This is a genomic window from Actinoplanes sp. G11-F43, assembly GCF_050589265.1.
In the GTDB taxonomy this organism is placed as follows: Bacteria; Actinomycetota; Actinomycetes; order Mycobacteriales; family Micromonosporaceae; genus Actinoplanes.
The window spans coordinates 1-57,548 of the sequence record NZ_JBNZCE010000025.1 but is presented as its reverse complement, the minus strand read 5'-3'; the positions used below and the strand labels follow the sequence as shown (position 1 = coordinate 57,548).

General features: G+C 69.7%; 49 protein-coding genes and 1 pseudogene (1 of these 50 running past the window's edge). 26 read left to right on the top strand and 24 right to left on the bottom strand.

Features of this window, described 5'->3' with window-relative positions; all coding sequences use genetic code 11:
- Window positions 1-826, top strand: partial view of a histidine kinase gene (locus tag ACQ0O7_RS29010; protein ID WP_430786398.1) — the 3' portion only. The gene continues 812 nt to the left of window position 1, outside the view; the window shows 826 of its 1,638 coding nt (coding positions 813-1,638); its start codon lies beyond the left edge, outside the window; its stop codon occupies window positions 824-826.
- Window positions 823-1,509, top strand: coding sequence for a response regulator (locus ACQ0O7_RS29005; protein ID WP_430786396.1), 687 nt, complete (start codon window positions 823-825; stop codon window positions 1,507-1,509). The genes ACQ0O7_RS29010 and ACQ0O7_RS29005 overlap by 4 nt, the downstream gene beginning before the upstream one ends.
- 20 nt (window positions 1,510-1,529) lie before the next feature.
- Here ACQ0O7_RS29005 and ACQ0O7_RS29000 read toward each other — a convergent pair whose 3' ends face one another.
- Window positions 1,530-1,946, bottom strand: a complete 417-nt coding sequence (locus ACQ0O7_RS29000) for an STAS domain-containing protein (RefSeq protein WP_430786394.1) — start codon at window positions 1,944-1,946, stop codon at window positions 1,530-1,532.
- A 304-nt stretch (window positions 1,947-2,250) separates the two neighbouring features.
- On the opposite strand from ACQ0O7_RS29000, the gene ACQ0O7_RS28995 reads away from it, so the two are divergent.
- Window positions 2,251-2,796, top strand: a complete 546-nt coding sequence (locus ACQ0O7_RS28995; RefSeq protein WP_430786392.1) for a hypothetical protein — start codon at window positions 2,251-2,253, stop codon at window positions 2,794-2,796.
- Window positions 2,797-3,025: 229 nt separating this feature from the next.
- Entirely contained in the window at window positions 3,026-3,673 is a 648-nt protein-coding gene (locus ACQ0O7_RS28990) for a hypothetical protein (RefSeq protein WP_430786390.1), read from the top strand.
- Between the two features lie 462 nt (window positions 3,674-4,135).
- Here ACQ0O7_RS28990 and rpsN read toward each other — a convergent pair whose 3' ends face one another.
- From rpsN to rpmB, 3 genes are all read right to left on the bottom strand, one after another.
- Window positions 4,136-4,441, bottom strand: coding sequence for a 30S ribosomal protein S14 (rpsN, locus tag ACQ0O7_RS28985; RefSeq protein ID WP_430786388.1), 306 nt, complete (start codon window positions 4,439-4,441; stop codon window positions 4,136-4,138).
- 231 nt (window positions 4,442-4,672) lie between these two features.
- Entirely contained in the window at window positions 4,673-4,840 is a 168-nt protein-coding gene (rpmG, locus tag ACQ0O7_RS28980; RefSeq protein ID WP_430786386.1) for a 50S ribosomal protein L33, read from the bottom strand.
- A complete protein-coding gene (rpmB, locus tag ACQ0O7_RS28975; protein WP_430786384.1) occupies window positions 4,840-5,073 on the bottom strand; it encodes a 50S ribosomal protein L28 in 234 nt (77 codons plus the stop codon). Before rpmB ends, rpmG begins: the two co-directional genes overlap by 1 nt.
- A 44-nt stretch (window positions 5,074-5,117) precedes the next feature.
- On the opposite strand from rpmB, the gene ACQ0O7_RS28970 reads away from it, so the two are divergent.
- Window positions 5,118-6,368 (top strand): CobW family GTP-binding protein, encoded by a 1,251-nt coding sequence (locus tag ACQ0O7_RS28970; protein ID WP_430786382.1) that lies wholly within the window; start codon window positions 5,118-5,120, stop codon window positions 6,366-6,368.
- A 1-nt stretch (window position 6,369) separates the two neighbouring features.
- On the top strand, window positions 6,370-6,624 hold the full coding sequence (locus ACQ0O7_RS28965) for a type B 50S ribosomal protein L31 (protein ID WP_430786380.1): 255 nt from the start codon (window positions 6,370-6,372) through the stop codon (window positions 6,622-6,624).
- On the opposite strand, the gene ACQ0O7_RS28960 is transcribed toward ACQ0O7_RS28965, so the two are convergent.
- The 3 genes from ACQ0O7_RS28960 to ACQ0O7_RS28950 form a co-directional block, all read right to left on the bottom strand.
- Window positions 6,611-7,021, bottom strand: coding sequence for an STAS domain-containing protein (locus tag ACQ0O7_RS28960; protein WP_430786378.1), 411 nt, complete (start codon window positions 7,019-7,021; stop codon window positions 6,611-6,613). The genes ACQ0O7_RS28965 and ACQ0O7_RS28960 overlap by 14 nt on opposite strands.
- Window positions 7,022-7,064: 43 nt before the next feature.
- Window positions 7,065-7,544: a 2'-5' RNA ligase family protein gene (locus ACQ0O7_RS28955; protein WP_430786376.1), complete on the bottom strand. Its 480-nt coding sequence runs from the start codon at window positions 7,542-7,544 to the stop codon at window positions 7,065-7,067.
- A gap of 70 nt (window positions 7,545-7,614) precedes the next feature.
- Complete coding sequence (locus ACQ0O7_RS28950) at window positions 7,615-8,364, bottom strand: SDR family NAD(P)-dependent oxidoreductase (protein WP_430786374.1); 750 nt, start codon at window positions 8,362-8,364, stop codon at window positions 7,615-7,617.
- A gap of 98 nt (window positions 8,365-8,462) precedes the next feature.
- On the opposite strand from ACQ0O7_RS28950, the gene ACQ0O7_RS28945 reads away from it, so the two are divergent.
- Window positions 8,463-9,041: a TetR/AcrR family transcriptional regulator gene (locus ACQ0O7_RS28945; RefSeq protein WP_430786372.1), complete on the top strand. Its 579-nt coding sequence runs from the start codon at window positions 8,463-8,465 to the stop codon at window positions 9,039-9,041.
- Between the two features lie 40 nt (window positions 9,042-9,081).
- Window positions 9,082-10,497, top strand: coding sequence for a diguanylate cyclase domain-containing protein (locus ACQ0O7_RS28940; protein ID WP_430786370.1), 1,416 nt, complete (start codon window positions 9,082-9,084; stop codon window positions 10,495-10,497).
- A gap of 4 nt (window positions 10,498-10,501) precedes the next feature.
- Here ACQ0O7_RS28940 and ACQ0O7_RS28935 read toward each other — a convergent pair whose 3' ends face one another.
- Both ACQ0O7_RS28935 and ACQ0O7_RS28930 read right to left on the bottom strand, forming a co-directional pair.
- Window positions 10,502-11,290 (bottom strand): SAM-dependent methyltransferase, encoded by a 789-nt coding sequence (locus ACQ0O7_RS28935; protein ID WP_430786368.1) that lies wholly within the window; start codon window positions 11,288-11,290, stop codon window positions 10,502-10,504.
- Window positions 11,291-11,516: 226 nt separating this feature from the next.
- Window positions 11,517-12,476, bottom strand: a complete 960-nt coding sequence (locus ACQ0O7_RS28930) for a GNAT family N-acetyltransferase (RefSeq protein ID WP_430786366.1) — start codon at window positions 12,474-12,476, stop codon at window positions 11,517-11,519.
- A gap of 222 nt (window positions 12,477-12,698) precedes the next feature.
- Here ACQ0O7_RS28930 and ACQ0O7_RS28925 point away from each other — a divergent pair, with 222 nt between their 5' ends.
- From ACQ0O7_RS28925 to ACQ0O7_RS28900, 6 genes are all read left to right on the top strand, one after another.
- Window positions 12,699-13,595 (top strand): LysR family transcriptional regulator, encoded by an 897-nt coding sequence (locus ACQ0O7_RS28925; protein WP_430786364.1) that lies wholly within the window; start codon window positions 12,699-12,701, stop codon window positions 13,593-13,595.
- A 98-nt stretch (window positions 13,596-13,693) separates the two neighbouring features.
- Window positions 13,694-14,884: an LLM class flavin-dependent oxidoreductase gene (locus ACQ0O7_RS28920; protein WP_430786362.1), complete on the top strand. Its 1,191-nt coding sequence runs from the start codon at window positions 13,694-13,696 to the stop codon at window positions 14,882-14,884.
- Complete coding sequence (locus tag ACQ0O7_RS28915; protein WP_430786360.1) at window positions 14,881-15,405, top strand: flavin reductase family protein; 525 nt, start codon at window positions 14,881-14,883, stop codon at window positions 15,403-15,405. Before ACQ0O7_RS28920 ends, ACQ0O7_RS28915 begins: the two co-directional genes overlap by 4 nt.
- Window positions 15,406-15,444: 39 nt before the next feature.
- On the top strand, window positions 15,445-16,389 hold the full coding sequence (locus ACQ0O7_RS28910; RefSeq protein WP_430786358.1) for an aliphatic sulfonate ABC transporter substrate-binding protein: 945 nt from the start codon (window positions 15,445-15,447) through the stop codon (window positions 16,387-16,389).
- On the top strand, window positions 16,386-17,207 hold the full coding sequence (locus ACQ0O7_RS28905) for an ABC transporter permease (protein ID WP_430786356.1): 822 nt from the start codon (window positions 16,386-16,388) through the stop codon (window positions 17,205-17,207). The genes ACQ0O7_RS28910 and ACQ0O7_RS28905 overlap by 4 nt, the downstream gene beginning before the upstream one ends.
- Window positions 17,180-17,896 (top strand): ABC transporter ATP-binding protein, encoded by a 717-nt coding sequence (locus ACQ0O7_RS28900; RefSeq protein WP_430786354.1) that lies wholly within the window; start codon window positions 17,180-17,182, stop codon window positions 17,894-17,896. Before ACQ0O7_RS28905 ends, ACQ0O7_RS28900 begins: the two co-directional genes overlap by 28 nt.
- An 84-nt stretch (window positions 17,897-17,980) precedes the next feature.
- Here ACQ0O7_RS28900 and ACQ0O7_RS28895 read toward each other — a convergent pair whose 3' ends face one another.
- On the bottom strand, window positions 17,981-19,024 hold the full coding sequence (locus ACQ0O7_RS28895; protein ID WP_430786352.1) for a threonine aldolase family protein: 1,044 nt from the start codon (window positions 19,022-19,024) through the stop codon (window positions 17,981-17,983).
- A gap of 71 nt (window positions 19,025-19,095) precedes the next feature.
- Between ACQ0O7_RS28895 and ACQ0O7_RS28890 the strand changes: the two genes are divergently transcribed.
- From ACQ0O7_RS28890 to ACQ0O7_RS28875, 4 genes are all read left to right on the top strand, one after another.
- A complete protein-coding gene (locus ACQ0O7_RS28890; RefSeq protein WP_430786350.1) occupies window positions 19,096-20,013 on the top strand; it encodes a LysR substrate-binding domain-containing protein in 918 nt (305 codons plus the stop codon).
- A 123-nt stretch (window positions 20,014-20,136) separates the two neighbouring features.
- Window positions 20,137-21,282 (top strand): lycopene cyclase family protein, encoded by a 1,146-nt coding sequence (locus ACQ0O7_RS28885; protein WP_430786348.1) that lies wholly within the window; start codon window positions 20,137-20,139, stop codon window positions 21,280-21,282.
- 31 nt (window positions 21,283-21,313) lie between these two features.
- On the top strand, window positions 21,314-22,372 hold the full coding sequence (locus tag ACQ0O7_RS28880; protein ID WP_430786346.1) for a DUF2855 family protein: 1,059 nt from the start codon (window positions 21,314-21,316) through the stop codon (window positions 22,370-22,372).
- A 43-nt stretch (window positions 22,373-22,415) separates the two neighbouring features.
- Window positions 22,416-23,462, top strand: a complete 1,047-nt coding sequence (locus ACQ0O7_RS28875) for a hypothetical protein (RefSeq protein ID WP_430786344.1) — start codon at window positions 22,416-22,418, stop codon at window positions 23,460-23,462.
- Here the strand turns inward: ACQ0O7_RS28875 and ACQ0O7_RS28870 are convergent.
- On the bottom strand, window positions 23,441-24,250 hold the full coding sequence (locus tag ACQ0O7_RS28870) for an SDR family NAD(P)-dependent oxidoreductase (protein WP_430786342.1): 810 nt from the start codon (window positions 24,248-24,250) through the stop codon (window positions 23,441-23,443). The genes ACQ0O7_RS28875 and ACQ0O7_RS28870 overlap by 22 nt on opposite strands.
- 45 nt (window positions 24,251-24,295) lie before the next feature.
- Here ACQ0O7_RS28870 and ACQ0O7_RS28865 point away from each other — a divergent pair, with 45 nt between their 5' ends.
- Window positions 24,296-24,862, top strand: a complete 567-nt coding sequence (locus tag ACQ0O7_RS28865) for a winged helix-turn-helix transcriptional regulator (RefSeq protein ID WP_430786340.1) — start codon at window positions 24,296-24,298, stop codon at window positions 24,860-24,862.
- Here the strand turns inward: ACQ0O7_RS28865 and ACQ0O7_RS28860 are convergent.
- The 8 genes from ACQ0O7_RS28860 to ACQ0O7_RS28825 form a co-directional block, all read right to left on the bottom strand.
- Entirely contained in the window at window positions 24,776-25,579 is an 804-nt protein-coding gene (locus ACQ0O7_RS28860) for a carbohydrate ABC transporter permease (protein WP_430786338.1), read from the bottom strand. The two genes, ACQ0O7_RS28865 and ACQ0O7_RS28860, sit on opposite strands and share 87 nt — an antisense overlap.
- A gap of 3 nt (window positions 25,580-25,582) precedes the next feature.
- Window positions 25,583-26,512: a carbohydrate ABC transporter permease gene (locus ACQ0O7_RS28855; protein WP_430786336.1), complete on the bottom strand. Its 930-nt coding sequence runs from the start codon at window positions 26,510-26,512 to the stop codon at window positions 25,583-25,585.
- Window positions 26,493-27,764 (bottom strand): ABC transporter substrate-binding protein, encoded by a 1,272-nt coding sequence (locus ACQ0O7_RS28850; RefSeq protein ID WP_430786334.1) that lies wholly within the window; start codon window positions 27,762-27,764, stop codon window positions 26,493-26,495. The genes ACQ0O7_RS28855 and ACQ0O7_RS28850 overlap by 20 nt, the downstream gene beginning before the upstream one ends.
- A gap of 32 nt (window positions 27,765-27,796) precedes the next feature.
- Entirely contained in the window at window positions 27,797-29,677 is a 1,881-nt protein-coding gene (locus ACQ0O7_RS28845; RefSeq protein WP_430786332.1) for a glycoside hydrolase family 43 protein, read from the bottom strand.
- Between the two features lie 120 nt (window positions 29,678-29,797).
- Window positions 29,798-30,808: a glycoside hydrolase family 11 protein gene (locus ACQ0O7_RS28840; RefSeq protein WP_430786330.1), complete on the bottom strand. Its 1,011-nt coding sequence runs from the start codon at window positions 30,806-30,808 to the stop codon at window positions 29,798-29,800.
- Window positions 30,809-31,179: 371 nt separating this feature from the next.
- Window positions 31,180-31,956 (bottom strand): response regulator, encoded by a 777-nt coding sequence (locus ACQ0O7_RS28835; protein ID WP_430786328.1) that lies wholly within the window; start codon window positions 31,954-31,956, stop codon window positions 31,180-31,182.
- Between the two features lie 289 nt (window positions 31,957-32,245).
- A complete protein-coding gene (locus ACQ0O7_RS28830) occupies window positions 32,246-33,364 on the bottom strand; it encodes a sensor histidine kinase (protein WP_430786326.1) in 1,119 nt (372 codons plus the stop codon).
- Window positions 33,365-33,515: 151 nt separating this feature from the next.
- Entirely contained in the window at window positions 33,516-33,737 is a 222-nt protein-coding gene (locus ACQ0O7_RS28825; protein WP_430786324.1) for a hypothetical protein, read from the bottom strand.
- A 638-nt stretch (window positions 33,738-34,375) separates the two neighbouring features.
- On the opposite strand from ACQ0O7_RS28825, the gene ACQ0O7_RS28820 reads away from it, so the two are divergent.
- Together ACQ0O7_RS28820 and ACQ0O7_RS28815 are read left to right on the top strand one after the other, a co-directional pair.
- A complete protein-coding gene (locus ACQ0O7_RS28820) occupies window positions 34,376-34,606 on the top strand; it encodes a hypothetical protein (protein WP_430786322.1) in 231 nt (76 codons plus the stop codon).
- Complete coding sequence (locus ACQ0O7_RS28815; RefSeq protein WP_430786320.1) at window positions 34,564-35,268, top strand: class I SAM-dependent methyltransferase; 705 nt, start codon at window positions 34,564-34,566, stop codon at window positions 35,266-35,268. Before ACQ0O7_RS28820 ends, ACQ0O7_RS28815 begins: the two co-directional genes overlap by 43 nt.
- Before the next feature lie 20 nt (window positions 35,269-35,288).
- Here the strand turns inward: ACQ0O7_RS28815 and ACQ0O7_RS28810 are convergent, their stop codons facing one another.
- Window positions 35,289-36,338, bottom strand: a complete 1,050-nt coding sequence (locus ACQ0O7_RS28810; protein ID WP_430786318.1) for a S66 peptidase family protein — start codon at window positions 36,336-36,338, stop codon at window positions 35,289-35,291.
- Between the two features lie 100 nt (window positions 36,339-36,438).
- Here ACQ0O7_RS28810 and ACQ0O7_RS28805 point away from each other — a divergent pair, with 100 nt between their 5' ends.
- A complete protein-coding gene (locus ACQ0O7_RS28805) occupies window positions 36,439-38,541 on the top strand; it encodes a diguanylate cyclase domain-containing protein (protein WP_430786316.1) in 2,103 nt (700 codons plus the stop codon).
- Here ACQ0O7_RS28805 and ACQ0O7_RS28800 read toward each other — a convergent pair.
- Window positions 38,469-39,254, bottom strand: a complete 786-nt coding sequence (locus tag ACQ0O7_RS28800; protein WP_430786314.1) for an SDR family NAD(P)-dependent oxidoreductase — start codon at window positions 39,252-39,254, stop codon at window positions 38,469-38,471. The genes ACQ0O7_RS28805 and ACQ0O7_RS28800 overlap by 73 nt on opposite strands.
- Before the next feature lie 103 nt (window positions 39,255-39,357).
- Between ACQ0O7_RS28800 and ACQ0O7_RS28795 the strand changes: the two genes are divergently transcribed.
- Window positions 39,358-40,194, top strand: coding sequence for a helix-turn-helix domain-containing protein (locus tag ACQ0O7_RS28795; protein ID WP_430786312.1), 837 nt, complete (start codon window positions 39,358-39,360; stop codon window positions 40,192-40,194).
- A gap of 264 nt (window positions 40,195-40,458) precedes the next feature.
- Here the strand turns inward: ACQ0O7_RS28795 and ACQ0O7_RS28790 are convergent.
- The 3 genes and pseudogenes from ACQ0O7_RS28790 to ACQ0O7_RS28780 form a co-directional block, all read right to left on the bottom strand.
- A pseudogene (locus ACQ0O7_RS28790) lies at window positions 40,459-40,911 on the bottom strand (sugar phosphate isomerase/epimerase family protein); the annotation flags it as partial.
- 346 nt (window positions 40,912-41,257) lie between these two features.
- Window positions 41,258-41,758 carry a hypothetical protein gene (locus tag ACQ0O7_RS28785; protein ID WP_430786310.1) on the bottom strand — a complete coding sequence of 167 codons (501 nt, stop codon included), beginning with the start codon at window positions 41,756-41,758 and terminating at the stop codon, window positions 41,258-41,260.
- 26 nt (window positions 41,759-41,784) lie between these two features.
- Window positions 41,785-53,376, bottom strand: a complete 11,592-nt coding sequence (locus tag ACQ0O7_RS28780) for a LamG-like jellyroll fold domain-containing protein (protein ID WP_430786308.1) — start codon at window positions 53,374-53,376, stop codon at window positions 41,785-41,787.
- A 136-nt stretch (window positions 53,377-53,512) separates the two neighbouring features.
- Here ACQ0O7_RS28780 and ACQ0O7_RS28775 point away from each other — a divergent pair, with 136 nt between their 5' ends.
- From ACQ0O7_RS28775 to ACQ0O7_RS28765, 3 genes are all read left to right on the top strand, one after another.
- Entirely contained in the window at window positions 53,513-54,055 is a 543-nt protein-coding gene (locus tag ACQ0O7_RS28775; protein ID WP_430786306.1) for a hypothetical protein, read from the top strand.
- A 93-nt stretch (window positions 54,056-54,148) separates the two neighbouring features.
- Window positions 54,149-55,039: a hypothetical protein gene (locus ACQ0O7_RS28770; RefSeq protein WP_430786304.1), complete on the top strand. Its 891-nt coding sequence runs from the start codon at window positions 54,149-54,151 to the stop codon at window positions 55,037-55,039.
- Window positions 55,040-55,072: 33 nt separating this feature from the next.
- Entirely contained in the window at window positions 55,073-56,521 is a 1,449-nt protein-coding gene (locus tag ACQ0O7_RS28765; protein WP_430786302.1) for a tetratricopeptide repeat protein, read from the top strand.
- Window positions 56,522-57,548: the final 1,027 nt, after the last annotated feature.

The following is a 57,548-nucleotide window of genomic DNA, read 5'->3' as shown; positions in this document are numbered from 1 at the left end:
CCCGACGGACACTGCGGCCCTGGAGCAGTTGGTGGAGCGGCATCGAGCGAGCGGGCTGCAGGTCGAGACGACGTTCCACGGCGCGCCGCGGGGACTGCCCAGCAGTGTGGCGTGGGCGGCGTACCGGATTCTGCAGGAGGCACTGACCAACGCGGCTCGGCACGGCTCCGGGCGGGCCGATGTGTGGATGTCCTACGGGCCGTCCGCCGTCGACATCGAAGTGACCAATCCGATCGGAGCGGACCGCCACCCGAGCAGGCCCGCCTCGTCTCGGGCAGATGCTCTGGGGGATGGTGCAGTCCTCGACAGCTCTCGCCGGGACAGCGCTCGCCGGGACAGCACCCATCGGGACACCGCCGAGGGAACCCTGATGATCAAAGCAGAGATCCAGGGCGGCGCCGAGGGCCGCGAACGCGCCGGCGAACGTTCCAGCAGCGCCGCTGGCCGGATGACCGTGGATGAAGTCCTGGACGATGCCGGTGGTGACGAGCGCCCACGCCATACCGACACCGCCGTCCTCGACAGCAACAGCGGCCGGGCCGGCGTCCTGGCAGGCTTGGCCGGCGCTAATGAGATCGACCTGGACCATGGGCTCACCCGGCCGATCCCCGGTGGAAGGCGTCCCACTGTCGGTGGAGCTGCCCCGGCCGATGTCACGGATGTCCGCCTGCGGAGCGGCCTGGGCATCGTCGGCATGCGTGAGCGGGTGGCGCTGTTGGACGGCAGTCTCGTGACCGGCACTGCGGACGCCCCCGATGGCGAGGTCTTCCGGTTGCGGGCCCACCTGCCATATGCGGCACCGTTCGGGCCGGGGGTGCCGTTATGACCGGGCACATGGCGGATGGGCCGCTGCGGGTGCTCATCGTGGACGACGACGACCTGATGCGGGCCGGTCTGCGGGCCGTGTTGTCCAGTGACGACAGCATCGAGGTCGTCGGTGAGGCGGCCGACGGGCGGGAAGCCGTCGAGCTGGCCCGTGGTGCGGCGCCGGAGGTGGTCCTCATGGACGTGCGGATGCCCAAGCTGGACGGGATCGCCGCCACCAGGCAGTTGAGTGAGTCATTGCCCGAGGCCCGGGTTCTGATCTTGACCACTTTCGAGGATGACGACTACATCTTCGGGGCGATCAATGCGGGAGCGTCCGGGTTCCTGTTGAAGCGGACCCGGCCCGAGCAGCTCATCGAGGCCATTCACACCGTTGCCGCGGGAGATTCGCTGTTGTCGCCGTCGGTCACCCGGACCGTGATGGATCGGATGGCTACCGCCGCGCCACCCGACCCGTCCGCTGTGGTCCGGTTGCGGATGCTGACCGTGCGGGAGCGCGATGTCCTGCAGTTGGTCGCCCGGGGACGTTCGAACGCTGAGATCGCGGCGGACCTGTTCGTCGAGGAATCAACCGTCAAGACCCATGTCAAGAGAATCATCGGGAAGCTGGGGGTGCGTGACAGGGCGCAAGCGGTGGTGCTGGCCTACGAGACCGGCCTGGTCCGCCCCGGCGCGGTGCCATGACCATCACACATCGCCGGAAGTCAGGCCGGATCGGTGTCAGTGTCCAGCGGATCCGCGCTGGTAGCGGAAGGAGTGGTCAGTCTGGTTGCTTTGAGGATCTCGACCAAACCAGTGATCTCCAGAACCTGGTAGGCGTTGGGATGCACATGGTCGAGGAAGAGTTGCGCGCCTGCCTGATCCGTCAGGTCACGACACTGGAGCAGGGCTCGGATCCCCCCGGAGTCGACGAAGGTCAGGGCTGTCGCGTCCAGGTGCACCTGGGTGGAGACGTGCCGGTTCAAGGCCGCGGACAGGGTCTCGTGCAAGCGTTCGGCCTCATCGGCATCGAGTTCACCGATGAGGATCACCGTGAGATGGTCGGCCGCGTCCGGGCCGATCACCGTCAGCTCGAGGCGAGTGCTCGGAAGGTCGGTGAAATCAAATCGGCGCAGGCTCATGTAGGACCCCTGTCAGTTGAACGGGTGGTCCCTCACTGCTGAAGGCGTACTTCTGCATCTTACGGCCCCTTCCCCTCGGGGACATGCCGACACGGGCCTGGCGGGTGGTGCATGAACCTGAACGGAGGTAACGGCCGGTCGTTCGATCAGACATGACCACGTGCAGTTCTGCGGTGGACCGGTTCACCGCCGTTCATGTCATACCGACACGAGAGGATCTCGGGCAATGTTGGAGAAAGCGCCGGTTCCCGCCGCGGCCGGCTTGGCGTACACCCGTTGGGGTCTGCCCCGGCCGCCGCAGACCGTGCAGCGGATCGCCGGCGTCTTCGCCGTCGATCACTGGCACACGCCATGGACGGATGGGAACGCGCTGGACGAGGTGGTGGAGAAGAAGGACGACACGTTCGTCGGCGCGCTGTTGGACACCGCGGTGGAACCAGCGGCGCGGGTGCGTGTCATCGGTGCGCTGGGCGGACGGTTCCGGTCCCGCCGGTCAGCGGCTGAGACCCTCGTTCACCTGCTGAAACCATTGCTTGATGATTCGGATGAGACAGTGGTCGTGGCCGCCGTCGACGCGGCGGCCGACGCCGGGCCGGGCGCGGCGGTGGTCGCTGATGCGCTGGTCCGGATCGCCAGAAGTGGACTCGGGGCCGAGCAGACATCCCCCGAAGATCCGTTTACGACCAAGGAGATGCCGATCTACCCAGGACCAGCGGCCACCGCTCTCGCGATCCTGATCCGGCTGCGGGATCCGCGCTGGCGGGATCCACTGCTCGCAGCGGGGATGCCAGCTTCTGGACCTCGGCGGATGGGCTATTCGACACCTATGTGCCGGAATTCGATCAGGTAGCGATGGACGGAATCCGTCGCCGGATCCGCACACTCGTCACCGACGGCGTAACCGGCAATCCGCCGATCGGAGCAGTGTCAGCGGGACGAGAACGCCCAGGCCAGCGCGGCTCGGGCACTGTGGCGGCACGGGCACTGTGGCGGCACGGTGTGGAGCGAGGCGATCTGGTGGATGTGCTGCTGGACGGGCGGGTGATGGGGGCCGGAGGGGTGATAAGGAGCCGGAGGCAGTGGATCTGCTGGTGGAGATGGGTGCGGTGGAGGCCGTTCCGCACCTCGCCGAGCTGGCCGGACGTGATGAGCGGGCGGTGCGGTCCGGGCCCTGGGACGACGTGGTCTGGCAGGACGAGGCCTTCCGCGACCGGTTTGCGCGAGGCGGTGTTCCTACTGACGAACAATTGACGGTACGCCACAAAACTTCACAAAAGCTGCCACCACGCACGTTTCGACCGCGCGAAGTGGCGACGGTGCGAGGCCGAAACGCGGCCACCGGGCCGAAGCGAAACTCGCCGGCCCGGCGGTTGTCCGGCACGGATCACTCCGGCACGGATCACTCCGGCACGGATCACTCCGGCACGGATCACTCGACGAGTTTGTGGGGTGTGGGTGTGGGTGGCGCTTCGCTGCCCGGCCCGGTTCTCGCCGGTTCGGGGGTCTTGCGACCCGGGTCGTCGTTCAGGTCGATCGGCCGTTCCCTGGCCGGTTGCGGTGCGGGTTCGGCGATCCTGATGGCAGCGCCCTCGATCCTCATGGCAGCCCTCCGGAAGCCTGGGAGGTCTCGGATGAACCTCCGTCAGGGATCGGATACCCGCTCCGAAGCCGCATATGCCGTCGCAGCTGGCAAATACGGCGATCCAGCCAGCCGAGTCGAGGGATGAAGGCAGCCGGCCAGGAGACGGAGGACCACGGCGGGCAGAGAAGACACCGAGCGAAGCCGGCAGGCACGGGAGAAGTCCAGGACGGCTGGCGTGGGCGAACACGGGGCGACGACGAGAACCGCAGACCCGGCGAACACGACGAACACGGCGAACACGGCGAACACGGCGAACAGGGCCAAGACGAGAACCGCAGACGCGGAGAAAGGCAAGGGACAGACGCGCGCTGTGGCGGGAGGTCGAAATCGGAGGACACCGCGAAGGCGGAGGGCGGAAGACAGAGGGACGCCGGGCTGAAGGCGGAAGACGCGCGGTGGAGAAGCGGGAGCCGTGACGCGCGCGCCTCACGGTAGGGCTCGGTGGAGAGGCGAGGGCCGTGACGCGCGCGCCTCGCGGTAGGGCTCGATGGAAAAGCGAGGGCCGCGATGCGCGCGCCTCGCGGTAGGGCTCGGCGCGCGCTGCGGGTCACCAGGAAGCCTTGCGGACTCCTGGCAGTTCGCCTCGTAGGGCCAGTTCTCGGAAACGGACCCGGGACAAGCCGAATCTGGACAGGACGCCCCGTGGGCGGCCGTCTATCTGGTCCCGGCTTCGCTGGCGGCTCGGGCTGGAATCCCGGGGTAGCGACGACAGCTCACGGACCGCCTCGAAGCGGGCCGACGGGTCGGTTGCCGGGGCGGAGATCGCGGCCTTCAACTCGGCCCGGCGGGCGGCGTGGCGGGCGGCCAGGGCGACGCGGCGCTTCTCGCGCTCGGTGAGACTGCGGCGGGCCATCAGCGCACCACCCGGAGACCACGCCTAGCGGAACTGCGGCGGGACATCAGAGGTCCTCCCAGAAATGAACGCGTGATCGGGCGGCTACGGGACATCAGCAAATCTCCTGGAAAACACGCCTTGCGGGGCTGCGGCGGGCCATCAGCGGCCCTCCCGCCGAGGAACGCGCGGGGCTGCGGCGGGCCATCAGCGGCCCTCCCGCCGAGGAACGCGCGGGGCTGCGGCGGGCCATCAGCGGTCCTCCCGGAAGTCGACGTGGCGGCGTGCCAGCGGGTCGTATTTGCGCAGCACCAGGCGGTCCGGATGGGTGCGGCGGTTCTTGCGGGTCACGTAGGTGTAGCCGGTTCCGGCGGTGGACCGGAGTTTGATCACCGGACGGATGTCGGTGGATTTGGCCATCAGAGCCGCACCCCCCTGGCGCGGAGGCGGGCCGCGACCGCGTCGATGCCGTCGCGGTCGATGATCTTCAGGCCGGTGGTGCTGACGTTCAGCCTGATGGTGCGGCCGTCGGCCAGGCGGAAGCGGCGGCGCTGGACATTCGGGTTCCAGCGGCGCCGGGTGCGGCGGTGGGAGTGGGACACGGCGTTGCCGAAGCTGGGCTTGGCGCCGGTCACGTCACAGACGTTGGACATGGTGGCGACTTTACAATGAAAATCATTTCCAACAAGATGGGGGTGTGAGCATCACACCGATCACCTCAGCCGTACCCCCGTCCGTGGACCACCGGCCCGCCGTCACCGTGCTGTCGGGCTTCTCCCCCGCCGCCGTCCAGGCCGCCGCCCGGGCCCTGCTGATCGCCGACGACACACTGATCGCGATCAGTCACGACCTGAGTGGCATCCGGGACGGCCGGGTACGCCGCACGGTCGAGTCCGCCGCCCGCGTCCTGGACCGTGCCGATGTCGAGATGGTGCACGGCTGCATCTCCTGCACGCTGCGCGAGGACGTGCTGCCCACCCTGGTCCGGCTGGCCCGGGAACGACCGCGCAGCGATCAGCTACTGGTGCTGCCACCCGCCGTGGAACCCGAGGCGGTCGCGGCCGCCTGCGCGCACTGCCGGATCGACGGGCAGCCGGTGACCGAGGTGGTGCGCTTCGACTCGTACGTCACGGTGGTCGACGCCGACCGGTTCGTCGACGACCTGTGCAGCACCGACGACCTGCGGGACCGGGATCTGCACGCGGCCGGTGACGACCATCGGGCGGTCGCCGAGGTGGTCGCCCATCAGGTGGAGTTCAGCGACACCGTGGTGCTGTGGAGCCGGCCGGACACCGAGGCCGCCGACACGCACCGGGCGAGTGTGGTGGCGCACCGGCTGGCCCCGTGGTCGATTCCGGTCACGGTGGGTGGCGGTGACACCCTGGACTGCACCGCGCTGGCCCAGCAGGTCCTGCGGTCCGGCCGCCATGATCCGGATCGGCCGGGAGTGCTCGGCATGGCACTGGAGGGGCGGCCGATCGGCGTATCGGATCAGGGCACGTCGCTCGTCTTCCGGTCCCGTCGCCCGTTCCATCCGCAGCGGCTGCACGACGCGCTGGAGGAGCTGACCGAGAACGCCCTGCGCGGCCGCGGTCAGCTGTGGATCGCCGCCCAGCCGGACGCGGTGATCGCCTTCGAGTTCGCCGGCGGCGGGGTCAGCCTGGGCAGTCTCGGATACTGGCTGGCCGCGCTGCCGCCGGAACGCTGGACCGAGACGAGTGACCACCGGCGGCTCGCCGCCGACCTGGACTGGGATCCGTACTACGGCGACCGCCGCACCGTGCTGTCCCTGATCGGTCTGCACCTGGATCACACCGCGATCGTCGCGTTGCTGCGCGCCTGCCTGCTGACCGACGCGGAACTGGCCGACGGCTTCGACGCCTGGCGCCGGCTGCCCGACCCGTTCGAGGGATGTTTCCCCCTGGAAGAGACCAACGAGGAGAACTGACATGAAACCCGGCATCCACCCCACGTACGCCCCGGTCGTCTTCCGCGACAAGAGCGCCGGCTTCGCCTTCCTGACCCGCTCCACCGCGACCAGCCGGAACACCATCGACTGGGAGGACGGCAACACCTACCCGGTGATCGACGTGGAGATCTCGTCGGCCAGCCACCCGTTCTGGACCGGCCGCAACCGTCTGCTGGACACCGCCGGGCGGGTGGAGAAGTTCCGGGCGAAGTACGCCCGGGTCACCCCACGCTGAACTCGGCCAGCAGACCGGAGACGTCGAGAACCTGGTGGACGTGGGGATGCACGTCCACCAGGTCGAGTTCACAACCGCACAGCCGGGCGTCGCGACGGCACAGCAGCAGCTCCCGGATGCCGGACGAGTCGAGGAACGTCAGCCGGCTCAGGTCGATGCTGATCCGTTCCAGACCGTCCCGGTAGAGCACCTCGCCGACGGCCACCCGGATGTCACCGCAGTTGTCCCGGTCCATCTCGCCGGCGACGGTGATGACAGCCCGGACGTCGCCGGGCGCGCGGGTCTCGATGAGGAGCGGGGCGATGTCCCAGGACTGGTCGACCGGCATGGCGGAGCCCTTCAGTGCGGAGTTGGCCGCCCGCAGCCAGCGGACGGTGCCGAGGTGGGGACCCCTCACGCTCTGAGATCGGCAGCCCGACGTGGTGCCTTTCCCTGCGACCCTACTCCGTCAGGTCCCGAACGGCACGGGCATCACTGTCGTACGTTCGTGCCGCGACCAGCCGCGCCGGCACCGGCGGAAGATCGGACAACAGGGCCAGGGCGGCCGCCCGGTGCCGCTCCGGCATGGTCAGGGCCAGGCTGACGTGGGGCACCCACCGGGCCGGCGCGTGGTGTGGATTCGCCGAGCCGACCGCGCCCCACACGGCGGCGTGCAGTTCCCGCAGCCCGGGCGGGAGGGCCAGCTCGCGGACCACGGCGCGCCCGAGTAGGCGTACCCCCGCAATCGTGGTGTTGATCGGTAACGGCAACGGCGGGAGCCCGGTCAGGGAGGTGGCCGCGACGAGTGTGACGTGCGGACGGTTCGTCGGGTGCCGATGGTCGGCGAGACCGGGCAGGCCGGCGGCGCGCATCCGTTCCCAGAGGTCGCGCACACCGGCCTCGGCCGCGTCGTCGAACAGCAGCTCAACACTGTGGGTCACAGGACCCGACGGTAGCCGGGCCGGGTGCCGTCTCCCGGTGCGAATCGCGCCGGAAGGCGGCACACGTGGTTCAGATCTGGTTCTCGCCGCCGTCGACGTAGAGGTTGGCCCCGAGCATGAAGCTGCTGTCGCCGGAGGCCAGGAACGCGACGGCGGCGGCGACCTCGTCGGGACGCCCGATCCGGCCGAGCGCGATCCGGGATCCCTCGCCGGCTTTGAAGGCGGCCGCGTTCTCCGCACCGACGAGTTCGGTGATGCCGGAGGTGTCGACCGGGCCGGGCGAGATGGCGTTGACCCGGATGCCGCGCCCTTTCAGCTCGTTGGCCCAGGTGCGGGCGAACGAGCGGACCGCCGCCTTGGACGCCGAGTACGCCCCGAACGCGACTGTCGCGTTGTCGGCCGCGGTGGACGCGTTGAGGATCACCGAGGCGCCCTCGTTGAGCAGCGGGATCGCTTTCTGCACGGTGAGCATGGTGCCCTTGACGTTGACGTTGAAGACCTGCTCGATCTCCTCGACGGTGATGGTCTCGATCGTGCCGAACGACGCGGTCGCCGCGTTGGCGAACAGCACGTCGAGCCCGCGACCGCGTTCGCGCACCGCACCGTAGAGCCGGTCCAGGTCGGCCGGGTCGGTGATGTCGCCGGGGACGGCGGTCACCCCGTCGCCGATGACGTCGGCGGCCTCGTCGAGTTCGGTCCTACGCCGGCCGGTGATGAATACGTGCGCGCCTTCGGCGACCAGCCGGGCGGCGGTGGCCCGCCCGATGCCCCGGGTGCCGCCGCCGGTGATGACCGCCGTCTTGCCTTCCAACCTGCGCATGGCTTTACCTCCACAAACTTCCGCACCGCTCGGTACGGAAGTCGACCGTAGCACTTCCGATCCGGTCGGTACAGAAGGGGTATGATCGGGGTGTGACGATGGGCAGACCCCGAGGGTTCGACACCGCCGAGGCGCTGGAACGCGCCATGGTCGTCTTCTGGGAGCAGGGTTACGAGGGCGCCAGCCTCAGCGACCTCACCGGCGCCATGGGCATCACCAAGACCAGCATGTACGCCGCCTTCGGCAACAAGGAGCAGCTGTTCCGCAAGGCGCTGGACCGCTACACCGAGGGCCCCGCGTCGTATGTGGCCCGCGCCCTCGGCCAGGGCACCGCCCGCGAGGTGGCCGCCGCCTTCCTGACCGGATCGGTGCGGGCGTCCACCCGGCCCGGCTGCCCCGCCGGGTGCCTGGGCGTGCAGGGATCACTGGCCGCCGGCGAGGACGGCCGGGTGGCCCGCGACGTCCTCGCCGCGTGGCGCGACAGCGGCCGGGAGTACCTGCTGCGGCGCTTCCAGCGGGCCGCCTCCGAGGGTGACCTGCCGGCCGGCACGGACCCGGCGGTGCTCGCCCGCTACCTGATGGCGGTCGCCAACGGGATCGCCGTGCAGGCCGCTGGCGGCGCCACCCGCGAACAACTCCAGGAGGTCGCGGACATGGCCCTGGTCAGGCTTTTCTGAAAAACCCACAGATTGCGGTACGCCCTGCCGACCGTCCGTCGTGGCACCACGCAGAATCTGGATCTTCCTCGGTGGGGCGGTCGCGGCGGTCACCGGACTGACGCTCACCTACGGCACCGACATCGGCAACGCGCTGTACCTGATCACCTATCTGACCATCAGCACGATGGCCTGGACGGCCGTCCGGCAGCTCCCGGCCGGGCCGGAACGCACCCCGTGGGTGCTGGCCGCCGCCTCGCAGACGCTCTGGCTGACCGGTGACGTCATCGAGCTGATCTACCTGTACTTCGACAGCGTCCCGCCGGTCGGGCTGGCCGACGCGTTCTGGCTGGCCGGATATCCGCTGCTGGCGCTGGCCCTGATCCGGATGGCCCGGCGCCGGGCGGCCGGCAACCTGCGCGGCGCCGTCCTGGACGGGCTCACCCTGACCGTGGCGGCGGCCCTGGCCAGCTGGCAGTTCCTGATCCTGCCCGCGATCGGCTCCGGGCTGGGGCTGCTGGAGACGATCGTGCCGCCGCTGTACCCGATCGCCGACGTGGTGCTGCTCGCCGCGGTGCTGTTCATCGCGCTGTCGCCCGGCGACCGGGGTGCGCCGACCCGGCTGCTGCTCGGCGCGGTGGTGCTCTACCTGGCGGTGGACGTGGCGTACAACGTGCTGCCGCTGTTCGCCGACTACGACCTGGTGGCCCGGATCGGCCCGCTGATCATGCTGGGCAACGCCCTGGTGATCGCCGCCTGCCTGCACCCGGGGCACACCGAACTGACCCGGCCCGGCCAGCGGGTGAACCTGCTGCACCCGTCCCGGGTGGTCTTCCTGGGGCTGGCGTTCCTGACCGCGCCGACGCTGAGCCTGTTCGAGGACGGCCTGGAACGCGACGCGATAGTGGCCCTGGGCGCCACCGTGATCAGCACGGCGTTCGTGCTGTCCCGGTTCACCATCGCGGTCCGCGAGCAGGAGAAGACCCAGGCGCTGCTGGTCCACCAGGCCCGGCACGACCCGCTGACCGGGCTCGCCAACCGGGCCGTGCTCGCCGATGAACTCGCCCGCACCGGGCCGGTGGCGGTGCTCTACCTGGACCTGGACGGTTTCAAGGAGGTCAACGACGAGCACGGGCACGAGGCCGGTGACCTGGTGCTGTCGACGGTGGCGCAACGCCTGTCGACGGCGGTCCGGGCCACCGATCTCGTGGTGCGTCTCGGCGGCGACGAGTTCGTGCTGTTCTGCCCGAACCTGCCGGAGCCGGAGGCGATGAAGCTCGCCGACCGGGTGATCGGCGACCTGGCCCAGCCGATCATGTTCGGCGACCGGGTCCTGGACATCGGGGCCAGCGTCGGCATCGCCGCCTACGGGCCGGACACGCCGGCCCGTGACGGTGACGTGCTGCGCGACGCCGACCGGGCGATGTACGAGGCCAAACGGCAGGGCCGGGGCCGCTGGGTGATGGCCCGGAACTGAACCGTCAGGGCTTGCGGCCGACGGCGCAGAACTGGTCGATCTCCGGCGCGTCCTCCTCCGGGCGCCACTTGGTCACCGGGACCACACCCGGCTCGACGATCTCCAGACCGTCGAAGAACCGCCGGAGGCGCTCCGGGCTGCGCAGGTAGTACGGCTGGGCGGCGGACTCGTTCCAGATGCGGGCCGCCTCCACGTTGGCCGGGGTGATGTCGGCGCCGTCGTAGATGGCCAGATAGCTGCCGGACGGCACCCGGGACAGCGCGGTGCGCACCATCCTCTGGGCGACCGCGTCGTCCTCGATGTGGCCGAGGACGCCCATGAACAGCACCGCCACCGGCTGGGTGAAGTCGAGGGTCTCGGCCGCCTCGTCGAGCACCGTGTCCATCTGGAACATGTCGGCGTCGATGTAGTTGGTGACCCCCTCGGGGCTGCTGGTCAGCAGGGCCCGCGCGTGCGAGAGCACCAGCGGGTCGTTGTCGACGTAGACCACCTTCGACTCCGGCGCCACCGCCTGCGCCACCTCGTGGGTGTTGTTCGCCGTCGGCAGGCCGGTGCCGATGTCCAGGAACTGCCGCACCTTGGCCTCACCGGCCAGGAACCTCACGGCCCGGATCAGGTACGCCCGGCTCAGGCGCGCGCTGTCGGCCAGCTCCGGCCGGCTGGCCAGGATCTGCTCACCGACCGCCCGGTCGACGGCGAAGTTGTCCTTGCCACCGAGCAGGAAGTTCCAGATCCGAGCGGTCTGGGGAACGGTGGTGTCCAGGGTGGGGGGAAGGTCCCGGTCGTTCGGCACAGGTGCTCCTATGTGGATCTCCAGTTGCGGGTGCCGTAAGCATAGTGCGTCGATCAAACCGTCCCGAAGGCGGAAAGCAGTGCCGGCGGCACGGCACGCGGGGTTTCGGTGACCACCGGAATCGGCCCGGCGGTCGCCGGACGGTCCGGTGTCCCGCGGGCGTCGCGGGGACGTCATCCAGCGACCCGATCTCCGTGGGGCCGATCGGCGTACCGGAAATAGGTTTTCAGAGCTCCAGGGACCAGCTCACGAACCGCAACCGGGGCGTGAAGCCGGACCTCTCGTAGACCTTGATCGCGCCGAAGGGGTTGTCCGAATCGGCCTCGACCAGGGCCCGGTGGTAACCCTCGGCGGCGGCCGTGCGGAGCGCCCGCGCGATCAGGGCGCCCGCCACGCCCCGGCGACGGTAGGCGCGCTGGGTGGCGACGAACAGGAAACGGGCGTCGCGGATGCCGGTGGCCTCGGTGTCGGCGTCCCAGGACATCGCCACCAGCATGCCGGCGGGAGCCCGGGTGAGTTCGTCGCGGAGCAGGAAGCTGACGGACGGGCGGAACGCCTGGTTGGTGATCTTGCTCTTCCAGGATTCGGCTGTCATCGGGGCGCGCAACGGGTCGTCCTGGAAGGCCTCGTTGCGGATCAGCCGGAACTCGTCGTCGTTGGCCTCCGACCACGGTTCGACGCTCAGCCCGGCCGGGACCGGGGCGTCACGGATCGGGCGGTCCAGCGGATGTTCCATGTGCTGGTAGTAGCCGACCTGGGTGAACCCTTCGGCGCGCAGCAACTCGGCCAGGCCGGCCATGCTCTCCGGCTTGTGCACGTCGACGGCCATCCGCCGGCCCGGCTCGTGCAGCTCACGGGCCGCTTCCACACCGGCTTTCAGCAGCCGGGTGCCGATGCCGGTGCGGCGGTGGCTCGGGGCGACGCCGCCGTCCATGACGACCCGCTGGATCTCCTCTTCGGAGGGCTGGTAGCGGATCTTCATGAAGCCGGCCATCACGTCACCGTCGAAGGCGGCGAGGCTGCCGCGGTCCAGATCGGTGTACGGGTCGATGAGCTCCTGCAGGGTGTCCTGTTCGTCGTAGTACTCGCCGATCTGATCGGCTGCCTCCATGGCGTTGAGCAGGTCCGCGGACGCCTTGGCGTCGCCACGGTGCAACGGCCGCCAGGTGATCGGTGCTTCGCGCATTCGGCGGAGGCTACCTACCGGTTCGGTGCTTGTCGCCCCATTTACCGGGTGCCACCGAGGGCGCCGGCAGGCATCGACCGGGCCGCGACGCCGCCGGGCCCGGCCGAGGGGTGGAGCCCGGCCCTCCGGATGGCCGTCACCACCGCACCGCAGACCCGCCTCCCCTGACCGGCGCGCGGGGTTCGATCTTCGTCCGGACCGTTCCCGCGTAGTCTCGCCGGGGTGCGTTTCGAGCAGCTCGAATACCTGATGGCGGTGATTCGCCACGGGTCGCTGCGGCGGGCCGGGGAGCACCTGCACGTGTCGCAGTCCGCGCTCAGCGAGGGCATCAGCGCGCTGGAGCGGGAACTGGGCGTACCGCTGCTGGAACGGCACCGCTCCGGCGCCCGGGTGAGCCGCGAGGGCCGGGATCTGGTGCCGTTGATCGTGGAGATCCTGGGTGGGGTGGCCCGGTTGCGGGCGGCGGCCGGTGATCACGGCACGGCGGTCCGGACGATCCGGGTCGGCACGGTCAACGCCGGGACGTCGCGGCTGCTGGTTCCGGCGGTGCGGGAGTTCGGCGCGGGTCACCCGAACACGACGGTGGACGTGGCGACGATGCTCCAGTCCGGCATCGAGGAGCGCCTGCTGGAGGGCAGTCTGGACGTCGGGTTGATCAACATGTTCCCGGGCGACGACATCCCGGCCGCCCTGCACCGGACGGTGTTGCTGCACGGAGTGCCGGCGGTCTGCGTCCGTGTCGACGATCCACTGGCCGGACGGGATCAGATCAACGTCGACGATCTGCGGGTACGGCCGTTCGTGGCGATGCGCCCGGGCTACCTGATGCACCGGCTGGCCCAGCGGCTGTTCGGGGACAGGCCACCGCCGGAGACGTTCGCCACCGACGGCGCGGAGATGGGCAAGAGCCTGGTGGCCAGCGGTACCGGGCCGACGATCCTGCCGGACTACAGCATCCTGGGTGATCCCCTGGAGAGGGCCGGGGTGATCACCGCGCGACCGCTGGCCGGGGAGGTGCCACCGGTGCTGATGGTGCTGCTCCGGCGCCGGTACGACCGGGTCCCGGCCACGATCCTGGACTTCGAGCGGACGATCGAGCGGCTGGCCCGCACGGTTTAGCCGAAGGGGTGTTCGCGATGCCCGTACACCAGAGGCCTTGCCTTGTCCTATAAATCTAGCGAACCTATAGGCATTACAGGCTTCATGGAGGGCCCGTCATGTCCCTGCGGTTCCACTGGTTCCTGCCCACCAACGGCGGCGACGGCCGGCACGTCGTCGGCGGCGGCCACGGCCTCGCCCCCGGCGGCTCCGGGCGCCCCGCCGACGTCGCCTACCTGACCCAGGTCGCCCGTGCCGCCGAGGACAACGGGTTCGACGCGGCGCTCACCCCCACCGGCGCGTGGTGCGAGGACGCCTGGCTCAGCACCGCGATGCTCAGCCGGACCACCGACCGGCTCAAGTTCCTGGTCGCGTTCCGGCCCGGCGTGGTCGCGCCGTTCCTGGCCGCGCAGATGGCCGGCACCTTCCAGAACCTGTCGCACGGCCGCCTGCTGCTCAACGTGGTCACCGGTGGGGAGAGCCACGAGCAGCGGATGTACGGCGACTACCTGGACAAGGACGCCCGGTACCGTCGCTGCGACGAATTCCTGGAGATCGTGCGCCGGCTCTGGGCCGGGGAGACCGTCGACTTCCACGGCGAGCACCTGTCCGTCGACGCCGCCACGCTCGGCCAGATCCCCGATCCGGTCCCGGACATCTACTTCGGCGGCTCCTCCCCCGCCGCCGGCATCGTCGCCGCGAAGCACGCCGACGTCTACCTGACCTGGGGTGAACCGCCGGACGCGGTGGCCGCCAAGATCGCCTGGATCCGGCGGCTGGCCGCCGAGCGGGGCCGTGGCCCGGACCACCGCCCGATCCGTTTCGGCATCCGGATGCACACCATCACCCGCGACACCGCCGAGGAGGCCTGGGCGGAGGCGGACCGGCTGCTCGCCGGGATCTCGCCGGAGACGGTCGCGACCGTGCAGCGCGGCCTGCGGCTCAGCGAGTCCGAGGGCCAGAGGCGGATGCTGGCCCTGCACAACGGCTCCCGCGACCGGCTGGAGATCCACCCGAACGTCTGGGCCGGTGTCGGCCTGGTCCGCGGCGGCGCCGGAACCGCCCTGGTCGGCAGCCACGAGCAGGTCGCCGACCGGATCGCCGAATACGCCGCGCTGGGTATCGAGGAGTTCGTGCTGTCGGCGTACCCGCACCTGGAGGGCGCCTACTGGTTCGGCGAGGGCGTCCTGCCGCTGCTGGCCGAACGCGGCCTGTGGAAGGACGAACGCCCCCGCCGCCGCGGTGGCCACGCCCGCGTCCCGTTCGCGACGGCCGGCACGCCCTCCCCCAGCGCCGCGGCGGGCCGGTGAACGGGTTCGCCACCAACCAGGATCTGGACGCCGGCCGGCTGCGGCAGGCCTTCGGCGTCTTCCCCAGCGGGGTGGTGGCGCTCGCCGCCGCCGTGGACGGGGTCCCGGTCGGCTTGGCGGCCAGCTCGTTCACCTCGGTCAGCCTGGACCCGCCGCTGGTCTCGGTGTCCCTCGCGAACTCCTCGAAGACCTGGCCCGACCTGCGCCGCGCCGACCATCTCGGGGTCACCGTGCTGGCCGCGCACCACGGCCCGCTCTGCCGCCGGCTGGCCGGCCCGGTGGAACACCGCTTCGACGGCGTCCCCTTCGAGTCGTCGGCGAACGGCGCGATCACCGTGCCCGACGGCCTGGCCCGCTTCGACTGCACGATCCACCGCGAGGTGGAGGCCGGCGACCACACGATCGTCCTGCTCCGGCTGCACGCGGTGGCCCACAGCACCGACACGTCCGCCGGCCCGCTGGTCTTCCACCGCTCCACGTTCGGCCGCCTCTCCCCGGTTCCACCACCCGCCGCCGCATGACCGGCGGCTGCCACCCCGTACCGCTGAAAGGATCTTGAGATGCCCACATCGCGGCGAAGTCTGCTGATCGGCTCGCTCGGCGCCGCCTTCCTCGCCGCCGGTTGTGGCGGGCCGGACGGCGCCGGAACCGGGAGCACCACCCTGCGGATCGGCTACCAGCGGTTCGGCGGGCTGAGCCTGGCCAAGGCCCGCGGCGACGCCCCGGACGCCGAGTGGTCGCTGTTCGAAAGCGGCCCGGCCCTGACCGAGGCCCTCAAGGCGGGCGCGATCGACATCGGACAGACCGGCGAGGCACCGCCGATCTTCGCGGCGGCCGGCAGAATCAACTTCCGGATCGTCGGTACGAGTGAGCCCGTCCCGCAGGGTGAAGCCGTCCTCGTCAAGTCCGCGAAGGGATTCCGGACGTTCGCCGACCTCAAGGGCAAAACTGTCGCACTGAACAAGGGCTCCAACGTCAACTGGCTGCTCGTCAAGCTGCTGGAACAGGCGAACCTCACCATCGACGACATCAACGTCAAGTATCTGAAACCCGCCGAGGGCCGCCCCGCCTTCGACGCCGATCAGGTCGACGCGTGGATCATCTGGGATCCGTATTTCGCGCTGGCCGAGCAGCCCGGGGTCCAGGTCCTCGCCGACGCCACCGGCCTGGCCGACAACCGGGAGTACATCCTGGCCGCGCCGGACGCCGTCACCGGCAAGGCCGAGCTGATCCGCGACTTCCTCACCAGGTACCGGGCCACCACCGACTGGGGCATCGCCAACCCGGAGGAGCGGGCGCGGATCCTGGCGCCGGAGCTGAAGATCGACGAGGCCACCACCACCCGGGCGCTGGCCCGCAGCGCGAAGCCGCTCGCCCCGATCACCCCGGAGATCGGCGACGAGTTGCAGACCATCGCGGACGGCTTCACCGAGCTCGAGCTGATCCCCGGGCCGGTCGACATCAAGGAACGTGTCGACGAGACGTTCAACCAGGCGTTCCTGTGACCACCACGGTCGATCCACCCGTCGTCTCGCGGTCCACCGCGGCCCGTCGGCCACGGGCCGGGCAGCGCCGCTGGTACCGGCTGATCAGCCCGATCGTGCTGCTCGTGTCGTGGGAGGCCGCCGCCCGTACCGGAATCCTCCCGCCGGAGAAGGTGCCCGCGCCCAGCCTGGTCGCCGAGACCGGCTGGCGCCTGGCCGCCGACGGCGAACTGACCACCCATCTGCTCGACTCGCTGACCCGGGCCCTGATCGGTCTCGGCATCGGCGGCAGCCTGGCCGTGGTGCTGGCCGCCGCGGCCGCGCTGCTGCGCACCGGTGACAACGCCATCGACCCGCCGGTGCAGATGGCCCGGATGCTGCCGCACCTGGGGCTGGTACCGCTGCTGATCATCTGGGTCGGCATCGGCGAGGAACTGAAGATCAGTCTGGTGGCGCTGGGGAGCTTCTTCCCGCTGTACTTCAACACGTACGCCGGCATCCGTGACATCGACCAGCGCCTCGTCGAAGCCGCCAAGACATGTGGACTGAATCAATGGGAGCGGCTTCGTCACGTCGTGCTGCCCGGTGCGCTGCCGTCGCTCTTCCTCGGCCTGCGGCTGGCGATCGGCGCGGGCTGGCTCAGCCTCGTCGTCGGCGAACAGGTCAACGCGCAGACCGGGATCGGCTTCCTGATGATGGAGGCCCGCGAGTTCGCCCAGACCGACGTGGTCGTGCTGGGGCTGGTCGTCTACGCACTGCTCGGGCTGCTGTCCGACGTGCTCATCCGCATCCTGGAACGGAGGACCCTCACATGGCGGCGCGGTCTGCAGGCGACGTGATCGTCGCGGTCGACGGCCTGCGGCGGTCGTTCGGCGACACCGTGGTCCTGGACGGTGCTTCGCTGACCGTCGCGAAGGGCGAGGTGGTGGCCCTGCTCGGGGGCAGTGGTTCGGGCAAGAGCACCCTGCTGCGCGCGCTCGCCGGACTGGATCCGGACGCCACCGGGCGGGTGACCGTGCCGTCCGACTACGGTGTGGTGTTCCAGGAGCACCGGCTGCTGCCGTGGAAGCGGGTCGCCGACAACGTCGCCCTGGGGCTGCCCGGGGCGGACGCCCGGGGGCGGGCGGTGGCCGCGCTGACCGAGGTCGGCCTCGGCGACCGGGGCGGCGCCTGGCCCGCCGAGCTGTCCGGCGGGCAGGCGCAGCGGGTGGCGGTGGCGCGGGCGCTGGTCCGGGAGCCGTCGCTGCTGCTGCTGGACGAGCCGTTCGGCGCGCTCGACGCCCTGACCCGGCTGCGGATGCAGCAACTGCTGGAACGGCTGCGCACCCGGCACGGCTTCGCCGCCCTCCTGGTCACCCATGATGTGGACGAGGCGCTTATCCTCGCCGACCGGGCCCTGGTCCTGGAGGGCGGCCGGATCGCCGAGGAACTCCCGATCACCCTGCCCCGCCCCCGTCACCAGGACGATCCCGGTTTCGGTGGCCTGCGCCGCCATCTCCTGGACCGTCTGGGCGTCCCCGCCTCCTGACCGGGTCGGCGCCTCGTCGCGTCCTCGGCGCGTCAGGCTTCGCCGCGTCCTCGGCGCGTCAGGCTTCGCCGCCTCTTCGGCGCGTCAGGCTTCGCCGCAGATCTCGCGGATCGCCGCGGCGAAACGGTCGACGTCGTCCGGGGTGGTGTCGAAGGACGTCATCCAGCGGGCCTCGCCGGCCGCGACGTTCCAGTCGTAGAACTGGAACTCGTCGTGCAGCCGGGCCAGCGCCTTCTCCGGCAGGCGGACGAACAGCGCGTTCGACTCGACCGGGTTGATCACATCGACGTGCCGGCGGACGGCTTGATACAGGCGTGTCGCCATCGCGTTGGCGTGCGCGGCGTTGCGCTGCCACAGGTCACCCTCCAGCAGGGCGATGAACTGGGCCGAGATGAAACGCTGTTTCGAGGCCAGCTGCATGGACGTCTTGCGCAGCCGGTCGATCCCGCCGTCCAGCTCCGGGTTGAGCAGCACCACCACCTCACCCAGCATCAGGCCGTTCTTGGTGCCGCCGAACGACAGGACGTCCACACCGACGTCGGTGGTCAGCGCCCGCAAGGGCAGATCGAGGTGGACCGCCGCGTTGGCCAGCCGTGAACCGTCCATGTGCACATACATGCCGTGCTCGTGAGCCAGGTCCGTGATCGCCCGGATCTCGCCGGGGGTGTAGACGGTGCCCAGCTCGGTGGACTGGGACAGGGACACCACCTGCGGCTGGGCCCGGTGCTGGTTGTCGAAGCCGTGAGCTTCACCCTGGACGGCCCGTACCGTCAATTTGCCGTTCTCGGCCCGGACCGGCAGCAACTTGAGACCGCCGGTCTTCTCCGGGGCGCCGCCCTCGTCGACGTTGATGTGGCCGGAATCCGCACAGACGACCGCGCCCCACCGGGCGCAGACCGCCTGCAGGGCCACCACGTTGGCGCCGGTCCCGGTCAGCATCGGGAAGGCCCGCGCGGTGTCACCGAAGTGCCGGCGGAACACCTCGCCGAGCCGCTCGGTGTAGACGTCGGCGCCGTAACTGCTCTGGTGGCCGTGGTTGGCGCCGGCGATGGCGGTGAGGACCTCCGGGTGGATGCCGGAGTAGTTGTCGCTGGCGAAGCCGCGGGTGTCGATGTCATGCAGGATCACGACAATGATCTTGACGGGACCGGGTGACGCCGCGAAACCGATGCAGACGATGCTGAGCGTAGGATTTTCCGATGCTCGACTCGTACCGGCTGCGTCTGCTCGTCGCCGTCGCCGACACCGGATCCATCGCCGGGGCGGCCGCCCGGATGGGATGCAGCGCGGCGGCGGCCTCCCAGCAGCTGGCGGTGCTGGAGCGGGAGGCCCGGGCCCAGTTGCTGGAACGGTCGGCGCGCAGTGTCCGGCTGAGCACCGCCGGGCGGGTGCTCACCGACCACGCCCGCCGGATCATCACCGACCTGGAGGTGGCCGCCCGGGAGGTGGCGGCGGCCGGTTCGGAGACCGCCGCCCACCTGCGGATCGCGTCGTTCGCCACCGGCACCCGCCGGATCATGGCCCCGGCGATGATCGCGATGCGGCGCCGGCAACCGCTGATCGAGTTGACGTTCACCGAGATCGAGCCGGAGGATTCGGTCCCCGCGGTGGTGGCCGGGCAGGTGGATGTGGCGCTGACCCATCAGTACGCCGGATTCTCCGGCCCCATCAGCAACGGCCTGCACCAGCAGCTCGTCCTGACCGACCCGCTGCTGCTGGCGGTCCCGGCGTTCGCCGCGCCGCCGTCGGCTCCGGGGCTGGAGAGCAGCGAGCTACGCGCGTTCGCCGGCGCGGACTGGATCTCCGGGATCGCCGTCCAGGGGTTTCAGGCGGTCACCGAGATGGCCTGCCACCTGGCCGGTTTCGAACCGCGGGTCAAATCCCGGGCGGACACCTACTCGGTGGTCCTCGATCTGGTGGCGGCCGGTCTCGGCGTGGCCCTGATCCCCCGGTCGGCGGTGGTCCAGCGGCCGGGCGTGACGCTGCTGACCATCACCGCACCGGTGAACCTGGCCCGCAACGTGCACGTCACCACCCGCACCTCGGACCGCTCCCCCGCGGTCGCCGCCTTCCGCGAGGAACTGATCAGACAGGGACGTGCCGGCAGACGCCGCTGACCGATACCGACACGACAAGCCCGGGATGCGGTGAGGGACAGCGGGGCGACGGGGCCGGTGCCGGGCTCTGCTCGGAGCCTTCCCGGCTTCGGCCGGCCGAAGCCCGCCTGCCATGCTGGGCCGGTGACCATCGACGCCGACATCGCCCTGGTCGGGGGTGGCGGGGCGGCCAGCCTGATCCTGGCCTCCCTGACGCCGGGCCCACGGGTGGCGGTCGTCGACCCGGTGCACAAACGCGGCCAGGACCGCACCTGGGCATTCTGGGGCACTCCCGGCACTTTCCTGGATCCGCTCCTCAGCGCCAGCTGGAACGCCGTCGACGTGGTCACCCCGGCGAGCCACCGCACCCTCGACCTCCAGCCGCTGCGCTACGCCATGCTGAGGTCCGCGCCCCTCTACGACCTGGCCGATCAGAATCCGTCTGCGGTACGTGTGACCGCCCCCGCCCACACCCTGGCCGACGACGGGAACCGTGTCCTGGTCAGCGCCCCCGACGGCACCCCGCTGGTGCGCGCGTCCTGGGTCCTGGACTCCCGCCCCCGCCCACCGGCCCGGCCCGGCCGGGTCAACTGGCTGCAGCACTTCCGCGGCTGGTGGCTGGAATCGGACACACCGGTGTTCGAGCCGGGCCGTGCGGTGCTGATGGACTTCCGGACTCCGCAGCCGGCCCGGGGTGTCTCGTTCGGTTACGTGCTGCCGGTCAGTGACCGGTTCGCACTTGTCGAATACACCGAGTTCTCCCCGTCGACATTGACCGGCGAGGCGTACGACACCGCGCTGCGCGGTTACGCGGCGACCCTCGGCCTGGATCTGACCGCACTGCGGGTGCGCGAGGTGGAGGACGGGGTGATCCCGATGACCGACGGTGTCTTCGAGACCCGGCCGTCACCGCGGGTGATCCGGATCGGCACCGCGGGCGGCGCGACCCGCCCGTCCACCGGGTTCACCTTCACCGCGATGGTCCGGCAGGCGTCGCGGATCGCCGCCGAGGTGGCCGCCGGCCGGCCACCGCTGCCCGGCCCGGCGTATCCGGCGCGGCATCTGTGGATGGACGCGGTGCAGTTGCGGGCCCTGGACCGGGGGCTGGTGGACGGGGTGGCGTTCTTCGAGCGGCTGTTCGAGCGCAATCCGCCGGACCGGGTGCTGCGGTTCCTGGACGGGGCCACGTCGCCGGCCGAGGAACTGGCACTGATGTCCTCGACTCCGCTGCTGCCGATGACCCGGGCGGCGTTCGGCGACGCCGCGGCCCGATTCCGTCGAGGGGTATGAATTTGCACTTGCTGTGCATTATCGTCGTCGCATGACCGCAACGTGGACGTTCGCCGTCGGCCGCTCGGATCTGGCGTCGACGAGGATCACGGAGGGTTCCACCCCCGAGCTCACCGAGGGTGAGGTGCTGCTGCGGGTCGACCGGGTCGGGGTGACCGCCAACAACATCACCTACGCTGTCCTCGGCGAGACCATGCGCTACTGGGAGTTCTTCCCCACCGACCTCGGCCCGTCGTGGGGCCTGCCCCCACTCTGGGGTTTCGCCGAGGTCGCCGAGTCCACGCTGCCCGAGATCAACACCGGACTACGGGTGTACGGGTACCTCCCGCCCGCCGGCCATCTGGTGATCCGCCCCGACCGTGTCGACGACACCGGCTTCCGGGACGGGTCACCACATCGGGCCGGGTTGCCGTCGCCGTACAACGCGTACCGCGCCACCATCGGCGATCCGGTGTACCACCCCGACCGGGAGGACCTGCTCGTCCTGTTCCGGCCGCTGTTCTTCACCTCGTTCATGCTCGCCGACCAGGTGACCGACCAGCACTTCTACGGCGCCGAGGCGATCGTGGTGTCATCGGCGTCCAGCAAGACCGCGTACGCGGCCGCTGCCGAACTCCACGGCCGCGGACCACTTCTGATCGGTCTCACCTCACCCGGGAATGTGGCGTTCACCGAGTCGCTCGGCTGTTACGACCGGGTGTTGACGTACGAGCAAGTGGTTGATCTGCCGTCGATTCCCACCGTCTATCTGGACCTGTCCGGCCGCCCGGGCACCCGCGCCGCCCTGCGGTCCCACCTGGGCGTGCAGCTGATCCGCGACATCGCGGTGGGCCTGACCAGCGGTATCCCGAACGCCGAGGCGGCCGGCGAGGTGTTCTTCGCCCCCACCCAGATGCGCAAACGCCGCCACGACTGGGGCCGGGCCGGCCTGGACGCCCGCTTCGCGACCGCCTGGCACCGTTTCGCCGCCGTCGCCGACGACTGGATCGACATCGAATCCAGCGACGGTCCCGCCGGTCTGCGCGACGCCTGGCTGTCCGTTCTGGACGGTCGAACCCCACCCCGGTCCGGCCGGACGGTGCGGCTCTGACCCCGGCTGGTTAGATCGACCCGAGTCGGCATCGGGGAGTTGTATGACGGTTTTCGGTTGTGGTGCCTGCGGGGCCGCCCTGTCGGTTCCGGTGTCCCCGGTGACGCTGCCCGAGCACGCGTCCCACCGGAGTTCGTACGGGCCGGGCTCGCATGATCCGGTGCTGGAGCCCCGTACGTACGCGGTGGATCCGTTGCCCTGCGGCCCGCCGTTCCGGCGGTGGGACCAGCTCGCCGGCGGTGAGGCCGAGGCGCTCGGCTGGTACGCACCGCGGTCCGGGATCTCCGGCGGACCGGCCGGGCGGGTGCTGCTCACGCCGGGAGACGTGCGCGGCATGGTCATCGATCCGGCGCGCGACGGTGACGGTGGATGCTGTGGACTCGCCGGCTATCAACTCAACACGGTCTGCGCCGCGTGCGGCACAGCGGTGGCCGCCTGGGCCGACGACTGCGGCTATCCGCGGGAGGTGTGGCTGGATCCGCGGGCCACCCGGGTGATCGACGACGGTCCCGGCCCCCATCCGCCGCTGAGCTGGACGGACCTGGCCGAGCATCGGCCCGGCATCCCGCCGGCCGAGCCGGAGGGCTACTGGAACCACGTCTGGACGGTGGCCGCCGGGGCCGCGACGGCTCACCTGCTGGCGGTCTCCGGCGGTGCCCGGATCCGGATCCCGGATCCGCTGACCGCCGCGATCTTCCGGCCCGTGCTCGACCGGCTGGCCGGCTCGGGGCCGGAGCGCACCCTCACCCTGGCCGGGCCCGGCCGGGCGGCTGCCGACGGTGACTTCGCCCTGGTCCCGGTGCATCCACAGACCGGCGAGATCTGGCCGGTGGATCCGCCGGTGAAGCCGGTCCCGCTGGCCTGGGACGTCTGGAGTCATCTCGCGTACCACCGTGATCCGAGGCCGGCCGGCCGCTCGGTCCCGCTGCCGCCCGAGGCGAAGGCCGAGTTGCTTCCGGGGCTGTTCTTTCCGGACGACCCGACCTTCTTCCGGGTGCTGGCCCGGCGGCCCGAGGTCCGGCAGCCGTGGCTGCGCGCCGTCTACGACCGCAGCCGTCACGACTACCGCTACTTCGACTTCGACCGCTGAATCCGCTCGGACAGGTCGATCAGCCGTTCGGCGTCGTCGACGTTCAGGGTGGGCAGGTCGAGCGGAAGCCGCCGCCCCCGATCAATCGCGGTCAGCGGTTCGGCCGGGGGTGTCTCCAGAAAATCATGGACCGGGCCGACCGCCTTGGCCACCGGCTGGGCGGCGACCGCCGCGAGCGCGCCGAGAAGCCCGCGCAGTACGGCCGGGAGCGGCCCGCGATCACCACTCCTGGTGAAACCGGGGTGGTAGAGCACATACCGCGCCCGGCTCCCGGACCGCGCGGCGAACCCGGGGCCGAGCAGATCGTTGGCCCGCCCGGCCTGCAACTGTGCGGTGACCGTCGAGTAATCGGCGGCCAGTGTCGGGTCGTCCCAGTGCACTCGGCCTCTACGCACGCCGACGCCGGCCACGTTGACGATCACCGGTGACTCGGCCCGGTCCAGGGCCGGGCGGAGTCCGAAACTGAGCAGGTAGCGGCTCAGGTAGTAGAGCGCGAACGTGCGCTCCAGTCCGTCTTCGGTGAGCACCCGGCGCGGTTCGATCCGGTTGGCGAACAGCGCGAGCGCGTCCACCACCGGGAACCCGGCGAGGATCTCGTCGACGATCCGCCGGTTCTCGGCCAGGCTCGACAGGTCCACCGGGTGGAAGCTGATCCGGCCGCCGGCCAGGGCCGCCCCGCGTTCCCGGTCCCGCCCCAGCACGAGGACCCGGTCGCCGCGCTCGGCCCGGGTCCGCGCGAGTTCCCGGCCCATTCCGTTCGTACCGCCGCTGATCACCACGACACCCATGTCCGTCATCATGGACAGGTGTCGCCGGACGACGTAAGAACGCACATGAGTGTGCCCACCCCGGTTCCGGCCGGGGAGTACGCGGCATGCCCGGTCACCGATGTGCTGCGCCTGCTGAGTGACAAGTGGGCACTGCTGTTGATCACTCTGCTGGGGCAGCGGCCGTACCGGTTCAACGAGTTGCACCGGGCGATCGACGGCATCAGTCAGCGCATGCTCACCCGCACCCTCCGTCATCTCGCATCGGACGGCCTGGTCGAGCGGGAGATCTTCGCGACGGTGCCGCCGTCGGTGGAGTACCGGCTGACCCCGCTCGGGGACAGCCTGCTGGAGCCGGTGCACGCGCTCGCCGGCTGGGCGGTGGCGCATCATCCGGAGATCGCCCGCGCGCGAGCCGCATCATCTTCTGACCGAATCGGGCCACCCGCTGACGGGAGCGGGCCACCCACTGACCGGGGCGGGCCATCCGCTGACCGGTTCGGGCCATTCGGTGACCGGGGCAGGTCACCCGCTGACCGGTTCGGATCACCCCTTGACCGCCCCGGTCAGGCCACCGACGATGCGGCGTTCGAAGAGACTGAAGAAGATCAGCGCGGGCACCATCGACAGTGAGGTGAAGGCGAGCACCTTCGCCGTGTCGACCGAATACTGCGAGGCGAACGCCTGCACCCCGAGCGGCAGGGTGAACGCGTCCTGGTCGTTGAGGATGAACAGCGGTAGCAGGTAGCTGTTCCAGCTGCTGACGAAGGCCAGGATCCCGGTGGTGATCAGGCCCGGCACGGACAGCGGGAGGACCATCCGCCAGAAGAAGCCGAGGCGGCCGCACCGGTCGATGGCCGCCGCCTCCTCGATCTCCTTCGGGATGGCACGCAGGAACGGGACCAGGATGATGATCGTGGTCGGCAGTCCGAAAGCGATCTGCGGCAGGATCACCCCGGGCAGAGTGTTCACCAGTCCCAGGTTCTTGATCAGCAGGTAGAGCGGGGTGATCGCCACCGTGATCGGGAACATCAGCCCGGCGGCGAACAGCGCGTACATCGCCGACCGGCCCCGGAAGTCGTACCGGGCCAGCACGTAACTGGCCATCACCCCGAGCGTGACGACCCCGATGGTGGTGGCGACGGCGGCGATCGTCGAGTTGCCGACCTGCCGCCAGAACACGTCGCCGGACAGCACGTCGGTGTAGTTGCCCGGCACCCACGGGTCGGGCAGCCCGGCCGGATCGACGGTGAGCTGCGAGTTCGTCCGGAACCCGCCGACGATGATGTAGAGCACCGGCCCGAGCATCAGCCCGATCAGGGCCAGGGCGGCGACGTAGACGAGGGGCATCTCCTACCGGCCTTCGGTGAGGGCGCCCTCGGTGTCGCGGCGCAGGACGAAACGCTGGTAGACCAGCGCGATGAACATCGAGACGGTGAACAGGACGACGGCGACGGCGTTGCCGTACCCGTAGTTGCCGGCGTTGCGGCCCTCGGTGACCATGTACGTCGCCATCGTCGAGGTGCCGGCGGTCGACGCGACGTACTGCCCCCAGATGATGTAGACGAGATCGAACAACTGCAGCGCGCCGATGATCGACAGGAACGCCCAGATCCGGATGGTCGGGCCGAGCAGCGGCAGGGTGATCCGCCGCTGCGTCTGCCAGTAGGACGCGCCGTCGACAGCCGCCGCCTCGGCCAGCTCCTGCGGGATGTTCTGCATGCCGGCCAGGAAGAGGATCACCGCGAACCCCACGTATTTCCAGGTCAGGATCATCATCAGGGTCCACAGGGCGAGATCCGGATCGGCCAGCCAGTCCCGGGTCAAGACATCGAGACCGATCGACTGGAGTACGCCGTTGACCGCCCCATTGGTCTGCAGCAGCAGTCCCCAGGCCGTCCCGGCGATGACCTCGGCGATCACGTACGGCACGAAGATCAGCACCCGGATCACCGACTGCCCGCGCATCCGGTGGTTGAGCAGCAGCGCCAGACCGATGGCGATCGGGCCCTGCAGGACCAGCGAGAGCACCACGATCTGGGCGTTGTGCCACAGCGCCTCGTGGAACAGCCGGTCCTGCAGGATGGTGACGTAGTTGTCCAGTCCGACGAAATCGGTCGGCGGCCCGAAGCCCTTCCACCGGTAGAAGCCGTAGTGGGCGGCCATCAGCACCGGCAGGATCACGAACCCGAGGAACATCAGGATCGCCGGCCCGGCCAGGACGGTGATCTCCGCGCGCTGAGCCCACCCGACGCGGCGGCGGTCAGCCCTTCTTCGCGGCATCGTTCACGGCCTGGATGATCCCGGCGACGTCACCCTTGTCGGCGAGCAGGTTCACCACACCGACGTTGAGTGCGTTGCCGACGTTCTGGCCGTAGATCGTGTCGAGCCATTGGGACACGTACGGCGCCTGGTTGTAGGCCTCCAGAACCGCCTTCAGGTAGTCCTCGGTGACCGCGCCCTGCGCTTGTCTACTGACCGGCAGCGAGTTGAACGCCTTGTAGTAGCCCTCCTGCACGTCCTTGGTCAGGATGAAGTTGAGGAAGTCGGCGCACTCCTTCGGCGCCTCGGCCGCACACGAGTAACCGTCCGTCCCGCCCATGATCGCGGCCGGGTCACCCTGCCCGCCGGGCACCGCCGGGAACGGGAAGAATCCCAGGTCAGGCAGCGGCTTGGCATCCTTCGTCAGGGACGCGATCACCCCCGGATCCCAGGCGCCCATCAGCTCCATGCTCGCCTTGTGGTTGGCGAGCAGACCGGCCGAACTGCCCGCGCCCTGCTGCGCGGAGGTGGTCAGGAACCCGTCGTGGAACGGCTTCGTGTCCGCGAACGCCTTCAGATCCTGCCCGGCTTTCGTCCAGCAGGCGTCGCCGAAGTTCTTGTCCTTCGCGGCCGTGTCGAGGGCGGCCGGGCTGCACGCGCGCAGGGCGAAGAAGTAGTACCAGTGGGCGGCCGGCCACGCGTCCTTGCCACCGAGCGCGATCGGCGTGCCCTGGGCCTTCAGCTTCGTGACCGCCGCGTTCAGCTCGTCCAGCGTGGCCGGCGGGGTGGTGACGCCCGCCTTCGCGAACAGATCCTTGCTGTACCAGAGACCCCCGGGCAGGATCGAGACCGGCACCGCGTACGCCTTGCCGTCGATCTGCGCGGTCTTCAGCGCGGCCTCCCCGACCGCCGCCTTCGACTCCGCGCTGATGTCGCCGGTGATGTCCTTGAGCTGGCCGGCCTCCACCATCGCGGCCATCTTCCCGCCGCCGCGCTGAAGGAAGATGTCGGGTGCCGAGCCGGAGTTCAGCGCGGTCTGCAGCTTGCCGTCCAGATCCTCGTTCTGCACCTGCTGGATCTTGATCGTGACGCCCGGGTGGGCATTCTGGAAGTCGGCGACGGTCTTCTCCCAGAACGCCTTGCCCGGCCCGGGCGTGGCGTTGTGCCAGAAGTCCATGGCGACGCTGCCGCCGCTGTCCTCCTCATCACCGCCACTACAGGCAGCCGTGCCCAGCACGCTCAACGCCATGACGGCGGCCAGCAGTCTTCTCATCGGACCTCATCTCTCCATCGGTTCATCGGACCTCATCTCTCCGTCGGGTCCGTGCGGTAGGTGGCGTGGTCGAAGTCGGCGTGGCAGCCCTCGGCGCCCAGGTCCTGCACCCAGAGCCCGACGAACGCGCCGGTGAATCCCCAGGCCTCCGGCTCGCCCGGGACGATCGTCGCGGCGTACTCGTCGGACAGCGTGGTGGCGTCGAAGGTCCCGCCCAGGTCGTTCCAGGACCCGTCGCCTATGCGGTACGCGAAAGTCAGGCTCGGCCCGTCCAGCCGGATCCGCAGCCCCACCCGCCGGTCCGGGCCGCCGTCTCCACCGGCGCCCGCCCCGGCCTGCCCGCCGAGCGGCACACGGGTGCCGGGCACCGCCGTCACCCGCCCGCTGTCGCAGGTCAGCACGCCGAGCACCGGGCTGCCGTCGTCCTCGGCGGTCACGTGCGGGAAGTACCAGTTGCGGGTGTTGTAGTACGCGGTGACACCGGCCAGCTCCCGGAAGCTCCGCGGCTCGAAGTCGACTGCCGCCTCGAAGGTGCAGCGCGCCGCCGTCACCCGCCGGGCCACCAGGCTGGGCCGCTGCCGCGCCATCGGCGACTGTCCACCCCGGATCCGCAGGTGCGAGGGCCGGCTGGACAGATCGATCCACTCGGGCCCGGCCGGCCGGCGCAGCGTCGACCACTCGGGCCCGAGCTCCGGCCCGTCGAAGTCGTCCCTGCCCTCACCCGCCACGGACCGAACCGTGCTCCCGCCCTCGGCCCAGCCGTGGCGACCTCCGGCCTGGTCCCGCCTGTCGCTATCCCCGGCCTCGGCCCAGCCGTCGCCACCCCCGGCCTGGTCCCGGCTGCCGCCGCCCCCGGCCTTCGCGTGCCCGTTCCTGTTCCCGGTCTCCCTACGCGGGTACCCGGCCGCGGCCCGCTCCTCCGGGCCGTCGGCCGATTCGCCGCGCGGCTCCCGGTCCGGCGCCGCCACCTGCTCGGCGGGCACACCCCCGGGGACGCGGGGCCATTCACCGGGTTGCCATTCCAGTCTCTGCAGGGCGGTCTCCCGGCCGAGGACACAACGACCGGACGGCGCGTACGGGCGGGCCACCAGATGTGCCAGGTACCAGTCACCGGCCGGGGTCTGGACCAGACTGCCGTGCCCGGCCTTCTGCAGTGCCAGATCCGGGCGCCCGGCCGAGGTGAGCAGTGGCCCGGACGGATCCACCTCATACCCGCCGAGCAGGTGCCGGGACCGCGCCACGGTGACCCGATGCTCCCAGCTGGTTCCGCCCTCCGCGGTGATCAGGTAGTACCAGCCGTCCTTGCGATAGACGTTCGGCGCCTCGGTGAACCCGGCCCCGGTGCCCTCGAAGATCAGGTGACCGTCCGGCCCGACCAGCCGGCGCTCCCGCGGGTCGTACTGCTGGATCTCGATGCCCGCGAACCGGTTCCGCCCCGGCCGCCAGTCGGCGCGCATCGACAGCATCCAGGACGTGCCGTCCTCGTCGTGGAAGAGCGACGCGTCGAACCCCCGGCCGTGCAGGGCCACCGGCTCCGACCACGGGCCGGTGATGCTGGGCGCGGTGATCAGGTGGTTCCGCGGATCCCAATAGCCGCCACTGAACGTCGCCACATCGGTGTAAAGCAGATGGAACAGCCCGTTCGCCCAGGTCAGGTTGGGCGCCCAGACTCCGCACGAGTCGTCGGTCCCGGTCAGGTCGAGCAGCCTGCGCTCGGTCAGGGCACCACCCAGCGGCCGCCAGCGGACCAGATCGGTCGAGTGGTGGAGACGCACTCCCGGGTACCACTCGAACGTCGACGTCGCTATGAAGTAGTCGGAACCCACCCGCAGGATCGACGGATCCGGGTGGAAGCCGGGCAGCACCGGGTTCCGGATCGTACGGACCCCGGTGGCGCTGGTGGCGATCGTCATGGTGTCCCCTCCGCGGTTGGCGGTGGCGCGGCGGCCCGATCCGCCGCGCCACGNCCCCCCCACGTCTGCGATATCGCCGGGCCTATCGGGGTGGCCGGGTCTATCGGGGTGGCCGCTCGGTCATCCGGCTCGGCAGGTGATCGTCGGCCAGGTCCAGTTGCCGTTGGCCATCACGGTCACGCCGAAGTTGTTGCCGTTGCCGTTCGGCCGGGCGGTGACCGTGCCGGACGTGCCGCTGACCGCTGCGTTCCAGCTGTTCTGCAGGGACTGGCCGCCGTTCAGGTTGAGCGTGACCGTCCAGTTGCTGGTGCCGCTGACCGCCACGTTCAGGTTGAACCGGTCGCCGAACTGCTCACCGGCCGACAGGGTCGCGGAGCAGTTGCTGCCGGTCGGCGGCGGGGTCGTCGGGTTGGTGCCGCCACCACTGCCCTCACGGACGGTGATGTCGGAGCTGCCCTGACTCTGGTAGCCCTCGGTGGCCATCACCTGGTAGCTGTGGTTGGTGCCCAGGTTGAGCCCCGCACGAGCCCACGCGTCGAAGTGGTTCGCCGTGGTGATCGTGCCCGAGCTGCGCTTCTGCTGGCGGACGCTCCAGTACTGGTAGAACGTCTGGATGCCGTCGATCGACGGCTGGTTGACCCGCTGGCTGCGCAGGATGTCGTAGGTGCCGCCGTCGGTGGTGACGGTACCCAGGCGGGTGGCGCCGCTGCTCGGGTTGTAGCTGCCGAAGTTCTCCACCACGTAGTACTCGATGAGTGGATTACGTGTCCATCCGTACAGGGCGAGGTAGGTGTTGTTGTTGCCCGGGTTGTAGGTGCCCGAGTAGGTGACCGTCCGGCGGGTGCCGGTGGCCCAGCCCTTGCCGCCGACCCAGTTGTTGGTGCTGCGGTCCCAACTGCTGGTGTACCGCCCGTCGGCACGCAGCGTCATGCTCGCGTTGCCGCTGTCCTTCCAGAACGAGAAGTAGTAGCCGTTGTGGGTGCCGGTGGTGTTGGAGCTGACGGTCCGGTCGGCCTCGGCGTGCGCGGCGTCCGCCATCGCCACGCCGGCCACGGCGGTGACGATGGCGCAGCCGACGGCGGTGAACAGGCGAGCGAGCCCTCGCCGTTGACGTTTCGGTTGGGTGGACATTGCTTCCTCCTTGGGGAAGGGCTGGCGGGGAACAGCCCCATGGACACGACAGACACACCTCGGGGTGGTGCCGGCGACCTGGACAAAGCCACCGTGAACCGTTGCCGTGCCACATGGCGGGGTGAACGGCCATCGAGAGCCGTCATTGCGGAATCGTGGCCCGCAGCCCCACCAGATGTCAACAACTTCCGGAAACGTTTCGGTAATACCACGACCTAACGCTCCCCCAACATCAACCCGCTTGAGCGTCTTGAGCTGGCAAGACAGCAGCATGCAACGATTCAAGGCGGTCGTGTCGATCGATACCCGTTTGCGATCCGGCCACCACTCTCCAAAAGTTTCGGAGCCGGGAAGCGTAATTTTTCGGTCTGCTAAGGCGACACCAGACCCATCTCGTACGCCATGATCACCAGATGCACGCGGTCCCGAGCGTTCAACTTCGTGAACAGCCGCGAGAGGTGGGCCTTCACCGTCGCCGGGCTGATGTGCAGCGCGACGGCGATCTCCGAGTTGGACCGGCCCAGCCCCACCAGGGTGAGCACTTCCCGCTCCCGCTCGGTGACGCCGTCAACCACCCGCCGAGGCCCCACCCTCAACTCCGGCCCGCGCTCCGATCCCCGGGGCGTGGACTCCGATCCCCGGGCCGTGGACCCCGATCCCCGGGGCGTGGACCCCGATGTCTCTCGCCGCAGCTCCCCGCCTGGTCCTGCGCGCGGTTCTTCCGGCGGGCCGACGAACTGCTCGATCAGACGCCGGGTGACGCTCGGCGCGATCAGCGCGTCCCCGCCCGCGACCACCCGGATCCCCGCGAGGATGTCGTCCAGCGCCATGTCCTTGACGAGGAACCCGCTGGCGCCGGCCCGAAGAGCCGCGAAGACGTATTCGTCGTCGTCGAACGTGGTGAGCATCAGCACCCGAGCCGGAGCCACCCCCGCCACGACATGCCGGGTGGCCTCGATCCCGTCCATGACAGGCATCCGAATGTCCATGACCACCACGTCGGGCCGCTGCTCCCGCACCAGCCGAACCGTCTCGACCCCGTCCCCGGCCTCCCCGACCACCATCAGATCCTCAGTGCTGTCGATGAGCACCCGCAGACCCCTACGAATCAACGGCTGGTCATCAGCCAGTACCACCCGAACACTCACCAGACCACCCGCTCTCCCTATCGCCATCCACCTGAGATCACTGTTCACGTCAGTCATGCCCGCACTGCCTCGGCCACCCCGGAACCGGGTCCTGCCGAGAACGCCTCAGCCGCACCGGAACCCCGCCCCACCCTGACCGCCTCGGCCACGCCGGAACGCCGGCTTACCCAGACCACGTCAGCCATGCCGAGACCGCGCCCTGCCCAGCCCGCCTCAGCCGCTCCGGAACCCCGCCCCACCCTGACCACGTCAACCACGCCGGAACCGCGCCCTACCGAGATCGCGTCCGTCATGCCGGGACTGGAAGCCGGGCGGTGACCTGGAATCCGCCGCCGGGATGCGGGCCCGCGGTGAAATCGCCGCCGAGCAGGGCGACACGCTCGCGCATGCCGGTGATGCCGTGGCCACTCTCCGCCACCGGCCCACCCTGGCCGTCGTCGGTGATCGCGAGGGTCAGACCCGCGGCGTCCCGGACGACGACCACGTCGCAGCGTTGGGTCCCGGAGTGACGGATCACGTTGGTCACCGCCTCCTGGACGATCCGGAACGCCGACAGATCCACATCCGGCGGCAGCGGATCCCGGCTGCCACGCCACTCCACCCGCACCTGCACGCCGGCCTCGCGAGTGCGGGCCACCAGACCGCCGAGATCGGTGAGACCAGGTGCCGGCGCGTAATCGACTGCCTCCGGCCCAGGATCGGAACGCCGCAACGTGCCGAGCATCCGGCGCAGAGCCGCAAGCGTGTCCCGGCTGGTGTCCTCGATCGCGGCGAGCGCGTCACGGGCCTCGGCCGGCTGGGTGTCGATCACCCGGCGCCCGGCGCCCGCCTGGATCGCGATGACGCCGACGCTGTGCGCGATCATGTCGTGCAGCTCGCGGGCGATCCGCAGCCGCTCGGCCTGCACGGCCCTCGCCTCGTCCTGCACGCGCTGGGCGCTGGCGAACTCGGCTCGCTGCCGGATCGAGTTCCCAACCACCCATGCGGTGACGATCACCAGCACCTGGATCACCGCGAAGCTGGCCAGATCGTCGATCTCGGCGAGGGGTGTGATGAGAAGGCCCCCGACGGCCGCCAGAGACGTGGCGGTGACCGAGAACCGGACCGATCGCACGGCGGCGGCGAGCCCCACCAGCGCGACGATGGCGGCGGCGAGAAGCAGCTGCACCGGGCGATGCGTCGCTCCCCCGTGGCCGTCGAGCATCACCACGGCGAGAAGCAACAGCAGCGACACCAGCGTCACCGCCGGCTGCCGCCTGGCGAAGCCGATGAGCAGGAGAAGCCCCGCGACGGTGAGGGCTGACTGCATCACCTGGTCGAAGGGGTTGACGGAGGCGGCAAGGATCAGAAGCAGGGAGACGACGGCGCCGCACCAGGCCAGCGCCGCCGAGCGGGTCTCGGTGGGCATGGCGTCGAGATTAGGCAGCGGACGAGGTCGTGGCATCGGACCGCGGTCCTAATACCCAGGTCTGACAAAGGGCCGTCCGGAACTTCATCCCCTGGTCCGATGCCACGCCGCCCCGAACGCGGCATGGTTGGCGCATGTTCACATCGACCCGTCAGACACGACAGATCAGCGCTGCGGTGCGGTTCTCCACACGGCCGGCCAATGCCCGGAGTGCGGTCACCGGCCGGCCGGAGCGATCGCCCTCGGCCACGAGATCACACAGCACCGCCGGATCCTGTTCGCGGACTTTCCCGCCATGGTGGAACCGGTTGAACCCGGCCACATCCAGCGGATGCATCCTGGTCTCCTGGCCGAGATGGATCGAAGCGGTCACCCGGGATCCCACGATCAGGGCGACCCGGCCAGACCAACCATGCCGGGGCAGCGGCGGGATCTCCCGCTGGGCGCGCAGGGTGAGTTGCCACAGTTCTGAGTCGGCGACGACCCGGGCGATCGGCGGCCGACCGGCGACGTCCCAGGCGGCGTAGATGGTGAAGACCGCGTGGTCGCCGACCGCGCGGGCCGGCGGTGCCCCGCCTGGTACGGCTGGTGTGCCCGTCCGGGGTGACGATCACGAACGCGAAGCGCTCGCCGTGCGGAGCCGTGGCGTCGTCGACTACTCGGTAGCCGTCGAGCGTCTTCGTGGTCGAGTCGTTGTAGTCATACAACCGCAGAGGTGGGGTGAAGGCATCCGTGCGGCCGGGCCGGACCAGGAACGTCAGTTCGGGCCCGGCCGGTTGGAGGTGGTATCCGAATCAGACACCGACGGCACCCGCGCCGACGATGAGAACGGCAGATCCGGTCACGTGTGCTCCTTCCGGAGGCCAAACCCACCGACGCTTCGCTCTACGGTCGTCAGGCGGATACTTGACGACCGTGAAGCACCCGACCGACGGCTATAACCATGGGTATAGGCGAGGATCCGGCTGTCGTCAGATCCGCTGGGAAGGAGTGAATGGCAGAGTTCCGGTCATGGAGATCGAGGGAACCACGGCACCGGTCAGCACCACCCGCATCTGGCTGCGGCGGGTCGCCGTCGGGCTGGCGTGTGTGCCGTTCGCGCTGTTCAGCCTGGTGCACACGATGGGACGGTCGGGTGATTTCGGGGTGCTGGGTGAGTGGTACGTGATGACGCCACTGACCATCGCTACCCTCCTCGCGTGGGGACTCATCGAGAAGACGGTCATCTGGCCCACCAAGTAGCGGTTCAGCGGGCGTACTCGTCGGTGTCGGGGCTCTACATCGACCTGTTCGGCAGTACGGCCAAGGTGCACTCCGACGATCTTGACCTGGTCGGGCGGCACCTGCGACGGCCCGGGACGGTGCTCGATCTGGGGTGCGGGCCGGGCCACTACACCGGATACCTGCGCTCGCTGGGGGTCGAGGCGGTCGGGATCGACATGGTTCCCGAATTCGTCGAGCATGCCCGGCGCGCTGATCCGGATGGCGACTATCGGATCGGTGAGATGCGGGAACTCGCTTTTGACGACCGTACCGTCGCGGGGATCCTGGTCTGGTACTCGCTGATCCATCTGCCGCCGCCGGAACTGGACGGGGTGCTGAGGGAATTGCGGCGGGTGCTGGCTCCGGGCGGGGTGCTGGTTGCCGGATTCTTCAGGGGCGAGGACAGCGGGGACGGCAGGGATGGCGGGAACGGCAAGGACGGCAGGGAGGGCAAGGGCGGCAGGGACGTCGACGGCGTCGAGGCGTTCGAGCACAAGGTGATCACCGCCTACCGGTGGCCGATGGACGTCTTCGCGGAACGGCTGTCGCGGGCCGGCTTCACCGAGGTGGAACGGCAGAGCCGCCCGGCACAGGACGGCCGCCGTACGCACGCCGCACTGGTGGCACAGGCCGGTGCGTGAAACCGAGAAGGCGGGCGGGGTCAGTCCGGGGCTACGACGCCGGGCTGGACGGTCAAGGTGGCTGTGGTCGTGTCGATGGTGGCCCGGGTGCCCAGGGGGATCGTCAGCTGGCCGTTGCCGTGGCCGATGCGGAGGCCGCCCAGAACCGGGACGCCCAGTCCTCCCAGACGGTCCTGGACCGCCTGCGCGGCCGTCCACTGGCCGGCCGTCACCGGGGCGTTGGTGAACTGGCCGAGCGCCACGCCCGCGAGGTGGCGTAGGGCGCCCGACCGGATCAGGTGGGTCAGCATCCGGTCGTAGCTGTACGGGGCCTCGTCCACATCCTCGAACACCAGGATCGCGCCGCGGAGATCGGACATGTCGGGCGTACCGAAACCGGCCTGAAGCATGGTCAGGTTGCCGCCGAGCAATGGTCCGGTGGCGCGGCCGGGGACCGACACCGCAGCGCTGGGCTCGGCCGGATCGCTGGTCAGGGTGATCGGGTCGGTGGTCATGATCGCGCGGCGCAGGGATTCGATCTCGGCCGGGCCGGTGCGGGAGTCGGTCCAGGCCACCATCGGGCCGTAGAAGCTGACGAGGCGCGCGCCGGTCCAGAGCCGGCCGCTGAGCACGGTCATGTCGCTGAAGCCGACGAACACGCGCGGATCCCGGCGGACCGCCGTCAGGTCGAGGCCGTCGATGATCCGCTGGGTGCCGTATCCGCCCCGGGCGGCGAACACCCCGCGCACCCCGGGGTCGCGGAAGGCGGCGTTCAGGTCGGCGAGCCGGTCGGCGTCGGTGCCGGCCAGGTAGCCGTACCGGTCGTACAGGTGTGCCCCGGTCTCCACCACCAGCCCGAAGCTCTCCAGGATCTGGATGCCCCGGGCGAGCCGGGTGGTGTCCGGCACCCCGGCGGGCGCGACGACCCGGACCCGGTCGCCGGGCCGCAGAGCCGGTGGCCGGACCACGGGCCGCGCACCGGCACGAGCGTGAGCGTGCGCGGGGGCGACGGTGGCGCCGGCGACGACGGAGGCGGCGGCAGCGGACGCGGCGGCAGCGGAGGCGATCAGGGCGCGACGGGAGATCTCCATGAGGCGAACGCTGCCCCGAACCCGCCACCCAGTCAAGACCATCGATTTACCTCATCCGGGTGGCGGCGACGGCCGAAACACAGGGAGGAAGGAGAGATCCTTGTCAGGTGGCAAATGGCTCACGGTGCAGTACACCATCTTCGCCGTGGCGCTGGGCGGGGTAGCCGCGGTCGCGCTCACCGGATTCACCACCGCCGGGCGGGTCGCCGGGCCGGCCATGCTGTTCTACGACGTGGTCGCGGTGGTGTTCGGGTTCCGGGCGTACCGGCATCCGGGCCTGGCCCGGCCGTTGCGCCCGGCGGTCCGCACGTTCACCGTCACCGCCGTGCTCATCCTGTCCATCTCGCTGACCTTCTCGGTCACCGGCACCACCGCGTTCCCGCAGCCGGGCGACGTCATGCACCTGGCCACGATGATCGCGTTGTTCGTCGGGCTGCTGCAGGTGCCGCTGCGCCGGGCCGGCAAGCGGGAGAGCTGGAAGCTGCTGCTGGACTCCGGCACGGTGGTGCTCGGCGCGGCGATGGTGCTCTGGTACGTGGCGATCGGCCCGGCCCTGGACAACACCGCCGACCTGGCGAAACCGGGCCTGGTGCTGGCCGCGGCCGGCTATCCGGTGGTCGACCTGCTGGTGCTGTTCGCGCTGGCCCGGCTGCTGTTGCGGGGTACCGGCCTGATCGGCCCCCGGCCGCTGTGGCTGCTCGGCCTGGGTGTGGTGTCGCTGCTGGGGTCGGACGCCTATCTGGGCTGGGCGCAGGCGCACATGGCGGTGGTGCCGCGGACCACGTTCGATTTCGCCTGCTGGCTGATCATCCACTTCCTGTTCGCCTGCACTCTGATCGAACTGTGGCGGCAGGCGGCGCATCCGGTCGCGCTGGACGGCCCGCGCCGCCGCCGGGTGGCCGGCAAGCTGCCCTATCTCGGCATCGGGGTGGGTTACACGCTGATGGCCGTGGCCACCTTCCACGAGAGTAGCCTGTTCCCGTGGTCGGGCCTGGTGCTCGGCGGGATGGGCATCACCGGCATGGTGGTGGCCCGCCAGCTGCTGGTGCAGCGGGAGAGCACCGAGGCGGCCGAGACCGACGCGCTGACCGGTCTGGCGAACCGGGCCCGCCTGCACGACGAGCTGAACCACGCGCTGCGCCGGGGCGGCCGGACCGGGGTGCTGCTGATCGACCTGAACGGGTTCAAGGGTGTCAACGACCGCCTCGGCCACCAGGTCGGTGACGGTCTGCTGGTGGCGGTGGCCGGTGCCATGTCGCGGGCGGTCCGCGGTGACGACATGGTCGGCCGGCTGGGCGGGGACGAGTTCGCGGTGGTGGTGAAGGCGGTGTCCGGGGAGGCTGACGCGGTCGCGGTGGCGAAGCGGATCACCGAGGCGATCGCCGGGCCGTTCGTCGTCGGTGACCTGCCGATGAGCGCGTCGGCGAGCATCGGGGTGGCGGTCAGTGATCCGGGTGAGACCGGCGCGGACGGTCTGCTGCACCGGGCGGACGTGGCGATGTACGACGTGAAGCGCCGTGGTTCCGGCTGGCAGGCGTGGCATCCGGGGCTGGGCGCCGACGTCACCCCGGAGCAGGGACCGGAGAGCGAACTGCGCGAGCTGCTGGACGCGCCGCCGGACGACGGGCGGCTGTCGGTGGCGTACCGGCCGATCTTCTCCCTGAACGGTGACCGGATCGGCGCGGACGCGATGCTGTGCTGGAACGGCCGGGTGCTGTCGGCGGAGCTGCTGGCGGTCGCGGCCCGGACCGGCGCGACCGCCCGGCTCGGCGACCGGTTGCTGTCGCTGGTGCCGGCCGCGCCGCCGGCCGGCGGGTTCACCGTGGTCGCGGTGGACTCCGAACAGTTGCGCCGCCCCGGATTCCACGCGCCCGGCCTGGTCCTGGAGGTCCCGTCAGCATCACAGGATCAAGACCTTCTGACCGATTTGCGTACGGCCGGAGCACGCATCGCCGTCCGCGACTTCGGCACCTCGTTCGCTGACCTGACGGCCCTGTCCACGATGCCGGTGGACTTCCTGCGGCTGGACGCCCCACCCGTGGGAGCGACCGCCGAGGCGCTGATCCGTCTCGGTCAGACCCTCGGTCTGACCGTTCTGACCCACGGCCTGGAGATACCGCCGGACGCCGCTCAGGAGTCGGTCAGCGCGGCGGCCCGCTCCCACAGCCGGGCACCGAACGCCGGGTCCGCCGCGGCCCGGTGACGCACCGGCCGCGGGGTGAGCCGGTCGAAGTAGCCGGTGGCCGGAGTCGCCACGGTGGCCAGGTGGACGAGGGGTTCGGCACCCTCCTCCGGCGATCTGGTGAACCGACGCCCGGCCGCCGACCGCTGCACCCACCCGACGGCCGGGGTCTGGCGGGCCAGCCCGGACCGGACCGTTCCCGGGTGGAAGGCCACCGCGCGTACGTTGGCCGGGGTCCTCTTCTCGATCTCGGCGGCGTGCAGGATGTTGGCCAGTTTCGCCCCCGCGTAGCCGCCGGTGCCGCCGAGGTCGTCCGGGTCCAGGCGCCCGAACCGGTACAGGCTGCTGCTCGTGTTGACGACTCGCGCGTCCGGTGCTTCGGCGAGCCGGTCCAGCAACAGGTTCGTCAGCAGGAAGGGCGACAGAAAATTGACCTGTACGCCGGTCTCGTGACCATTCTCGGTCAGCTTGCTCCCGGTCGGGCCCATGCCCGCGTTGTTGGCCAGCACGTCGATCCGGGGCAGCCGGTCCAGCAGTTCACCGGCGAGCCGCCGCACGTCGTCGAACCGGGTGAAGTCGACGGTGAACCCGATGCCCCCGGTCTCCGCGGCCACCGCCGCGGTGGCCTGCGCGGAACGGCCCACCACGGCCACGGTCATCCCCCGCGCGGCCAGCCGTCGTGCCGCCGCCGCCCCGATGCCGGAGCTGGCCCCGGTGATCACGATCGTTGTCATGCCGACGGACGCTACGACCGTTTCTGATAGCCGTGCAGAGAGCTGATGATCCTGGTACGCCGAGCACCAGGATGCGCGGGCCGGCGCGCGTTATCGTGGGCGTGTGACGGCGCTCGGGGAGTATCTGCGCGCCCGCCGCGCCCTGCTGCGCCCCGCCGACGTCGGCCTGCCGTCGACCGCCCGGCGCCGGGTGCCCGGCCTGCGGCGCGAGGAGGTGGCCCTGCTCGCCGGGATCAGCGCCGACTACTACCTCCAGCTCGAACAGGGCCGGGACCGGCGGCCGTCAGCGGAGATCCTGACCGCTCTGGCCGGGGCGCTGCGGCTGGACGGCGCGGCGACGGCACACCTGTTCGCGCTGACGATGCCCGCGCCCGGCCGCCCGCCACCGGACCCGTCGGTGCCGCCCCGGCTGCTGCGGATGCTGGCGGCATGGGCGGAGACCCCGGCGTACGTGCAGAACGATCTGTTCGACGTACTGGCGGCGAATGATCTCGCTCTTGATCTGTCGCCACTGCACCGGCCCGGCGTGAACCTGGTCCGGGAGGCGTTCCGGGCCCCGCTCCCGCCCGGCCCCGATCCGCGCCCCGATCTGGTGGCATGCCTGCGAGGGCTGGCCGATCAGTCCGATCCGTCCCTGAATTCCCTGGTCAGCGAGCTTTCCGCGACCAGCGGCGAGTTCCGGCGGCTGTGGTCCCGGCACGACGTGCGCGGCCACACCAGCGGGCGGCTGGCCTTCGACCACCCGGACGCGGGCCGGATCGAGCTGTCCTTCGAGCGGATGATCGTCCCGTCCGCCCCGGGCCGGCACCTGGTCGTCTACACCGCCGACCGGGACTCACCCTCCGAGGCGGCGCTGCGGACCGTCGCCCGCCGGGCCCGGCACCGGTCCGCGCTCCCTCCCGATCCGCGGCCGTCTCCCGGCGGTCGGCTGTCGCGATGAAGACGTTGGGGATACGCCGATCGGGCCCCGTAGATCGGGTCGCCCTGCATCGTCCGCGCCAGGTCCGCGCCACTGACGGACCGTCCGGCGACCGCCGGGCCGAATGCGGTGGGCACGGGAAGGCCCCGGCCGAGCAGCGAAAGCCGGCCCGTGCACACGCTCACGGGCCGAGTGCTCCCGGCGCGCGCCCCAGGCCCGGCAGGCGATCACCAACCGGCAGGCGTGCGACCTCGCGGGACCTGGATTCGATCATGGACGGTGCTCTCAGCCCCGGGCCGCCAAGGCGTCGAGCACCTCACGGATCGCGGTCAGGCTGGCCTCCCGGTCGGCGGCGCCGTCCAGTTCCACCGCGATCGGTCCCCGGTACGGCCCACCGTCCAGCAGTGACAGCGTCTCCCGCAGCGGCAGCGTGCCGGCGCCCAGCGGCAGATGATCGTCGATCACACCGTCGTTATCGGTCAGCTGCACGTGCCCGATCCGGGATCCGGCGGCCGCCAGGAACTCCGGCACGCCTCCGGGCAGCAGGTGGGCATGGCCGAGATCGGCACAGTACGTCAGTGCGGGCGATCCCGCGGCGTCGATGATCTCGCGCACCTCCGCGGCGGTGCAGCCCAGATAGCGGATCTCCGCCTCGGCCGGCAGCACGTTCATGTTCTCCAGCGCCAGGGTCACCCCGCGGGCCTCGGCCTCCACGGCGAGCAACGTCGCCGACCGCCTCGCGCACCGAGCCCGGACCGTTCACCTGCACCTCCCCGAACGCTGGCCCTGGCCGGCAGCGTTCGACAACCTGTTCACCGCCGTCCAGACCACACCCGCCCGAACAGCCCGAAACCACCAAAATCAGGCAACCCGCCCACAGGCCACAAATCCGACTCCACCCCGACTCACCGCATCCCGGAGCAAACCGATCACGCCATTGGCGAGTTCGGCATTCCCGCAACCAACCAGCACTGAAAGCTATTCACCGAGCTACGGCGCCAACCTCGTCGGTGGATCGAGGCTGAGATCCGAATTCGACGCTTATCCGCCGGCCGGCGATCGTCAATCGTCTTCGCCGATACTCTCAACCTTGGCCGGCAGCTTCTCGGATTAACTCCTTCTGGCGGGCGATCGCACCCATGCACCTGTCATTCGCCAGCTCAACAGCAAGGACTACGTCCTCAGATGTTCCGACGGGAAACTCAGGAAGGTCCTCGCAGTCCCGAACAACATCATAGAGAGCGGACAGCACCGCTTCGGTGCTGTCAACTCCAATCTTGAGGGGATTCGCTGCAACGCAATACGACAGGCCCATGAAGAGTTGCCACAACGGCAGGACGTCGAAGTCCTCGGAAAGCTCGATCAGTTCATCGAAGATCTCGTCGTTCGGTCCCCCGTCGCTGGATCCGCTGACGGCAGCACGAATTGAGCGGATCGCCGCCTCGACCGCAATTCCCGCCTCTCCGGTAAGCAACCCTCGGGCAGCATCAGGCAGCGAGGCGACGGTGTCGTTTATCACGTCCGAAACAAGTTCGATACGTTGAACCGAGGAAATGGTTCTGAGTAGAGCCACTTCGGCAATCATTTCTCGATCCCACAGCGATCTCATTGCTATCCCCACCCGACAAGGTCGACGCCTTCATGCCCCGCGACACGTACCGCACAACCTTGATAGCTCGGCGTACCCGGCTCACATGGCTTACGGTGCGGTGTCAAACGACCCGTTCCCGAAATCTCCCCCTTATTCATAGCATTAAGCAGAATGTGCTCAGCATGAGTCTGCTTTGGATCAATGCCAAGAAGCCTCTTTCCGGAGACCCGTTGATAGCCAAGCTCCTCGGCCAGCTTCCGCATTCTAGGCGATGACTTGTTGCTACTTACCGTGAAAAACTTATCTCCTCCGATGACAGCCGTAACAACGGTAATCTTACGTTCAGCCTTCCTTCTGCTCGCCCAGGCCTTCTCTTTCTCCTCGTCGGTGTATCCCGCCATGACTTCTGGATCAGTCAGATGAGAGGCATATTCTTGGTGCAACGCTCGCGCATCGGCAAGAAGTTGCTCGTCCGACGGGCAGGGGTAATCACCATTGTTGTTGTGTACGAGGACCGACGTCGCGTCGGCGATTACATAGTACGTGTGGATGTCGTCGACGGTGAGGTCGCGCATCACCTCGGCGCCGGTGAAGTTCCGGACCTTGGTTACGTACTGGAGTTCGCCGTTCGGGCCTATCAGGGTGGATTCGCCCGCGACCAGGTCGGCCGCGTTCACCCACTCGTCGGTGGTCTCGTCCCAGAACGGATGGTGAGCAGTGGTCTCCAGGACCGTTGAAGAGTCCGGCTCCTCGGTCGGGCCCCGGGTACTGCGGCCGCCTCTGCCCTCGGACACCGTCTCCGCGTCGTCATCCGTCGCCGGCTTCGTTGACACCGTGACATCGGTCAACTCGTAGTCACGGTTGGCGTGCAGCAGCGTTACCTCGCGCGCACCCTCCTCACCCGTCACCGGATCCTTCGCCGCCACCTTGTCGCCGATGGAGATGTCGGCGATTCGGCGGGTGGTGCCATCGGCCATCAGGACTCGGGTGTCCGGGTCGAAGCTGTGCTTCGGCGGCGGGATCGGGCAACCGACCTCGGTCACCTGGTCGGAGCCCAACTCGACAGCCTGCGTCCGCTGTTCCTGCGCGGACCGTCTCGGCTGCTGGCTGTTCTGTGTCTTCGTCTCCCGCGGCTTGGCGTTGGTCGGCTTGTCCTGGGACTTCGGCCTGGTCTGCGGGGCGGGCTTCTTCGCCTGCTGGGCCGGGGCCGGTTTGCGCTCGGTGCGCGCCTGGGCCCGCTGTTTCTGGGCCTGCTGTTTCTTCCTCTCCTCGACCTTCTTGGCCGGGGGCTTCGTCTTCTTCTTCGGCGGCTTCGGGCGCTTCGGCACCTTCGACATCACGTCGGCCAGATGTTTGCGGGCCTGGCCCAGCAGCGCCTGCGACTGGCGCATGGCGGTGGTGGCGGCGTCCACGATTCTGCGCCATGTCCGGTAGCCGTCGAGGGCCCGGTTGATGGACTTGACGAAGGTGGCGAACATCTTGATGCCCTTGATCGGGCCGGCGAAGTTCATCGCCAGGTCGACGCAGTCCATCAGGCTGCCCTGGAGGCAGCCCATCACGGAGTAGTAGCCGATCATGTCGAGGAGCATCCCGACGCCTACCTGGAGCAGGATGCTCAGCAGGTCGGTGCGGCTCTCCCGTTCGGCCCGCTGGTATTCGGCCTCCTGCCGGGCGATCTCGGCGCCGGTGGCCTTCATCTCCCGGTCGCGGGTCTCCATCGCCTGGTTGTAGAGATCCAGGGCCTTCTGGTATTTCCGCAGTTCACACGCGTAGTCGTAGGTGCCGCACTTGCCGTCCACCGCGTTGCCGGTGGTGTCGGTGTTGGTGACCGGGTTGCCCTCGGCGTACGCGAACCGGTTGGCCGAACCCGACGTCGGAGTCGGACTGTTGTTCGCCGTGTCCCGGGTGTCGAAGGTGCCGGTCGCCGGGTCGTACCAGCGCGACCACATGTTGACCTTGCCGGTGGTCTGGTCGGTCCACTCCTGCTGATAGCCGAGCTTGCCGACCATCCCACCGGACGCCAGGACCTTGCCCCACGGGTCGTAGGTGACCGACCCGGTCAGAGCGGTGCCGGTGGCGGTGAACTCGCCGACCACGTCGGTGTGGATGTCGGTCCAGGCGTACCGCTGGTTGCTGCCGGACGTGACGCCCACGAGCTGGTCCGAGGTGTCCCGGACGTACTTGTTGACGCCGTCGGTGGCCAGGTCGTTGCCGAGACCGGTGTAGGTGAAGTTCGGCTGGATGACACGACCCAGGCCGTCATAGGAATACCGGCTGCTGCCCTGCGAGATCACCTGGTTGAACGCGTCGGTGACCGTGTCCACCCGCTGCCCACCGCTGACGGTGGAGGACAGCGTGCCTCGCGCGGTGTACTCGTAGGTGGCACCGGTCGTATCCGACACCAGCTGGTTGCGCTGGTCGTAGGTGAAGACGGTGTTCCCGGCCTGCACCCGGTTGCCCGAGTCGTCGTAGGCGTACAGCACCGGGTCGGTGCCGTTGTCCCACTGGGTCAGACGCCCGGCCCAGTCGTAGGAGTACTTGTTGGTCGACGCCCCGTTGAAACCGGTCGTGGTCTTCTGCGCGAGGGTGTCGTCGACGTTCCAGACGTAGGCGATCCTGCCGACCGAGGCACCGGCCGACTTCACCTCGTCACTGGTCAGCTGATGCAGCGGGTTGTAGCCGAAGGTGCGGGTCTTGGAACCACCGTAGGTGATCTCTCTGACCTGGTTCAGCTCGTTGTACTTGTAGGCGAGGCTGGTCGTGCCGTTCGTCAACGTCGACAGGCGGCCCTTGTCGTAGCCGTACGTCGTGGTTCCGGCCGCATCGCTGCGCGTCGCGAGGGCACCATCGGAGTTGTACGTGTACGACGAGTTGCCCGACACACCGGTGATCGAGCGGACCAGACCACGGTCGTCGTACGCGATCTCGTTCCGGCCCGCCGCACCGGTGAACGACGTCATCCGGCCGGCCCGGTCATAGGTGTACTCGCGGTCCGCCGTGGCCACCTGCGCCCCGGTCCCGGAGCTGGTGGTCACCCGGCCCATCACGTCATACGACGAGGTGACCGTGACACCGCCGGGCGAGTCCATCCGGACCATCCGGCCGCCCACGTCGTACGTCGACGTGAACGTCCGGTCGGCCGCGCCGGGGGTGGACGCGGTGGCCGGCTCGATCTGTGCCTCCGGCAGACCCCACGTGTTGTACGTGGTCAGGAAGTCGTTCCCGTTCCCGTCGGTGAACCGGACCCGGTTGCCGCCCTTGTCGTAGCCGAACCTCGTGTGGATCTTGCGTTGGCTGTTGACCGGTTCGTATTGATCGGTCAGCTGCCCGAGCGCGTCATAGACGAACTCGGTCTCCCGCTTGTCGGCCACAGTGCTGTACGCGTTGCTGGCCCGCACCGGGTTGCCCGCGATGTCGTACGTCTGCGTGCGGGTGCGCAGCGCCCCACCGGTGCCGCCCGGCCCGAATTCGGAGCTGCTGACGGTACGCCCGGCGAAGTCGTAGGTGACGGTGGAGTACGACTTGTCGGCGGCGATCACCTTCACCGGCCGCCCGGCGCCGTCGTACTCCGTCGTGGTGGTGTTGTCCGCACCGTCGACCACGGTGAGCTGCTCGCCGACGCTGTTGTAGGTGGCCTTGGTGACCAGACCGGACGGCGAGGTGATCGAGGTCGGCCACGGCTCGTCGCCGTACCCGTACGTGGTGACGTGGGTCTTGTTGTCCTGGCGCACCGAGGCGGTGCTGTCCTTGGTCCGGCCCAGATAGTCGTAGGTGGTGGAGACCGTGGCACCCTGCGGGTCGGTGTACGACAGCAGGTCACCGTTGTCGGCGTAGGTGTAGGCGCTCACCCCGTCATCGGGCGTGACGACCTTGGTGGTACGGCCGAGGGTGTCGTACTCGTAGGACGTCTCGGCCCCGTACGGATCGGTGGTCTTGAGGATCTGGCCGACCGCGTTGTACTCGATCTGCTTGGTGGCGGTGAGGTCCTCGCCGTCCGGTGTCCGATAGGTCGGGGACTTGGACTTCACCATCCGGCCGACCGCGTCGTATTCGTTGACGCTGACCTGGCCGTTGCGGTCCTGCTGCTCGGTCACCTCGCCGAAGGTGTTGTAGCCGACCCTGGTGAACGACGGCATCGGAATCGACCCGCCCTCGGGCTTCACCGGCGGCAGCATCGTGGTGACCGGGCGGCCGACCTCGTCGTACTCGATGGTGGTGGTGTTGCCCTTCGGATCGGTGACGGCGGCCACCGAACCGTCCGCCAGCAGCCGATACGTCGTCCGGCTCACCTGCGCGTCGGCGGCCGGCTGCACACCGGTGCGGATGTCGGTGATCTGCGCCGCGGTCAGCGCCCGCTGATAGGTGCGGACGTCGTCGATCTGGCCGGCGAAGCCACCACCGATGGTCAGATCGGTGGCCCGGTTGTTGAACGGCTTGGCGGTCGAGAGCGTCGAGCGGACCGTGCCGTTGACATACAGCTGAGCCGTCCGCGAGGCCGGGTCGACGACCACGGCCAGGTGCTCCCAACCGGTGCCGGCCGCGACCGTGGCCGGCGGGGTGGCCGGCAGCACGGTGGCCGAACCGTCCGTGATCTCCCGGACCGCCATCCGCATCTGCCAGGACTTCGACTGCGCGTGGTAGAAGACGGTCAGCGCGGGACCGCCGATGTCACCACCCAGCGTCACCACCGGCCGGTCCGCCGAGTCGGCACCCGCGCCGAGCTTGGCCAGGGCACTGATCGTGTACGGACGCTGGGCGTCGACCGCCGGCTGCCCGGTGATCGCACCGGCGGCACCGGTGAACGAGGCGGAACCCGCCGACCAGGTCACCGCACCGGACACCGTGGCATGGTTGTTGCCGGTCGCGTCGGCAGCCGTGGTCCCGGACGTCTCGTCCAGCTTCCACCGGGCGGTCGGCGTCACAGCGCTCGACAGGTAGGTGGTCTGCTGCTGCAGACGGCCCAGCCGGTCGTACATGCTGTCGGATTCGGACAGCAGCACACCACCCGAGTTCAGCCTGGTGTTGACCACGTCGTCGTCGACGGAGTACCCGAAGCTGGTGGTACGCGCGGTGCCGTTCACGTCGACGGTGGCCGTGGTGTTCCGGCCGGCCGCGTCGTACGTGTAATCGGTCCTGGTCTTCCCGTTGTTGGTGACCTGGCTGATCACCTTGCCGGCCGGGTTGTACGTGTTGCGCTCCAGCACGTGCGAGTTCGTGCCGTCGGTGCGTGTGACGGTGAGCAGCAGGTTGTTGTCGGTGTAGGTGTACTCGTTGCGCGCCCCGCTGGCATCGGTCTCCGAGGCGAGCCGGCCGGCCGGGTCGTACGCCAGCGACCGGACGGTGATCTCCCGCTCGCCGTCGTCGATGATCGTCGCCAGCTCGTTCCCGGCGGCGTCGAACCTGGTCACGACCGCGGTGCCGTCCGGGTGCTCCTGCCGGACCACACGGCCGTACCCGTCGTACCGCAATCGGGTGATGTTGTTGTTCTGGTCGGTCTCGGTGACCCGCATCCCGTTGGCGTCGTAGCCGTAGGTCACGGTCCGCGCGGCGTCACCACCGGCGACCGAGTCGGCGACCGTCTCGGACAGCAGCAGACCGTCGTCGTCGTACGTCAGGGTGGTCAGCGGGCTGTGCTTCGCGCTGGTGACCGCGTTGGTGAACGCCGGGGTGCGCACGGTCACGACGCGATCCAGCCGGTCGTGGGTGTAGCTGGTCACCGCCTTGCCGATGCCGTTCGCGGTGTCGGCGGCCTCGGTCTCGGTGATCGTGCGGCCGAGTCCGTCGTACGTGAACTCGGTGGCGGCGCCGGCGGGGTCGATCGTCTTGGCGATGTCACCGTTCGGGCTGTACAGGATCGTCTGCACACCACCGTCCGGCTTGACCACCCGCCACGGCAGGCCCGGCTTGGTGGCCACCCCGTCGGCGGCCCCGTCGGGCGAACCGGTCCTGGTGTAGCTGATCCGGGTGGTGCGGCCGAGCGGATCCACCTCGCTGGTCCGGTTGCCGGCGGTGTCGTACTCGTAGGAGGTCAGGTACCGGTTGTCGGTGATCGACGTGGAGCCGGTGCCGCGCTGCGCGGTCAGCTTGTCGTTGCGGACGTCCGCGGGGACGTCCTTGTCCAGCCAGTAACTGTTGTACGAGGTGGAACAGTTGCCCGCCGACCGGTCCTGGCAGGTGGTGACCGACACGACGTTGCCGCGCTCGTCGTGCTCGTTCACGGTCATGTTGCCGTTGGCGTCGGTGACCGAGCGCAGGTTGCCCTTGCCGCTGTAGCCGTACCGGGTCACGTTCCCCCGGGCGTCCACGTCGGCGACCTTGCGGCCGTGGATCAGGTCGTTGACCACTCGTGTGGTGGCGCCGTCCGGGCCCTCGATCGCGTAGGAGACCTCACCGGCCGACTTGCCGGACGCCGCGTCCCGGGCCCGGAACTGGTACGACGCCTGGCTCGCGTCGATCACCGAGTGATAGGTGGCGACCTCGGCGATACTGCCCTTGAAGTAGCTGGTCACGTCGTGGTCGAGGTAGAAGAAGTTGCCCGAGGCCCGCTCCGCGTACCCGGCGCCGAGGGTGAACTTCAGCTCCTGGTTGTACACGCCCAGCCGCTGGTGGCTGGTCGACGACTGGGCCAGCTCGCCGTCCACGTACAGCGACTGGGTGGTGCCGTCGGTGGTCAGCACCGCGTGGTGCCACTTGCCGTCGTTGACCTTGCCCTTGCTGGCCAGCGACGGCAGCCAGGTCTGCGCGGTGCTGGCGTTGCAGTCGAACAGCTTCAGGACGGTGCCGTCCGTGGTGGACGTGTTCGGGTTGTCCAGGCAGCTGAGCGAGTTCTGGTTGCGGAACCCGCCGGAGTCGCCCTGCCACTGCTGGGCCGGGCTGTTGTTGCAGGTCGACAGGGTCAGTTCGGTGCCGTTGGCGGTGCCGTTTCCGGCCGGCGTGATGCACTTGCCGAACGCCTGGAGGGTGAACGACGTGCCGAGCCCGTTCGCCGGGACGACACTCCAGTTCTGCGCGGCCGACCCGTCACAGGTCCGCAGCTCGACCTTGGTGCCGTTGGCGGAACTGTCACCGGCGAGGTCGATGCACTTGCCCTTGGATCCGATCGAGTTGATCGGCCCGGTCGGCACCGAGTTCGGCGCCAGGCCGCGGAGCTTGCCGTCGGTGGTGATCCACAGGGTCGGGAACTCGTACCGGGTGGTGGAGAGGATGCTCTCGTACTTCGGGCCGAGCAGCGGCTGCCGGGCCGCGGTGGTGTTGAACCAGAGCGAGATCGAGGTGGTGCCGGCCTTCGTCGCGTCGGCGGCCGACGGCGGCGCCACCCCCGGCGGCAGGGACAGGTAGGACGTGGTGCCGTTGAACGTTCCCGCCTTGCCCGCGTCGCCGAACGGCCCGTTCACGGCGCCGAGCCCGACCACGTTGTACGCGGCGTCCTGCCCGTTGACCTCGTTCACCGGGATCTTGCCGCCACCGCTGTTCTCGGCCAGCCGCCAGTAGTTGGTCGGCGCACCACCGAGCACGGCGCTCTCGTACACCTTGGTGGTCTTGGCGATATCCGGCGCCTTCGGCGTCCACACCGCGCCGTTACCGTCGGTGACCTGGGTGACGCGGCTGCTCCGGCTGTCGTAGGAGATCTTCGCACCGGACTTGCCGGACGGCTTGGTCACCGCGGTCAGCAGCGGCACCGCCGGATGCTCACCGGCCTCGGCCAGGTATCTCGCCGTCGCCGCGTTGAGCGAGTTGTCGAAGAGCGCGGCCTCGGCGACCACACCGGTGAAGTAGTCGCGGACGCCCTTGTTGCTCGTCGTGTTCGGGTGCGGCTGGTTCGGCCAGCCCCCACCGACGAAACCCTTGCCGATGTACGACGACTGCGCGGTCATGTCCTGCACGACGATCCCGGCCTCGTCGTCGACCTGGTCGCCGTCGAGGTACAGCTCCTGCTTGTTGCCGGAGGCCGACAGCAGGACGTGGTGCCACTCGCCGTCCCGGACGCTGACGCCCGAGTCCAGCGCGGTGTGCACCCGTGACACGAACGTCTGGCTCGCCCTCGGCGCGCTGGTGGCGCAGGCCTCGGTGTGGACCGACGGCATGTAGTTGACCGGCGGCTCGGCGAGATCGTCATCGTCGGCGGCGAGCGCGGTGGTGGCCGTGGCCAGGCCGGGGCTGATGCCTCCCGGGAACGGGAAGGAGGGCAGGTAGCCGACCTGCATGCACTGGTACGTCTCGTTGTTGACGATCTGGCCGTTGGCCCGGACGTCCCAGCTCTGCGCCTCGTCGTTGGTCGAGCACGAGGTGGTGGCCAGCACCGCCGGGGCGACCACGTCGGTGTCCGTCTCGGCGGCCTGCAGACAGCGGGTGACACCGCCCGAGGTCACCTTGATCTGACCGGCACCGGTCCAGGTGAACAGCTGGCTGTTCGCGCCGGTGCAGGTGTCGGTGTAGAACGAGTCGTCGCCGTCGGAGGTGAGACAGTCACCATCGGACGTCAGGGTCAGTGTGGTCGGCGTGTCCCGTTTCAGGGCCTTCGGGAAACCGCCCATCAGGTGACCGTTGGATCCGACGTACAACGTGGGGTTGTAGACGGTCTGGGTGTTCCCCGCGGTCGATCCCGGCTTCTCCTGGGACTGGCCGTAGAGGACACCGGTGTCGGCGCCGTCCGCCTTGAACCACATGCTGATCGCCTGGTTCGACCAGTCCCCGGACATCTTGGCGGGCAGCTGCACCTGCGAGGTGCTGCCGTCGAACCCGGCCGCGGTCGAGGTCGTCCCGGCCAGCGGGCCGGGCACCCCGAGATTCACCCCGCTGTACGTGCCGACGTCGGTGCCGCCGTTGCCGACCGTGCTGCTCTCGGCCTGCCCACCGGAGGTCTCGTTCAGCCGCCAGTACGAGTGCGGCCGGGCGTCGATGACCGCGTTCTGGTAGAGCGATCCGCTGGCGCCGTAGGTGTACTCGTGGCACTTCGTCCCGCCACCCGGCGGGCAGACCTTGGTCAGGCTGCCGCCGGTGTACTGGTAGTTCCAGGTGTTCACCGAGGTGGCGTCGCCGGCGACGGCCGGGTCGGTGATCACTCGCGCCACCCGCGCGGGGGTGGTCGTGGTCCACTCGATGTCCAGGGTCCGGCCGGACGCCGCCTCGATCATCGACGGACGGCCGCCGGTGTGGTGGATCTTCTGGATCCGCCCGCCGCCGTCGGTGATGCTGACCAGCGGCATCGTGATGTCGGTGGCCGCGCCGAGGAACTCGTGGGCGGTGCCGTCCTTCTCCGTCAGCCGGTAGCCGCGATTCGTCCCGGAGGTGATCGGGATCAGGGTGGTGGCCTGGCCCGCGGGCGACGACCAGCTGCCGTCGTCGTTACGGCCGAACGCCAGCTCACGCCCACTCGGGTAGGTCACGACCAGGGTGTTCAGGACGGTCCTGCCGCTGATCGCCACCGGCTTCTCGGTGATCCGCGCGTCGAGCACGCTGGACCAGCCGGCGCCGAACGCCTGATCGGTCCGGTGGTCGGTGCTGTTGTACGACCGGACGATCTCCAGCGGCGGCCCGACGGTCCCGACCATGGCGTCCCGGGCCGTGGTGGTGTAGTTGCCGATCACCGGGTCGAAACCCTGATCGCTGTTCTGTGACAGCCCCGACGTGATCGGCTGCTGCGGCACCGGCGTGGACAGCGCGTTCTTGATCAGGTATTTGTCGTTGGTCAGCAGGCCGTCGTCGAGCCGGACGGTCCAGTAGTAGGTCTCGTTCCACTTCAGCACACCGGGCGGCACGGTCCACGACGTCTGGGCGCTGGGCTGGCCCGAGTCCTTGATGACGGTCTTGCCGTCCTTGTCGTAGATCACGAACTGGTACGTCAGCGACTTCGGCCAGTTGTCCGGGTCGGTGGCGTCCGCGATCAGCTCCGGCGTCAGTGTCGCAGTGGTCGCCCCGTACGCCGGGTACTGCTCGTTGACCTGCGGTTCAGCGTTGTCGTCGTAGGTCAGTTCGAGGTACGGGTCGGTCGTCGCGGTGCGGTTCGCCGAGGTGAACCGCTTGAACCCGGCCGAGTTGGTCTCCGACGCGGTCAGCGCCAGGCCGTAGTTAGGCCACTTCTTGGTGGACCACGCCTGGAAGGTGTCCACCGGCAGCTTCACCGCGCGCCGCGCGCCCTTGTCCGGATTGCTGCCGGTGTTCTCACAGGCCGGCTTGTTGTTCCCGATCACCCACGTGCCGATCGGCGCCGAGTAGGACGGCCCGGAGGCGAGCGTGCCCTTCGCGTCCAGGATCGTCTGGACCCGCCAGTCCGAGGTGATCCGGCGGACGTAGACCGGCATGGTGTTGGTGCAGTTGTACGACCACGAATGCCACATGCTGAGCTTCGCCGACTTGATCTGCGTGCCCATCAGGCCGTCGTCGTCGAACTCGTCGAAGTGCATGAACGACCGGGACCGGGTGGTTCCGCCGTCCCAGGTGCCGACCACCAGGTCGTCGCCGTTGTGGTTGGTGGTGGACGTGCTGTTGTCGGTGAAGATGTCACCGGTGTCCTTGGTCTGCACCGACGGGTCGACGCGGATCGGGTACTGCCGCGCCGGGTCGTTGAGCCACGCCGCGTCCGCCGTCACCTTCAGCGCCTGCCCACCGTCCACGGTGACCAGTTCGTAGCGCACCGCGTCGGATTCAGCCGGGGCACCCGACTGCGGGTCGACCTTCGAGTCCTCCATCCAGCCGCGCGGCACCCGCATCGCCACCTCGCCACCGGCGGTGACCAGTTCGATCGAACCGCCGGAGGTCAGCCGCGGGGTGAGGCCGTCCGTCCTCAGCGGGAAGACCCACTCGTTGCCGGCGGCCGGCGACTTCAGGATCAGGGTCTCTTTCAGACCGTCGTTGACCGAGTGCATCTCCAGGTCGGTGAACGGCAGCACATCCGGGTACGTCGCGGTCTGGCCGTCCACCACCGCCCGCACCGGGGCGGCGCCCGACAGACCCCAGGACAGCGTCTGGCCGGAGGCCGTGGTCACCGAGGCGAGCGACGTGGCGCCGGCCGAGGTCAGACGGGCGCCGCGGGCCGCCGAGGCGGGGGCGGCGGCCTGTGCGCCGAGCGTGACCTCGATCGAGTTCGCCCCCGCTTCGAGGCGGTCGCCGCGCTTGGTGAGGGTCGGGTCGATCGGCTCGTACGAGCCGTCCCCGGCGTTGAAGTTGACCCGGGACTCGTGGATGCGCCGGGTGAACGAGCCGTCCTGGTTCTCGTACGCGGTGGAGGTCGCCGTGGACTTCTCCGGCAGGCGCTCGCTGAGCTCCTCGTCGAAGCTGTTCTCGTCGCCCTGCTTCGGCGCGGTGGTGAACGGCTTGGATTCGGGCAGCTCCGGCGTCACCGGGTCGTCGACGCCGGCCCTGCGCCCGGCCTTCTGACCCGCGCCGGTGTCCCCACCGGTCTCGGCCGACGGCACGTAGTGCCCGGCGGCCGCGGGGTCACCGAAGACCTCCTGCACCGGCACCCCGGCCACATCGGCCAGTGCCGGGCCCTGGCGCAGGATGGACAGCAGACCGGAGACCGGCCAGCCGCCGTCCTCCGGAATCACCTCCGGCGGCACGCCCAGCGACAGACCGACGGTAAGTGCGGTGACGACAGCGATGCGCCGCCTCATAGTGAGCCCCGTTCTCACAGCTTTCTCCAAGGTGCGGGCGGAAGCATGCGGCAGCGATATCGATCTCTGCAAGATCTTGATTTCCGCGGGCGGAGCTGCATAGCCTCCGTCGATGTCCCGCGAAGCACGACCGGCAGTGACCATTCGAACGACGTCTATCCGGTACCTGATCAGCAGAAAGATCGCGGCGCTCCGATGGCCGCACTGGGTGGCGATCGGCACCGCGGCAACCGTCGCGATTGCTGTCAGTGTCTGGGCACTGTGGCCAGAGTCACCTCGCCAACGGGTTTACCTCGACGCCACCGCCTGTCTGCTCACCGGCAACCAGGGGGTGACCACCGAGCCCGCCGCATCCGTCTGGGCCACCCTGCAACAGGCCTCGGTGGACACCCTGGTCCGCGCGCAGACCCTGCGGGTGAGCGATCCGCAGACACCGGAGAACGCCGCCGGCTATCTCGCCTCACTGGCCACCTCCGGCTGCGGGCTGATCGTCGCGGTGGACGCGGGACCGGCCGCCGCCGTCGACAAGCACGCCGGCACGTTCCCCGCGACCCCCTTCATCACCGTGGGTGGTGGCACTCCGGCGGCGAACGTCCAGGTCTTCGACCCGTCGGACACCGCCGGGATCCAGGCCGCCGTCCAGACCCACCTGGAAGCGATGGCCGATCAAGCCTCCTGACGTAACCGCACCTCAGACCCTATGTAGAGATCAATGCTAGGGTGGGCCGTGGGATGCCACACCGGCAACCCGAAAAGACCCCCCGAGGTGAACATGAGGAACCAGAATCGCGCCGGCATCGCCGCGGCCGCCGTCGCCGCCATGATGGCGGGTGTCACGGGATGTGCCGGCAACCAGCCGAGCGGGGCCGCGGGCGGTGACGCCACCCAGGTGCTGATCGACTCGGTGGCCGGGCTCCGGGCCGGCAACTACACGTTCACCCGGACCGGCGCCGGCTTCATCGCCGACATCCAGCAGGGGGCGGTGGCACTGCCGGACGGGATGTCGATCCGGCACACCGGCACGTTCGCGGTGACCCGGGCCGGGACCGAGACACTGCTGCAGTACGCGCTGCACGGCGATCCCGAGATGCGCGAGCAGTACCTGGCGTACTGGAAGAAGAACGTCAGCGGGGCCGAGGCGAAGAAGATCGACGCGATCTACGCGCAGCTCGACGGCCGGAACTGGGTGCGCACCACCGACGAGAAACTGGCCGAGACCGCCGCCGTCGAGGAACAGAGCGGCCTCGACTCGATGGCCACGCTGCCCACGCCGGAGAAACCGGACAGCACCGGGGCCGTCGTGCTGGTCGAGGCGGTCACCAGCGCCGAACGCTCCGGCGACACGATCACCGGCACCCTCGACGCCACCGGCCAGGACCCGTTCCTGCGGCGGGCGTTCAGCGAGGCGGACTACCTGTACGGTCCGGGCGCGAAGGCGATGCCGTTCCGGGCCACCCTCGACGGCCAGGGCCGGCTCACCGAGTTCACCGTGACGATGCCCAGCGTGATGGCCTCACAGCCGGCCGAGCCGTACGAGCCGTCGCCGCCGCTGGTCATCCGGATCTCGGACTACGGCGTGACCGAGGCGCCGAAGCCACCGGCCCAGGTCACCGGCGAACTGAGCGCGCAGGCGTACGACCTGCTCGCCCGCGACACCGACTGACCGGCCGCTGACGAGGGCTTCTACACTCCCGGCGTGACGAGCATCCCCACGCCGACCGAGATCGCCTTCTCCCTGCTTCGGGAAGGACGGCTCGCGGACGCCGAGAACGTGATCAGGCGGGAGGTTCGGGCCGCCGCCGACAAATACGGCACCGACAGCCACCAGTGGGCGTCGGCCCAGTGCGATCTCGGAAACATCCTGCTCAGCGGCGACCAGATCAGCCGGGCCGTGGACTGCTTCCGGGCCGCCGCCGACGTGCCGGCCCGCGATCACGAGAGTGGCAAGGACCGGTTGACGTACCGGCTGAATGTGGGTCTCGCTCTGCGGATGGCCGGCCGCTTCGACGAGGCCGAGGCCGAACTGCGGCAAGGCCTGACCGAACGGCACGACTTCTACGGACCGGACCATCCCGGGTACGCGTTCGGCCTGGAACCGCTCGCCGACCTCCTCCGTCGGGCCGGCAAACTGGACGAGGCCCGGCAGGTGGCGGAGCAGGCCGTCGCCAACCTGTGGCGCAACGGCCACGAACGGGTGTCGTCCGCCCTGGCCCTGCGGGCCGCGATCGTGTTCGAGCTGGGCGGGCGGCCGTTCGACGGCTCCGAGTTCGCCGACCTGCCCGACGAGGTCGTGGCCCGCACCGGCCAGGCACTGGTCCAGATCAGTGACGACAAGGAGCTCATCCTCGCCCTCACCGAAGCCCTGGAACACCGCCTCGGCCCCGACCATCCCGGCACGCTCACGGCACTGTCCGCGCTGGCGAACCTGGCCCACGACAGCGACGACGAACAAACCCGGATCAGCGCGATCCAGCGCCTGCTGGCCTCCTACGAACGGCAGGACCTGCCGGAACAGGCGCTGATGGCGGAGCAGGGCCTGGCCCTCGCATACGGCCACGCCGGCGACGCGGAGGCCGGAGTGCGGTCGTACGAGTCGGCGTACCACCGGGCCGAACGCCTGGGCTCCCCCGAAATCGTCAGCCAGGTGCTGCGCAACTGGGGTCTGGCCCTCCGCGACGCCGGCCAGGAGACGCTTGCCGAACAGCGCCTGACGGAAGCCCTGACACAGGCCCGCCGCGGCACCGACCCCGACATGGTCGGCCGGGCCGGGGTGGCGCTGGGCCTGTTCCTGCAGCATGCCGACCGCCTGCCCGAGGCGCGCGGCGCCCTGGAGGAGGCGCTGACGGTGATGGACCCGGTACACCCGGACGCGATCGTGGGCCGCAGCCACCTGGGCGCGGTCCACGAGGGCCGCACCTGCGGTTGCGGCGACATGCCGTCCACCATCGCCGACGCGTTCCGGGACTTCGTCCTGACCCGCCTCCCCACCGACCTGCTGGCCCATCTGGACGTGGCAGTCGTCGACAACGACTTCAAAATCGACGTCCACCTGAAGCGAGAGCCGACAGAACAGGAACTGGAACGCCTGAACCAGGTCTTCCAGACAGCCCAGGCCGAATTCCGCCACCGCCTGACCCGAAACTGACCCACCCTCCCGGCGCGGCCGCCCTCCGTCCCGGCGCGGCCGCCCTCCGTCCCGGCACGGCCGCCCTCCGTCCCGGCACGGCCGCCCTCCGTCCCGAGGCGGCCGCTGCCCACGCCGCGCCGGGCAGTCCCGAAATGCACCGATCCATAACCGCACGCCGGACTGAGAACACGGCCGCAGCCACGGCCGCACCGCACTGATCCGCCGATGAGGGGCGCCTCTGCCCTGCCAGTGAATGGCGCCTCTGCCCTGCCGGGAAATCCGCGCAAAAGTAGCGGGATTTACTGGCGCCTCACGCATCCGTCCGCATTTTCGTAAAACCTGAAATCCGCGAGAAAAATCTGTCGAATATCGGAAGTCGCCCATAGGAATCCGGACAGAAATCTCCCCGGCCACCGCACGGAGACCCTCAGCAACCTGGCCGTCTCGGCCCACATCGAATGTCACCGTGACCACCGTCCCGCGTCGGCCACACTCATTCATGAAAAGACAACCCCACGCTCGCCCAACCGGTGCCGAGACCGAGACCGGGACTGTGTCTGGGTCTGGGTCTGGGGCCGGCGCCGGGGCCGGGACCGGGACTGTGTCTGCGTCCGGGGCCGGCGACGGGTCCGGGGCCGGGGCCGGGACCGGGACCGGGACCGGGACCGGGACTGCATCCAAGACCGGGACTGCACCCAGGACCGGGATTGCACCCTGGACCGGGGCCGAGGCCGGGGCTGGCGTTGCGGCCACAGGCTCCCGGTTCGCCCACGGCCGTCGGATCGGTCCGCCGGGTTGCGGCGCTCGCGGCGCCGACAGGGACACCGCTGGCGCTGCGGTTGTTGCGGGCCGGGCTATTGGAGCTGCCGTGCTTGTTTCCCACGCCGCGCCCCGAACCGCCGGATGACGCACAATGCCAGGTGAAGCCGCAGGCGCCGGGCGCGAGACGGGCGCCGGGCGCGAGACAGGCGCCGGGCGCGAGACAGGCGCCGGGCGCGAGACAGGCGCCGGGCGCGAGACAGGCGCCGGGCGCGAGACAGGCGCC

Bases quoted from the DNA above. Each gene is read 5' to 3' on its own strand.
- rpsN (WP_430786388.1), bottom strand. From the start codon at position 4,441: ATGGCCCGCCGCAGTCTCACCGAGCGCGAGAAGCGCCGCGTCGCCCTG.
- ACQ0O7_RS28830 (WP_430786326.1), bottom strand. From the start codon at position 33,364: ATGCCCACCGAGACCCGCTCGGCGGCGCTGGCCTGGTGCGGCGCCGTC.
- ACQ0O7_RS28860 (WP_430786338.1), bottom strand. From the start codon at position 25,579: ATGCCCCTCGTCTACGTCGCCGCCCTGGCCCTGATCGGGCTGATGCTC.
- ACQ0O7_RS28880 (WP_430786346.1), top strand. From the start codon at position 21,314: ATGACCGCAACGTGGACGTTCGCCGTCGGCCGCTCGGATCTGGCGTCG.
- ACQ0O7_RS28900 (WP_430786354.1), top strand. From the start codon at position 17,180: ATGGCGGCGCGGTCTGCAGGCGACGTGATCGTCGCGGTCGACGGCCTG.
- ACQ0O7_RS28950 (WP_430786374.1), bottom strand. From the start codon at position 8,364: ATGCGCAGGTTGGAAGGCAAGACGGCGGTCATCACCGGCGGCGGCACC.
- ACQ0O7_RS28945 (WP_430786372.1), top strand. From the start codon at position 8,463: ATGGGCAGACCCCGAGGGTTCGACACCGCCGAGGCGCTGGAACGCGCC.
- ACQ0O7_RS28865 (WP_430786340.1), top strand. From the start codon at position 24,296: ATGAGTGTGCCCACCCCGGTTCCGGCCGGGGAGTACGCGGCATGCCCG.
- ACQ0O7_RS28845 (WP_430786332.1), bottom strand. From the start codon at position 29,677: ATGACGATCGCCACCAGCGCCACCGGGGTCCGTACGATCCGGAACCCG.
- ACQ0O7_RS28770 (WP_430786304.1), top strand. From the start codon at position 54,149: ATGAGGAACCAGAATCGCGCCGGCATCGCCGCGGCCGCCGTCGCCGCC.
- rpmG (WP_430786386.1), bottom strand. From the start codon at position 4,840: ATGGCCAAATCCACCGACATCCGTCCGGTGATCAAACTCCGGTCCACC.
- ACQ0O7_RS28785 (WP_430786310.1), bottom strand. From the start codon at position 41,758: ATGATTGCCGAAGTGGCTCTACTCAGAACCATTTCCTCGGTTCAACGT.
- ACQ0O7_RS28810 (WP_430786318.1), bottom strand. From the start codon at position 36,338: ATGGAGATCTCCCGTCGCGCCCTGATCGCCTCCGCTGCCGCCGCGTCC.
- ACQ0O7_RS28800 (WP_430786314.1), bottom strand. From the start codon at position 39,254: ATGACAACGATCGTGATCACCGGGGCCAGCTCCGGCATCGGGGCGGCG.
- ACQ0O7_RS28920 (WP_430786362.1), top strand. From the start codon at position 13,694: ATGTCCCTGCGGTTCCACTGGTTCCTGCCCACCAACGGCGGCGACGGC.
- ACQ0O7_RS28870 (WP_430786342.1), bottom strand. From the start codon at position 24,250: ATGGGTGTCGTGGTGATCAGCGGCGGTACGAACGGAATGGGCCGGGAA.
- ACQ0O7_RS28890 (WP_430786350.1), top strand. From the start codon at position 19,096: ATGCTCGACTCGTACCGGCTGCGTCTGCTCGTCGCCGTCGCCGACACC.
- ACQ0O7_RS28910 (WP_430786358.1), top strand. From the start codon at position 15,445: ATGCCCACATCGCGGCGAAGTCTGCTGATCGGCTCGCTCGGCGCCGCC.
- ACQ0O7_RS28840 (WP_430786330.1), bottom strand. From the start codon at position 30,808: ATGTCCACCCAACCGAAACGTCAACGGCGAGGGCTCGCTCGCCTGTTC.
- ACQ0O7_RS28850 (WP_430786334.1), bottom strand. From the start codon at position 27,764: ATGAGAAGACTGCTGGCCGCCGTCATGGCGTTGAGCGTGCTGGGCACG.
- ACQ0O7_RS29000 (WP_430786394.1), bottom strand. From the start codon at position 1,946: ATGAGCCTGCGCCGATTTGATTTCACCGACCTTCCGAGCACTCGCCTC.
- ACQ0O7_RS29005 (WP_430786396.1), top strand. From the start codon at position 823: ATGACCGGGCACATGGCGGATGGGCCGCTGCGGGTGCTCATCGTGGAC.
- ACQ0O7_RS28930 (WP_430786366.1), bottom strand. From the start codon at position 12,476: ATGCGCGAAGCACCGATCACCTGGCGGCCGTTGCACCGTGGCGACGCC.
- ACQ0O7_RS28780 (WP_430786308.1), bottom strand. From the start codon at position 53,376: ATGAGGCGGCGCATCGCTGTCGTCACCGCACTTACCGTCGGTCTGTCG.
- ACQ0O7_RS28875 (WP_430786344.1), top strand. From the start codon at position 22,416: ATGACGGTTTTCGGTTGTGGTGCCTGCGGGGCCGCCCTGTCGGTTCCG.
- ACQ0O7_RS28855 (WP_430786336.1), bottom strand. From the start codon at position 26,512: ATGCCGCGAAGAAGGGCTGACCGCCGCCGCGTCGGGTGGGCTCAGCGC.
- ACQ0O7_RS28820 (WP_430786322.1), top strand. From the start codon at position 34,376: ATGGAGATCGAGGGAACCACGGCACCGGTCAGCACCACCCGCATCTGG.
- ACQ0O7_RS28965 (WP_430786380.1), top strand. From the start codon at position 6,370: ATGAAACCCGGCATCCACCCCACGTACGCCCCGGTCGTCTTCCGCGAC.
- rpmB (WP_430786384.1), bottom strand. From the start codon at position 5,073: ATGTCCAACGTCTGTGACGTGACCGGCGCCAAGCCCAGCTTCGGCAAC.